The organism is Stenotrophomonas sp. 1L-E-5-B-C3, assembly GCF_057292075.1.
Window position 1 is genome coordinate 1 of the sequence record NZ_JBXAWS010000025.1, and the last position, 46047, is coordinate 46047.

Annotated in this window: 43 protein-coding genes; 31 read left to right on the forward strand and 12 right to left on the reverse strand. The window is 67.0% G+C overall.

Going from position 1 to position 46047, the window contains the following annotated elements:
- Positions 1 to 283 precede the first annotated feature (283 nt).
- Positions 284 to 3040 carry a TonB-dependent receptor gene (locus AC0Z6F_RS20865; RefSeq protein WP_485616886.1) on the forward strand — a complete coding sequence of 919 codons (2757 nt, stop codon included), beginning with the start codon at positions 284 to 286 and terminating at the stop codon, positions 3038 to 3040.
- A gap of 246 nt (positions 3041 to 3286) precedes the next feature.
- Here the strand turns inward: AC0Z6F_RS20865 and AC0Z6F_RS20870 are convergent, their stop codons facing one another.
- Entirely contained in the window at positions 3287 to 4900 is a 1614-nt protein-coding gene (locus AC0Z6F_RS20870) for an alpha-glucosidase family protein (RefSeq protein ID WP_100434186.1), read from the reverse strand.
- Positions 4901 to 5114: 214 nt separating this feature from the next.
- Between AC0Z6F_RS20870 and AC0Z6F_RS20875 the strand changes: the two genes are divergently transcribed.
- The gene (locus tag AC0Z6F_RS20875; protein WP_485616887.1) at positions 5115 to 6113 is read left to right on the forward strand and encodes a polyprenyl synthetase family protein; all 999 of its coding nucleotides are present in this window, start codon (positions 5115 to 5117) and stop codon (positions 6111 to 6113) included.
- A gap of 132 nt (positions 6114 to 6245) precedes the next feature.
- Here AC0Z6F_RS20875 and AC0Z6F_RS20880 read toward each other — a convergent pair whose 3' ends face one another.
- Positions 6246 to 7031, reverse strand: a complete 786-nt coding sequence (locus tag AC0Z6F_RS20880) for a dienelactone hydrolase family protein (protein WP_485616888.1) — start codon at positions 7029 to 7031, stop codon at positions 6246 to 6248.
- A gap of 133 nt (positions 7032 to 7164) precedes the next feature.
- Here AC0Z6F_RS20880 and AC0Z6F_RS20885 point away from each other — a divergent pair, with 133 nt between their 5' ends.
- Positions 7165 to 7761, forward strand: coding sequence for an SMI1/KNR4 family protein (locus AC0Z6F_RS20885; protein WP_485616889.1), 597 nt, complete (start codon positions 7165 to 7167; stop codon positions 7759 to 7761).
- A 121-nt stretch (positions 7762 to 7882) separates the two neighbouring features.
- On the opposite strand, the gene murD is transcribed toward AC0Z6F_RS20885, so the two are convergent.
- The 3 genes from murD to AC0Z6F_RS20900 all read right to left on the reverse strand — a co-directional run bounded on the left by murD (position 7883) and on the right by AC0Z6F_RS20900 (position 13299).
- On the reverse strand, positions 7883 to 9292 hold the full coding sequence (murD, locus tag AC0Z6F_RS20890; RefSeq protein WP_100434182.1) for a UDP-N-acetylmuramoyl-L-alanine--D-glutamate ligase: 1410 nt from the start codon (positions 9290 to 9292) through the stop codon (positions 7883 to 7885).
- On the reverse strand, positions 9273 to 10625 hold the full coding sequence (gene murL, locus AC0Z6F_RS20895) for a UDP-N-acetyl-alpha-D-muramoyl-L-alanyl-L-glutamate epimerase (protein WP_100467946.1): 1353 nt from the start codon (positions 10623 to 10625) through the stop codon (positions 9273 to 9275). Before murL ends, murD begins: the two co-directional genes overlap by 20 nt.
- 79 nt (positions 10626 to 10704) lie before the next feature.
- A complete protein-coding gene (locus AC0Z6F_RS20900) occupies positions 10705 to 13299 on the reverse strand; it encodes a bifunctional aspartate kinase/diaminopimelate decarboxylase (RefSeq protein WP_100434180.1) in 2595 nt (864 codons plus the stop codon).
- A 75-nt stretch (positions 13300 to 13374) separates the two neighbouring features.
- Here AC0Z6F_RS20900 and AC0Z6F_RS20905 point away from each other — a divergent pair, with 75 nt between their 5' ends.
- Both AC0Z6F_RS20905 and AC0Z6F_RS20910 read left to right on the forward strand, forming a co-directional pair.
- Positions 13375 to 14247 carry a PhzF family phenazine biosynthesis protein gene (locus AC0Z6F_RS20905; RefSeq protein WP_012510330.1) on the forward strand — a complete coding sequence of 291 codons (873 nt, stop codon included), beginning with the start codon at positions 13375 to 13377 and terminating at the stop codon, positions 14245 to 14247.
- Positions 14248 to 14342: 95 nt separating this feature from the next.
- Positions 14343 to 15221: a PhzF family phenazine biosynthesis protein gene (locus tag AC0Z6F_RS20910; protein WP_100434179.1), complete on the forward strand. Its 879-nt coding sequence runs from the start codon at positions 14343 to 14345 to the stop codon at positions 15219 to 15221.
- Positions 15222 to 15301: 80 nt separating this feature from the next.
- Here AC0Z6F_RS20910 and AC0Z6F_RS20915 read toward each other — a convergent pair whose 3' ends face one another.
- Positions 15302 to 15733, reverse strand: a complete 432-nt coding sequence (locus AC0Z6F_RS20915; protein ID WP_004147570.1) for an OsmC family protein — start codon at positions 15731 to 15733, stop codon at positions 15302 to 15304.
- A gap of 371 nt (positions 15734 to 16104) precedes the next feature.
- Between AC0Z6F_RS20915 and AC0Z6F_RS20920 the strand changes: the two genes are divergently transcribed.
- From AC0Z6F_RS20920 to AC0Z6F_RS20935, 4 genes are all read left to right on the forward strand, one after another.
- Positions 16105 to 16503, forward strand: coding sequence for an HU family DNA-binding protein (locus AC0Z6F_RS20920; RefSeq protein ID WP_012510328.1), 399 nt, complete (start codon positions 16105 to 16107; stop codon positions 16501 to 16503).
- Positions 16504 to 16756: 253 nt separating this feature from the next.
- Positions 16757 to 17065 carry a DUF3861 family protein gene (locus AC0Z6F_RS20925; protein ID WP_004147559.1) on the forward strand — a complete coding sequence of 103 codons (309 nt, stop codon included), beginning with the start codon at positions 16757 to 16759 and terminating at the stop codon, positions 17063 to 17065.
- 56 nt (positions 17066 to 17121) lie between these two features.
- Complete coding sequence (locus AC0Z6F_RS20930; protein ID WP_004147558.1) at positions 17122 to 17652, forward strand: hypothetical protein; 531 nt, start codon at positions 17122 to 17124, stop codon at positions 17650 to 17652.
- An 82-nt stretch (positions 17653 to 17734) separates the two neighbouring features.
- Positions 17735 to 18331 (forward strand): YceB family lipoprotein, encoded by a 597-nt coding sequence (locus AC0Z6F_RS20935; RefSeq protein WP_005408439.1) that lies wholly within the window; start codon positions 17735 to 17737, stop codon positions 18329 to 18331.
- A 79-nt stretch (positions 18332 to 18410) separates the two neighbouring features.
- Here AC0Z6F_RS20935 and AC0Z6F_RS20940 read toward each other — a convergent pair whose 3' ends face one another.
- Positions 18411 to 18878: an SET domain-containing protein gene (locus tag AC0Z6F_RS20940; RefSeq protein ID WP_012510325.1), complete on the reverse strand. Its 468-nt coding sequence runs from the start codon at positions 18876 to 18878 to the stop codon at positions 18411 to 18413.
- Positions 18879 to 19089: 211 nt separating this feature from the next.
- Here AC0Z6F_RS20940 and AC0Z6F_RS20945 point away from each other — a divergent pair, with 211 nt between their 5' ends.
- The 5 genes from AC0Z6F_RS20945 to AC0Z6F_RS20965 all read left to right on the forward strand — a co-directional run bounded on the left by AC0Z6F_RS20945 (position 19090) and on the right by AC0Z6F_RS20965 (position 24390).
- A complete protein-coding gene (locus tag AC0Z6F_RS20945; protein WP_012510324.1) occupies positions 19090 to 19545 on the forward strand; it encodes an SUF system Fe-S cluster assembly regulator in 456 nt (151 codons plus the stop codon).
- Between the two features lie 17 nt (positions 19546 to 19562).
- Entirely contained in the window at positions 19563 to 21038 is a 1476-nt protein-coding gene (sufB, locus tag AC0Z6F_RS20950; protein ID WP_100434178.1) for a Fe-S cluster assembly protein SufB, read from the forward strand.
- Between the two features lie 72 nt (positions 21039 to 21110).
- Complete coding sequence (gene sufC / locus AC0Z6F_RS20955; RefSeq protein ID WP_004147524.1) at positions 21111 to 21875, forward strand: Fe-S cluster assembly ATPase SufC; 765 nt, start codon at positions 21111 to 21113, stop codon at positions 21873 to 21875.
- A complete protein-coding gene (sufD, locus tag AC0Z6F_RS20960; protein ID WP_485616890.1) occupies positions 21875 to 23137 on the forward strand; it encodes a Fe-S cluster assembly protein SufD in 1263 nt (420 codons plus the stop codon). Before sufC ends, sufD begins: the two co-directional genes overlap by 1 nt.
- Complete coding sequence (locus AC0Z6F_RS20965; RefSeq protein WP_012510319.1) at positions 23134 to 24390, forward strand: cysteine desulfurase; 1257 nt, start codon at positions 23134 to 23136, stop codon at positions 24388 to 24390. Before sufD ends, AC0Z6F_RS20965 begins: the two co-directional genes overlap by 4 nt.
- A 116-nt stretch (positions 24391 to 24506) precedes the next feature.
- Here AC0Z6F_RS20965 and AC0Z6F_RS20970 read toward each other — a convergent pair whose 3' ends face one another.
- Complete coding sequence (locus tag AC0Z6F_RS20970; protein WP_004147515.1) at positions 24507 to 25157, reverse strand: REP-associated tyrosine transposase; 651 nt, start codon at positions 25155 to 25157, stop codon at positions 24507 to 24509.
- Between the two features lie 208 nt (positions 25158 to 25365).
- Here AC0Z6F_RS20970 and AC0Z6F_RS20975 point away from each other — a divergent pair, with 208 nt between their 5' ends.
- The 13 genes from AC0Z6F_RS20975 (at position 25366) to AC0Z6F_RS21035 (ending at position 38820) form a co-directional block, all read left to right on the forward strand.
- Complete coding sequence (locus tag AC0Z6F_RS20975; RefSeq protein ID WP_485616892.1) at positions 25366 to 25905, forward strand: GNAT family N-acetyltransferase; 540 nt, start codon at positions 25366 to 25368, stop codon at positions 25903 to 25905.
- Positions 25902 to 26234, forward strand: coding sequence for a non-heme iron oxygenase ferredoxin subunit (locus AC0Z6F_RS20980; protein ID WP_012510316.1), 333 nt, complete (start codon positions 25902 to 25904; stop codon positions 26232 to 26234). Before AC0Z6F_RS20975 ends, AC0Z6F_RS20980 begins: the two co-directional genes overlap by 4 nt.
- 203 nt (positions 26235 to 26437) lie before the next feature.
- Entirely contained in the window at positions 26438 to 26842 is a 405-nt protein-coding gene (locus tag AC0Z6F_RS20985; protein ID WP_012510315.1) for a hypothetical protein, read from the forward strand.
- Between the two features lie 151 nt (positions 26843 to 26993).
- Positions 26994 to 29282 (forward strand): TonB-dependent receptor, encoded by a 2289-nt coding sequence (locus AC0Z6F_RS20990; RefSeq protein WP_485616894.1) that lies wholly within the window; start codon positions 26994 to 26996, stop codon positions 29280 to 29282.
- A 68-nt stretch (positions 29283 to 29350) separates the two neighbouring features.
- Positions 29351 to 30070, forward strand: coding sequence for a tetratricopeptide repeat protein (locus AC0Z6F_RS20995; RefSeq protein ID WP_485616895.1), 720 nt, complete (start codon positions 29351 to 29353; stop codon positions 30068 to 30070).
- A gap of 10 nt (positions 30071 to 30080) precedes the next feature.
- Positions 30081 to 30758 (forward strand): Fe2+-dependent dioxygenase, encoded by a 678-nt coding sequence (locus AC0Z6F_RS21000; protein WP_100434173.1) that lies wholly within the window; start codon positions 30081 to 30083, stop codon positions 30756 to 30758.
- 164 nt (positions 30759 to 30922) lie between these two features.
- Entirely contained in the window at positions 30923 to 31333 is a 411-nt protein-coding gene (locus AC0Z6F_RS21005) for a hypothetical protein (RefSeq protein ID WP_012510311.1), read from the forward strand.
- Between the two features lie 146 nt (positions 31334 to 31479).
- Positions 31480 to 33900 carry a TonB-dependent receptor domain-containing protein gene (locus AC0Z6F_RS21010; RefSeq protein WP_100467936.1) on the forward strand — a complete coding sequence of 807 codons (2421 nt, stop codon included), beginning with the start codon at positions 31480 to 31482 and terminating at the stop codon, positions 33898 to 33900.
- A gap of 231 nt (positions 33901 to 34131) precedes the next feature.
- Entirely contained in the window at positions 34132 to 34770 is a 639-nt protein-coding gene (locus AC0Z6F_RS21015; RefSeq protein WP_448122660.1) for a PepSY-associated TM helix domain-containing protein, read from the forward strand.
- Positions 34771 to 34796: 26 nt separating this feature from the next.
- Positions 34797 to 35315: a DUF2271 domain-containing protein gene (locus AC0Z6F_RS21020; protein WP_004147429.1), complete on the forward strand. Its 519-nt coding sequence runs from the start codon at positions 34797 to 34799 to the stop codon at positions 35313 to 35315.
- A 76-nt stretch (positions 35316 to 35391) separates the two neighbouring features.
- A complete protein-coding gene (locus AC0Z6F_RS21025) occupies positions 35392 to 36195 on the forward strand; it encodes a DUF4198 domain-containing protein (protein ID WP_012510308.1) in 804 nt (267 codons plus the stop codon).
- Positions 36196 to 36247: 52 nt separating this feature from the next.
- Positions 36248 to 37219, forward strand: coding sequence for an FAD:protein FMN transferase (locus tag AC0Z6F_RS21030; protein WP_012510307.1), 972 nt, complete (start codon positions 36248 to 36250; stop codon positions 37217 to 37219).
- The gene (locus AC0Z6F_RS21035; protein ID WP_012510306.1) at positions 37216 to 38820 is read left to right on the forward strand and encodes a sulfite reductase subunit alpha; all 1605 of its coding nucleotides are present in this window, start codon (positions 37216 to 37218) and stop codon (positions 38818 to 38820) included. The genes AC0Z6F_RS21030 and AC0Z6F_RS21035 overlap by 4 nt, the downstream gene beginning before the upstream one ends.
- 75 nt (positions 38821 to 38895) lie before the next feature.
- On the opposite strand, the gene AC0Z6F_RS21040 is transcribed toward AC0Z6F_RS21035, so the two are convergent.
- The 4 genes from AC0Z6F_RS21040 to AC0Z6F_RS21055 form a co-directional block, all read right to left on the reverse strand.
- Positions 38896 to 39507 carry a HutD/Ves family protein gene (locus AC0Z6F_RS21040; protein WP_012510305.1) on the reverse strand — a complete coding sequence of 204 codons (612 nt, stop codon included), beginning with the start codon at positions 39505 to 39507 and terminating at the stop codon, positions 38896 to 38898.
- Positions 39508 to 39541: 34 nt separating this feature from the next.
- A complete protein-coding gene (locus AC0Z6F_RS21045) occupies positions 39542 to 40267 on the reverse strand; it encodes a murein L,D-transpeptidase catalytic domain family protein (protein WP_012510304.1) in 726 nt (241 codons plus the stop codon).
- A 17-nt stretch (positions 40268 to 40284) separates the two neighbouring features.
- Positions 40285 to 41370 carry a L,D-transpeptidase gene (locus AC0Z6F_RS21050; protein WP_012510303.1) on the reverse strand — a complete coding sequence of 362 codons (1086 nt, stop codon included), beginning with the start codon at positions 41368 to 41370 and terminating at the stop codon, positions 40285 to 40287.
- A 352-nt stretch (positions 41371 to 41722) separates the two neighbouring features.
- The gene (locus AC0Z6F_RS21055; protein ID WP_012510302.1) at positions 41723 to 42049 is read right to left on the reverse strand and encodes a ComEA family DNA-binding protein; all 327 of its coding nucleotides are present in this window, start codon (positions 42047 to 42049) and stop codon (positions 41723 to 41725) included.
- A 199-nt stretch (positions 42050 to 42248) separates the two neighbouring features.
- On the opposite strand from AC0Z6F_RS21055, the gene AC0Z6F_RS21060 reads away from it, so the two are divergent.
- The 4 genes from AC0Z6F_RS21060 to murU all read left to right on the forward strand — a co-directional run bounded on the left by AC0Z6F_RS21060 (position 42249) and on the right by murU (position 45879).
- The gene (locus tag AC0Z6F_RS21060; RefSeq protein WP_012510301.1) at positions 42249 to 43742 is read left to right on the forward strand and encodes a M20 family metallopeptidase; all 1494 of its coding nucleotides are present in this window, start codon (positions 42249 to 42251) and stop codon (positions 43740 to 43742) included.
- Between the two features lie 70 nt (positions 43743 to 43812).
- The gene (locus tag AC0Z6F_RS21065) at positions 43813 to 44082 is read left to right on the forward strand and encodes a GlsB/YeaQ/YmgE family stress response membrane protein (protein WP_004147394.1); all 270 of its coding nucleotides are present in this window, start codon (positions 43813 to 43815) and stop codon (positions 44080 to 44082) included.
- Between the two features lie 64 nt (positions 44083 to 44146).
- The gene (locus AC0Z6F_RS21070) at positions 44147 to 45172 is read left to right on the forward strand and encodes an aminoglycoside phosphotransferase family protein (RefSeq protein ID WP_012510300.1); all 1026 of its coding nucleotides are present in this window, start codon (positions 44147 to 44149) and stop codon (positions 45170 to 45172) included.
- On the forward strand, positions 45169 to 45879 hold the full coding sequence (gene murU / locus AC0Z6F_RS21075) for an N-acetylmuramate alpha-1-phosphate uridylyltransferase MurU (protein ID WP_012510299.1): 711 nt from the start codon (positions 45169 to 45171) through the stop codon (positions 45877 to 45879). Before AC0Z6F_RS21070 ends, murU begins: the two co-directional genes overlap by 4 nt.
- Positions 45880 to 46047: the final 168 nt, after the last annotated feature.

Consider the following 46047-nt stretch of genomic DNA (forward strand, 5'->3'; position numbering starts at 1 on the left):
TTGGAGGGACTTTTTTTCTCGCTCTTTTTGGAGTGTCTGTTGTTTGTTTTTCTTGGGAAGGAAGTGTGGGAACTTTGTTTTCTCCCCCTTTCCCCCCACTACCGCAAACAGAACCTGAAAGCGATTACATCCCTGCAAACGCCATTGAATACGTATGCAGGGTGATTCCCGCGAAGAACGCGCTGCCTACCATAGCGGCGACGACAGCGGCCACCGCGTCGCACGTCCACGGTCACTCCGGGACGTTCACGAATCGATCTGCAACATTGCCTGGGAGGGGAAAATGTTGAACCACAAGCGCAGCGCGCTGAGCATCGCGCTGGCCGTTGTCCTGGCGCCGACGCTGGCGTCGGCACAGTCCACGCAGAGCACCACCACGCCGGCCGGCACCGCCGCCACCAACCTGGATACGGTGCAGGTCACCGGCATCCGCCGCGGCATCGAGAGCGCCATCGCGGTCAAGCAGGACGCCACCTCGGTGGTCGAAGCGATCTCCGCCGAAGACATCGGCAAGCTGCCCGACGTCAGCATCGCCGAATCGATCTCGCGCCTGCCCGGCCTGGCCGCGCAGCGTGTGGCCGGTCGTGCGCAGGTGATCAGCGTGCGCGGCCTGTCGCCCGACTTCGCCACCACGCTGCTCAATGGCCGTGAAGTGGTCAGCACCGGCGACAACCGTGGCGTCGAGTTCGACCAGTATCCGTCCGAACTGGTCAACGGCGTGACCGTGTACAAGACCCCGGATGCCGCACTCGTCGGCCAGGGCCTGTCGGGCACCATCGACATGCAGACCGCACGCCCGCTCAGCTTCGGCGAGCGCGTGATCGCAGTCAGCGGCCGCTACCAGAAGAGCTCCCTGGGCCGCGCCGCCAACATCGACCCGTATGGCAACCGTTTCAGCGCCAGCTACATCGATCAGTTCCTGGACAAGACCCTGGGCATCGCCATCGGCTACGCGCACAGCGACATGCCGATCCAGGAAAACCAGGTTGGCCTGTATGAGCCGTGGACCACCGAGCACACCGACAAGGGCAACCGCCCGGGCGTCGCTGCGGGCACCTACTTCTCCGATGGCATCAAGGCACTGCGCCGCACCGGCAACAACAAGCGCGACGGCGTGATGGCCACCATCCAGTTCCGGCCGAACAACAGCTGGACCAGCACCTTCGATGCGTTCCACACCGAAGCCGAGCAGATCGATACCGCCAACCAGTTCGAGCTGAATCTCAGCAACTACAACGGCAACTACACCCCGGGCCTGCTGGTCAGCAACCCGCAGGTCAATGGCAACGGCTCGTTCACCGGCGGCACCGCCAGCGGCGTGTATCCGCTGGTGCGCGGCATGTACAACAAGCGCAAGGACAAGATCGACGCGTTCGGCTGGAACAATGAGTTCAACTTCAGCGGCGTGAAGCTGGTCGCCGACCTGAACTATTCCAAGGCCACCCGCGACGAGCTGAACCTGGAAAACAACCTGCAGCTGACCCCGATGCCGCAGCTGGATACGGTCGGCGTGCAGTTCCGCCAGAGTGGTTTCTCGCAGATCAGCCCAGGCCTGAACTACTCCAACCCGGATGCGCTGTTCCTGACCAACACCATCTACGGCTCCGGCTACGGCAAGGTACCGAAGGTCGAAGACCGCCTGAAGGGTGGCAAGCTGGCCGCGACCATCGCCCTGCCCGACGCCATCGCCTCGTGGGCACCTGACCTCGACATCGGCGTCAACTACGCCGACCGCCGCAAGGTGAAGACCCAGTCCGAAGGCAACATCCTGCTCGGCGCGCAGGGCGATGCCAACATCGCCTCGGACCTGCAGTACCGTCCGGTGAACCTCGGCTTCGCCGGCATCGGCTACATCCCGGCCTGGAACGTGCCGGCCGCGGTGGGCCGTTACATGACCTTCAACCCGGTCGACAACCTGGACTACCTGATTCCCAAGTCGTGGACGGTGCAGGAGAAGATCACCACCGCCTGGGCGCGCCTGAACATCAACACCGACATCGGCGTGGTCGGCGTGCGCGGCAACATCGGCGTGCAGATGCAGCACACCGACCAGAGCTCGGACTCGCGCTACTGGGACAGCTCGCAGGCGGCTGGCAACAACGTGCAGCCGTATTCGAACGGCCGCACCTACAACGATTGGCTGCCGAGCTTGAACCTGGCCTTCATGTTCCCGCACCAGCAGACGCTGCGCTTCGCTGCCGCCAAGCAGGTCGCACGCCCGCGCGTGGACCAGATGCGCGCCGGCCTCGAATTCGGCGTGGATACCGGCACCGGCCGCCCCGGTGGCAGCGGCGGCAATCCGTTGCTGGATCCGTGGCGTGCCACCGCGCTGGACCTGTCCTACGAGAAGTACTTCGGCGAGAAGGCCTATGTGGCCGCAGCGATCTTCTACAAGGACCTGAAGAGCTACGTCTACACGCAGTCGGTGGACAACTACGACTTCACCGCACTGCTGGGCAGCTATGTACCGCCGCCGGGCATGACCACGCCGGTGCTGACCACCGGCACCTTCTCCGCCCCACAGAACGGCAAGGGTGGCACGCTGAAGGGCCTGGAACTGACCGCATCGTTCCCCCTGGAGATGCTGACCGACAGCCTGCGTGGTTTCGGCGTGCAGGCCAGCGCGACCTTCAACAAGAGCGATATCACCATCCTGGACCCGGAAAGCGCTTCCAGCGTGGGCAACGATCCGATCAGCCTGCCGGGCCTGTCCAAGCGCGTCTACAACTTCACCGCCTACTACGAGCGCAGTGGCTTTGAAGCACGCGTGAGCCAGCGCCGTCGTTCGGACTTCATCGGTGAGATCGGCAACTTCAACGGCAACCGCAGCCTGCGCTACGTGGTCGGCGAGAACGTGACCGATGCACAGCTCAGCTACACCTTCAGCGACAGCAGCACCCTGCGCGGCCTGACCCTGCTGCTGCAGGGAAGCAACCTGACCAACGAGCCGTACCGTACCTACGCCGGCAGCAAGGACCGCCCGCTGGAGTACATCGAGTGGGGTCGCACCTACATGCTGGGCGTGAACTACAAGTTCTGAGGCAGCGCCGGGCCATGCCCGGCAACCCGGCCCGGGTAGCGCCGGCCGCTGGCCGGCAACACAAGGGGAGCAGGACCGGAAACCCGCTACGCAGGCAGCGGGTTTTCTTTTGCGCGCATGCCGCTGTGCGCATGCCGCCAGTAGATCCACGCCATGCGTAGATGCCCTTGACCGGAACCCCACCCACAAAAAAGGGACGGGGCGCTTCGGCCCCGTCCCCGCAAGTACCGCCACCGGAGAAAACGGTCAGCTGCGTCGGGCGCAATACACCGCGCGCGGCGGCAGCTGGAGTTCATTGCCCTGCACCGTGCCCGCATCCGGGCCCGGTACCGCCACCTGCTGCCAGTTGCCCGGCGGCAGCGGATGGCTCACCGCCTCGGCCGACAGGTTGAAGGCCAGCAGGAGGGTTTCATCTGCAAGCATACGCTCGAACAGCAGCACTGGCTCGGCGCTTTCGATGAATCGGATGCTGCCATGCAGTAGCGCAGGCTGGGTATGCCGCCAGCCCAGGAATGCCCGGAACGCGGCCAGCACCGAGTGCGGATCCCGCTCCTGCACGGCCACCGCCGCCGCCCGGTGCTCGGCCGGGATCGGCAGCCAGGGCTGGCCCGAGGTGAATCCGGCCAGCGGCGCGTCGGTCCACGGCAACGGGGTGCGGCAGCCATCCCGCCCCTTGAAGTTGGGCCAAAAGGTGATGCCGTACGGGTCCTGCAGGGCTTCGAACGGCACCTCGGCCTCGGCCAGGCCCAGTTCCTCGCCCTGGTACAGACAGACCGAGCCGCGCAGCGAGCACAGCATCGCCACCAGCATCCGCGCCAGGCGCGGGTCGGCCGGGTGGCCGCCCCAGCGGCTGACCGCCCGCTCCACGTCGTGATTCGAAACCGCCCAGCACGGCCAGCCTTCGGTCATCACCGCTTCCAGGCGCGAGACCGTGTCGCGGATGTAGGCCGCGCTGTAGTCTTCCACCAGCAGCTCGAAGCTGTACCCCATGTGCAGGCGACCGTCACGGGTGTACTCGGCGGTGGTCGCCAGCGAGTCCTCCGAGGAGATCTCGCCGAGGCTGACCGCGCCCGGGTACTCGTCCAGCAGCGCGCGCAGCTTCTCCAGGAACGGCAGGTTCTCCGGCTGGGTGTTGTTGTAGTAGTGGTACTGGTAGGCGTACGGGTTGTCCGCGCTGAAGCCGCGCCCTACCCGCTTGTCGGCCGGCTTGGCCGGGTTGTCGCGCAGCTCCGCGTCGTGGAAGCAGAAGTTGATCGCATCCAGGCGGAAGCCATCCACGCCACGGTCCAGCCAGAAGCGCACGTTGTCCAGGGTCGCCTGCTGCACGTCCGGGTGATGGAAGTTCAGGTCCGGCTGGTCGACCAGGAAGTTGTGCAGGTAGTACTGCTCGCGGCGCGGCTCCCACTGCCAGGCGCCGCCGCCGAACAGCGACAGCCAGTTGTTGGGCGGCGTGCCGTCTTCGCGCGGATCGGCCCAGACGTACCAGTCCGCCTTCGGGTTGCTGCGGTCCTGGCGGCTCTCGCGGAACCAGGCATGCTCGATCGAGGTGTGGCTCAGCACCTGGTCGATCATCACCTTCAGGCCCAGCCCGTGGGCCTTGGCCAGCAGGCGGTCGAAGTCGTCCAGGCTGCCGAACAGCGGGTCGACATCGCGGTAATCGGCGATGTCATAGCCGAAGTCGGCCATCGGCGATTTGAAGAACGGCGATATCCAGATCGCGTCCACGCCCAGCGCGGCGATGTGGTCCAGGCGCTGGATGATGCCGGGCAGGTCGCCTACCCCGTCGCCGTTGGCGTCGAGGAAACTGCGCGGGTAGATCTGGTAGATGACGGCTCCGCGCCACCATGGATAGTGCGACATCGACAGCCCCCCTCCGGGCGTGCGGGACCCGCCGGGAGCGGGCCGAAATCCTGATGCCGCAAGCTTAGCGGTGGGTCCCCGGGCTTGGCGCAACCTGCATACGTATTCACGCGGGCGGCAGCCGTGGCCGGGCCAAGGACGTCGGCCAGCCCGGTTTGCGCCCGAATTCACAGGCAACGCCTATAATCAGCGATGAGCCTGAAAGCCTGATCGCATGACCATCACCGAAGACACCCGTCCCGCCCTGGGCCTGCCCCAGATCCAGTCGCTTGCCGCGGCCGACATGGCCGCCGTCGACGCCCTGATCCGGCGCCGGCTGTCCTCGGACGTCGTGCTGATCAACCAGATCGCCGATCACATCATTTCCGCCGGCGGCAAGCGCCTGCGCCCGATGCTGGTGATGCTGGCCGGCCGCGCGGTCGGCAACGTCGGCCCGGAGCACCACCAGCTGGCAGCGATCATCGAGTTCATCCATACCTCCACCCTGCTGCACGACGATGTGGTGGACGAATCCAGCCTGCGCCGTGGCCGCAGCACCGCCAACGCACTGTGGGGCAACGCACCGAGCGTGCTGGTCGGCGATTTCCTGTACTCGCGCAGCTTCCAGCTGATGGTCGAGCTGGAGCGCATGTCGGTGATGCAGATCCTGGCCGATGCCACCAACCGCATCGCCGAGGGTGAAGTACTGCAGCTGCTGCACGTGCACAACCCGGATACCGACGAAGCCGCCTACCTGCGCGTGATCGAGCGCAAGACCGCGGTGCTGTTCGCCGCCGGCACCCGCCTGGGCGCACTGGCCAGCGGCGTGGATGAAGCCACCCAGCAGGCCCTGTTCGACTACGGCATGCACCTGGGCTACGCGTTCCAGATCGCCGACGACGTGCTGGACTACTCGGCCAATGCCGAAGAGCTGGGCAAGAACCTGGGTGACGACCTCGCCGAGGGCAAGGCCACGCTGCCGCTGATCCACGCGATGGCGCACTCCGACGACGCCACCCGCGAGCGCCTGCGCACCATCGTGCAGGACGGCGACGCCTCGGCGATGCCGGAAGTGCTGGCCGCGATCCGCGCCACCGGCGGCCTGGAGTACAGCCGCGCGCGTGCCGAGGAATATGCCGAAGCCGCCGAGCGCGCGCTGGACGGCCTGGGCGACAATGATGCCGTGGCCGCCCTGCGCGGCCTGGCCCGCTACGCGGTGCAGCGTTCGCATTGACGGGTGAAGGCGTGCCGACCAACGGTCGGCACCCACAATGACCGGTAGGTGCCGACAGTTGGTCGGCACTGAAACATCGGTAGGTGCCGACCGTTGGTCGGCACACCTTTCACAGCCGAGCATGGCTCGGCTCTACATGAAGCGTTCCTCAAAGAACGCATCCAGCGCCTTCCACGCGCGCTTGGCCGCCCGTTCGTTGTATTGGCAGCCCGGCGGACTGTTGGCATCACGCTCGGCGAAGCAGTGCACCGCGCCGCTGTAGTTGGTGAATTCCCAATCGACCTTGGCCGCGTTCATTTCCTTCTGGAAACCGGCGATGTCATCGGCGCTCACGCTCTTGTCATCGGCGCCATTGAGCACCAGCACCGACGGGTGCGTGCCACCGGCCTGCGCCGGCAGCGGCGAACCCAGCCCGCCGTGCAGGCTGACCACGCCCGCCAGCGGCGCACCGGCACGGGCCAGTTCCAGCACCGTGGTGCCGCCGAAGCAGAAGCCCACCGCACCGATCCGGCTCGCATCCAGCGGCACCTTGCCAGCCTGTGCCTTGAGCACGTTCACCGCCTCCAGCGCACGCGCACGCAGCAGCGGCCGGTCGTTGCGCAGCTTCGTCGCCACCGGCCCGGCCTCGGCATCGGTCTTGGGCCGCACGCCCTTGCCGTACACATCGGCCACCAGTACCACATAGTCATCGCCAGCCAGCTGCTTGGCCTTCTCGATGGCCGATTCATTCACGCCCTTCCAGTTCGGCACCATCACCAGACCCGGGCGCTTGTCGTGCTCGCCATCGTCATAGACCAGCACGCCACTGAAGGTCGTGCCCTGGTGCTTCCACTCCACCGGCTGCGTCTTCATCGCCGCCCACGCCGGCATCGCTGCCAGCCCCAGTACCATCGCCACGCCGCATCGCCAACGATTCATGCGCCTGCTCCGAAAGAAAAAGGGGACGGAGGGGATTAAGCCGTATTCGCCCCTCCCGCGTCGCATTCTGCATTGGCGACGTGACGCAGGTGTGGTTGGATACGACTTAATCCCCTCCGTCCCCTTTTTCCGCATGAACCTGGTTGATCGCTTTCTGTCTGGCCTGATTCCACGCCTGCCTGCCGACGATGCCCCGCAGTGGGCCCACGTGCAGGGCGCCAACGCCGAAGACCTGCAGCGTCTGCGTGCGCAGTGGCCGCAGGTGCCGGACAGTCTGGTCGCGTTGCTGTCGCGCGTGGATGGCACGCACTTCCGCGAGTACCCCGGCGGCGAGGTCTGCGTGCTGATGCTCGGCTCGGACGTGGAGGACGGCGGCTATCCGTACTACTTGCGCTCAGTCGCGCAGATCTTCGAGGACCAGCAGCAGTGGGACGACAGCATCCGCTCGATCTACGAGGAGTGGCTGGATGACGAGCCGGAGATCCTGGGTGAAGGCATCGACGCCGATCTTCCGATGAACCGCCGCCTGTGCTTCTCGCACTGCATGAACAACGGCGGCACCTCGATGCTGTACCTGGATTTCGATCCGGCGCCGGGCGGCACAGTCGGCCAGGTGGTGCGCTACCTGCACGATCCGGACAGCTATGCAGTGATCGCGCCCAGCTTCGATGCGTATCTGCAGCAGCTGATCGATCGCGATTACGCGTTCATCGACCAGGACGAGGATTGAAACGCAGCCGAGCGTGGGCTCGGCTCGACAGTAGATCCACGCCATGCGTGGATGGATGCGCAGGATCCGCTGCGGTCAGAGCCCTTTCCTGCGGAAAGGAATCCGACCCCGATCCGGCAGATCAGGCGATGCCCAGACCCGGAATCGCGCTGATGCTGTCCGGATCGAAGCCGGCCAGCTCGGCGAAGTGGCGGCCACGCGCCACGTAGTCACGGTACGCACCGAAACTCGGTGCGCCAGGCGACAGCAATATCACCCCGCCCTCAGAACCCAGCGCCGCACGCGCCAAGGCCATCGCCTCCGGCAGATCGCCCGCAGCGTGCAGGCCGAAGCGACCGGCATCGGCCAGCGGCTGCAGCATCGCGTGGATGCGCGGGCCATTGCTGCCCATGGTCACGATCTCCACCGGCGGCACGTCGTGCGCCATGTGCTGCATGAAATCGGTCCAGTCCAAGCCACGGTCGTGCCCGCCCACCAGCAGCGCGATGCGCTGCCCGGCGAAACACTCCAGCGCGGCCAGGCTGGCATGCGGCGTGGTGCTGATCGAATCGTTGACGTAGGTCAGGCCTTCGGCCGCGCCGATGCGCTGCAGGCGGTTCGGCAGCGGGCGGAAATCCTGCACCGCCGGTGCCAGCGCCACCGCATCCAGGCCCAGTGCTTCCAGCGCGGCCAGTACCGCGCACAGGTTGCCGCGGTTGTGGCGGCCCGGCAGCGGTGTGTTGCGGGTGTCGAACACGGCCTGCTCACCGCGATGCACGATGTCACCGCGCATATGCCAGCCCTGCGGCTGGTTGAACCAGATCACCTTGCTATCAGGTAGCGACAGCGCGGCCAGATGCGGATCGGCGGCGTTGAGCACGGCGATGCGCGGTGCGGCTTCAGTCACCAGCTGCAGCTTGTCCTCGATGTAACGCTGTTCGCTGCCATGCCAGTCCAGGTGTTCCGGGAACAGGTTCAGCACCACCGCCACCTGCGGGCGGGCACCACTGCGCGCCACTTCGCCGGTCTGGTAGCTGGACAGTTCCACCGCCCAGTACTCGGGCGCGGGCTGCGGGTCCAGCACTTCCAGCAGCGGCAGGCCGATGTTGCCGACCAGGCCGGTACGGTGGCCGGCCGCTCGCAGCAGGTGCGCGACCAGCGCGGTGGTGGTGCTCTTGCCCTTGGTGCCGGTCACGCACACGGTGTCGTGCACGATGCCATCAGCACCCGCATGCTCGGCAAACCACAGCGCAGTGCCACCGATGAAAGTGGTGCCCTGCGCGGCGGCGGCCAGCGCGATTGGCTGGTAAGGGCTGATGCCCGGCGACTTGATCACCACATCGAAGGCAGCCAGCGCCTCGGCCGACGGCTCACCACGGACGTCCAGCGCACCATGTGTTTCCGCACGCGCTGCCTCGACTTCGGCAGCTGGACAGAACAGGCTCAGGCCAAGCGTGGGCAGGCGCGAATGCAGCACCGCAAACGCGGCACGGCCCTCACGGCCCCAGCCCCACAGCGCAACGCGCTTTCCTTCAAACTTCGAAATCTTCACGTACCCGTTCCCACAGCGCAGCCGGAATACGGTGCTCGCCCTGCAGCTGCAGCAGCGGTGCCAGTTCCAGTTCGGTGGCATCCAGCTGCGGCTGGATCTCATTGCAGAAGCGCTTCACCAGCACGTCTTCCTTCCACTCGGCGCGCTGTGCCAGGGTTGCCATCGCTGCACGCGATTCGCGGCCTTCGCCCACGCACTCGAACGGCTTGTGGTCCTGGAACTCCAGCAGCGCATCGAAGCCGCCGGCCTGCTCGATGTCATCCAGCAGGTTGCGGCCGAAGATGCGCACCAGGCGCGTCTTGGGCATGAACGGGGCCAGCGCCAGGAACACGAAATGGCACTTCGGGCAGACGCCGCACCAGCGGTTCACCGGGCGCTCGCCGAGGATGTGGAAGTTGCGGTTGCAGCTGGAGAAGTGCGCGTCGTAGAAATCGGTCTTGGCGAACTGGCGCGCAACCGCCAGCTCGGACATCGGCCGCAGCAGCGAGTAGTACTGCAGATCGGCGGCCACCTGCTTCTGCACATGGCTGCCGAACGCCTGCTCGAACGCCCAGCCCTTGGACCACTGGTGGTTCACTTCGCCGGTGCCCGGAATCTGGCTGCCGTAGCTGGCCGAACGCTCATTGGAAAACACCACCTGGTCCACGCCCTGCAGCAGCGCGGCCAGCACCATGATCGCCGAGTTCACCGCAGTGACCGGGATATGGCCGTTCCAGGCGCCCTGGCGGTTGAGTTCGAACAACTCCGGCGCCAGCGCGCGGCCCAGGTTCAGCGTCGGCAGGCCGGTGCGTTCGGCGCAGGCACGGATCAGCTGCGAGCCACCGATCCAGGTCACTGTCTCGTCCACGCCGGCACGGCGCAGGGCCTCGATGCTGACCAGCGAATCCTTGCCGCCGCCGATGGCCACCAGCGCGTGCGGCTGCAGGCCCAGCACCGGCGCCGGCACCGCTTCGCCCTGCACCGGCAGGCGGAAGCGGCCGCGCAGGTTCAGGCCGTTGCGGTAGGCAAATTCGCCCAGGCCATTGAGGTAGACCGTCTCCACCAGGGCAGCGGTATCGGCATCGATGGCGTAGCTGTCGATGCTGACCGTCTCCGGCACGCCCGCCTTGTAGTAGCTGACACCGGCGATCAGGTGCAGCAGCTGCAGCGCGCGCTGCACGGCGGCGGTGCGCGCCTGATCCAGCACGAACGGGGCGCCCGGCACGGTGATGGTTTCCACCATCTCCGGGCCATCATCGAAGGCGTAGACCAGCTTGGCCACACCGGTGTCCGCAGCGAACTCGCAGCGGACGAAGCGGAAGCGGGAAACCTGGTGTTTGTCGAAAGCAGTCATGGTGTATCCGGTCAGGCACCTGCCCGCGCGCAGGCGCGGGAGGTGTCGGTGGGCGGGTGCAGAGCGCGGAAGGCAGCGATCACTCGATCACGTCTTCGCGCGGCATCGCCCGCTGGTTGTAGGTGTTGGACATCACGTAGCCGTAGGCACCGGCATCGGCAATCAGCATCACATCGTCCGGCGCGGTCGACACCGGCAGCTTGCGGCGCTTGCCGAACACATCACTGGATTCGCAGATCGGGCCGACCACATCGAAGGCGGCCTCGGCGTAGCCGCCCTGGCGGCTGAGGTTCTCGATGTCATGCCAGGCGTCGTACAGCGCCGGGCGCATCAGGGTGTTCATGCCCGCATCCAGGCCGACCCGGCGTACGCCATCCTTCTCCACCACCTGGGTGGCATGGGTCAGCAGCACGCCGGATTCCGCCACCAGGAAGCGGCCCGGTTCGATCGCCAGGCGGAACGCCGGATGCAGCGCCTTGACCTCGGCCAGGCCCTCGGCCCAGGCATCCAGGTCGAACGGCTCGTCTTCGTCGCTGTACGGAATTGGAAGGCCACCACCGATGTCGATGGTCTGCACGCTGCCGATGCGGCGGGCGAAACCGGCCAGCTCATCGCACATCAGGCGCCAGTGCTGCGCGGTTTCCACGCCGCTGCCCAGGTGCGCATGCAGGCCGACCACGCGGGTGCCCAGTTCGGTAGCCGCGCGCACGAACTCGTCGACGCGGGCAATCGGCAGGCCGAACTTGGAATCCTTGCCGCCGGTACGCACCTTGGCGTGGTGGCCCTCGCCACGACCCAGATCGACGCGCAGCCACAGTTCACGGTTGCGGAACAGGTCCGGCCAGCGCTGCAGGGCTTCGACATTGTCGACGGTGACGGTCACGCCCAGCGCGAATGCCGCTTCGTATTCCTCGCGCGGGCAGAAGCTGGGGGTGAACAGCACGCGCTTGGGCGACAGTTCCGGCAGATGCTGGAACACGTGCTTCAGTTCGCCATGCGATACGCACTCCAGTCCAAAGCCCTCGGCTTCCAGCAGCTGCAGGATGGCCGGATGGCTGTTGGCCTTGATCGCGTAGTAGCGCTGGTCGATCGGCTTGATTGCCGCCAGCGCACGGGCACGGGCACGTACGGTCGGCAGATGGTAGACGTAGCGCGGCGTACCGGCATCGGCCAGCTGCAGCAGGTGCGCACGCTGGCCACGCCACCACGGCGTACCACGCGGGCGCACTGTACCGGCAATCTCACGCCAGCGCGGGCCGAACACTTCGGTCTCTTCCACCGGCATCGCGCCACTGTCGATCAGCTCGGCGTGCAGGATCGGCAGCAGGCCATCGGCATCGGCTTCGTCGATGACGAAGGTCAGGTTCAGGTCGTTGGACGACTGCGAGATCATGTGCACGCGTTCGCGGCCGAAGGTCGCCCACACGTCCGACAGCTTGTGCAGCAGCGAGCGCATGCCGAGGCCGACCAGGGTGATCGCCGCGCACGGCACGATCACCTTCACCTTGCAGATCTGCGACAGATCGGCCGACAGCGCGGCCAGCACATCGGTGTTGACCAGGTTCTCGGACGGATCCAGCGATACGGTGACGTTGGTCTCGGCCGAACCAATCAGGTCCACCGACAGGCCATGCTTCTTGAACAGATTGAACACGTCGGCCAGGAAGCCGACCTGCTGCCACATGCCGATGCCTTCCATCGACACCAGCACGATGCCGTTGCGGCGGCTGATCGCCTTCACCCCCGGCACTGGTGCGGCATTGCCGTCGATGCTGGTGCCCGGCAGTTCCGGGCGCTCGGTATCGAGAATGGCCATCGGCACGCCGGCATCACGGCACGGCTTGATCGAACGCGGGTGCAGCACCTTGGCACCGGTGGTGGCGATTTCCTGCGCTTCGTAATAGTCCAGCCGGGTCAGCAGCCGCGCGTCCGGAACGTCCTTGGGATTGGCGCTGAACATGCCCGGCACGTCGGTCCAGATCTCCACGCGGCTGGCGCCGAGCAGCGCACCGAAGTACGCCGCCGAGGTATCCGAACCACCACGGCCGAGGATGGCGGTGCCGCCGTCGGCGTGGCGCGAGATGAAGCCCTGGGTGATCAGCAGCCGGGTCGGCTGCGCGCGGAAGCGCTGCGCCCAGGCGGCATCGGCACGCCATTGGCAATTCACCGACAGGCGCTGCGACCAGTCGCTCTGGTTCGGCTGTGGCGGCAGTGCATCCAGCCACTGGCGGGCATCCATCCAGCCGAAATCCAGGCCGCTGGCACGCAGATAGGCCGCACCCAGGCTGGAGGACAGCAGTTCGCCCTGGCCCAGTACTTCAGCCTGCCAGTCCAGCGGACGGGCAACGGCACGCGGGTCATCGAGCAGGCCCTGCAGCACGGCCAGTCGTTCGGCCAGCACCTCGGCGCCCAGCTCCAGTTCCTGCAGGAAGCCCTGGTGGCGCTCGACCAGCGCGGCCACGCGATCACGGCTGTCCGGCGCGCCATCGGCAATCGCGGTCAGTTCGTTGGTGACCCCGGACAGCGCCGAAACCACCACCAGCACGCGCGAGCCGGTCTCTTCCGCGCGTTTTTTCGCCAGCTTCCCGATCGTGTCCCAGCGGTGACGACGCGACACCGAGGTGCCGCCGAACTTCAGTACGATCCAACGATCGACAAGGGGGGAAGCTGACATGGATTGGCTATGTAGAATGTGGGGAAGCCGCCCTTGGGGGCGGAACCTTTGATTCTAAGCGCAATATCCCCGTAGATGGCCGTCCTCCGTTACCTGCAGCTCGATGTCTTCGCCCCCCGCCCCGGTACCGGCAACCCACTGGGTGCCGTGCTGGACGCCGACGATCTCTCCGGCGAGCAGATGCAGGCCCTGGCGGCCTGGCTGAACCTGTCCGAGACGGTGTTCTTCCTGCGCCCCAGCGCGCCCGGTGCCGACTATCACATCCGCATCTTCACCCCGACCCGTGAACTGGCCTTCGCCGGCCACCCCAGTGTTGGCGCGGCCTGGACGGCGGTGACCTGCGGCCTGGCCCAGCCGCGCGAGGGTGCGCTGGTACAGCAGTGCGCCGCAGGGTTGCTGCCGGTACGGGTGAGCGGCCCGGCTGAGGCGCTGCAGGTCCAGCTGGCCAGCCCGCCGGCGCGGCAACGGGCGACGACAGCCAACGGGGTACCCGAAGCGCTGCTGGCCCTCGCCGCCAACGGGCATGCGCCGGAACTTTGGGACAACGGCGCGCGCTGGTGGCTGCTGCCGCTGCGCGATGCCACCACCGTACGCAACCTGGTGCCGGACATGGCCGCCCTGCGTGACTGGAGCCTGGCCACCGACGCAACCGGCGTGGCCGTGTTCGCTGATGAAGCCGGCACCGACCATTCCCGCGTGGTGCGCGCGTTCTGCCCCGCCGATGCGGCCAGCGTGCCGGAGGATCCGGTGACCGGCAGCGCCAACGCCCTGATCGGCGCCTGGCTGCGGCAACGCAGTGCCCTGCCCGGCCGCGTCGGCACTTATGTGGCCAGCCAGGGCCGCGAAGTCGGCCGCGATGGCCGAGTGCAGGTAGAAGTCGATGCAGAGGGCACGGTGTGGATCGGCGGCCAGGTGCAGCCAGTCATCGACGGCAACATCCGCTGGTAGCGCCGGGCCAGGCCAGTCGGCCTTGCCGCGCTGCGCGCTCGCGGGGCATGGCCCCGCGCTACCGTATCCCCCTTCATTCCTGGAGTTTCGCCCCGATGACTAGCCGCCGTTTCCTGCAGCTGGATGTGTTCTCGCCGCGCCCCGGCGCGGGCAATCCGCTGGCCGTGGTACTCGATGCCGAAGGCCTGGACGACGCCAGCATGCAGGCCATCGCGCGCTGGACGCGCCTGCCGGAAACCACCTTCGTGTTCCCGCCGGAGGCGGCCGGCGCCAGCTATCGGCTGCGCATGTTCAGCCCGCAGAAGGAAGTGCCGTTCGCCGGCCACCCCAGCGTCGGCACCGCGCATGCGGTACTGCAGGCCGGACTGGCCGCGCCGGTCGACGGCATGCTGGTGCAGGACGGCATTGCCGGCGTGCTGCCGCTACGCGTCAGTGGCGAGGCTGCGCAGCAGCGCATCGCCATCCGCACCCCGCGCGCGCAGCTGGCCGAGACCGCCGAGGCCACCGATCCACGCCTGCAGCCGGCCCTGAAGGGCTGGCCGCTGGGCACGCTGCCGCCGGCACGCATGCAGGGCGGGCGCAGCTGGTGGGTGGTGCAGGCGGCCGATGAGGCCGCATTGCGTGCCCTCCGTCCGGACTGGGACGCGGTCGCCGAGTTGGCCGAATCCACCGACAGCATGGGCGTGTTTGCCTATGCCTTCAGCGATGGCAGCGAGGGGTTCGACCTCGCGGTGCGCGCCTTCGTCGGCAACGGCCGTCGCTTCGAAGACGCCGCTTCCGGCGCAGCCAACGCCGTGCTCGCCGCATGGCTGGACCTGCGCGACGCCCTGCCCCGTGGCGGCGCACCGTTTGAAGTCAGCCAGGGCCGTGAAGTCGGCCACGATGCGCGCTTGACCCTTTTCGTCGATGAAGACGGTGAAGTCTGGTCCGGTGGCCAGGTGCAGACAGTGATTGCCGGCACCATTGATTGGTGATCCCGTACGGCGTGGTAGCGCCGGGCCATGCCCGGCGTCTTTCCGCTGCGCTCGCCGGGCATGGCCCGGCGCTACCGACCTCAACCCAACTCGGCTTCCAGGCTGATCGGCACCGCGCTCAGCGCCTTGGACACCGGGCAGTTCTGCTTGGCGTCATCGGCAATGGCACGGAACTGCCCCGCATCGATGCCCGGCACCACGGCCTTCACTTTCAGCCGGATCTGCGACAGCTGCGGGCCACCTTCCAGTGACAGATCGACCTTGGCCTCGGTATCCAGCGAGGTCGGGGTGAAGCCGGCTTCGCCGAGCTTGGCCGACAGCGCCATGGTGAAACAGCCGGCGTGCGCGGCAGCGATCAGCTCTTCCGGGTTGGTGCCTTTTTCGTCGCCGAAACGGCTGTTGAAGCCATAGCGGGTCTTGTCCAGCAGGCCACTCTGCGGCGTGCTCAACTGTCCCTTGCCGGACTTCAGATCGCCTTCCCAGTGCGCGGTGGCGTGTCGCGAGATTCCCATGTGCTGCTCCTGCGTGGCGGTGATGAACGTTTACCCTCGCACGCCATGCGTTAGCCCTGCGTCGCTCCGCCGCACGCCAGACGTCACCCTGGCCGCAGGCACGTGGACACTTCCTCGCCAGCAGAACGCGTATTTTTCCCTTGTTTTCAGTGATTTCGCGCATCCCTGTGCTACCGGGACGAGCATTGCCGGCCGCACCGCGGCACCCCCAGCCCCCACCACCGGCCATGTACTGAATCGGCCTGGATATGAAAAAACATGCACTTTCCGCACTCCAGGCTATTGGCGGCGCCCGAGAGTTGCCCTACATTGCGCTTGCCGACGGGGTTCGGCGCCGACCAAACAACCAACCGTTCACGGAACAGGAAACCATGGCAAAGACCGCTAAGAAGGCTGCCCCGAAGAAGGCAGTGAAGAAAGTCGCGACGAAGGCAGCCGCCAAGCCGGCCGCTCCGAAGCCGATCAAGGAAGTGCTGACCAAGTCCGGCCTGGTTGCACACATCGCTGAAGCCTCCGGCGTCATCGCCAAGGACGTCCGCGCTGTGCTGGCCTCGCTGGAAAGCGCTGTCGCCTCCTCGGTGCACAAGAAGGGCGCTGGCTCGTTCACCCTGCCGGGCCTGCTGAAGATCAGCACCGTCAATGTGCCGGCCAAGCCGAAGCGCAAGGGCATCAACCCGTTCACCAAGGAAGAACAGTGGTTCGCCGCCAAGCCGGCCACCACCAAGCTGAAGGTGCGTCCGCTGAAGAAGCTGAAGGACGCTGCGCTGTAAGCGCGCGCCCCGAAGCGGATTCCGACGGGACGGCTCAGGCCGTCCCGTTTTTTTTGTCCGAACCGCAGGCCGCAACACAGCGTTGCCGCAGCCAGCGGATTGCCCGCACAGGCCCGCCGCCGTTGGATGAGCGCGCGATCTGCACGCACGGAACGTACCGGGTGGAACACTGCGTGCAGCGCCGGCCATCGCTGCCGACCGTGGCCTTGCCTATCGTGGGCACATCCTCCACAGCTACGGCGAGCACACCCTCATGGCCAGCCCCTCCACCCGCTACCGGATCTCGGTGACCCCCATCGAAAAGGACGGGGTGCAGTGCACCGGGCGCTGCACCATCGAACTGGAGCATCGCGCCAGCCGCGACCTGATGCGCCTGCTGGAAGCTGCACCGCGCACCGCCGGGCTCAGCGGCGATGAGCGTGCGACAGTCGTGATCGCCACCCAGCTGCTGCGCGATATCGTGCAGCGCCACGCCGAAACCGAAGGCCACGCACTGGCCGCAATCGCCACGCAGGTACTGCCGGCGCTGGATGCGCTGGAACAGCTGCCGTCCTCCCGCTGAGACCGGCGCAGCCGATACACTGCCCTCCTTCACGTCGCCTCGGGGAGGAGGCAGGCATGCGCAGGTTCCTGTTGTTGATCGCGCCGCTGGTGCTGTTCGGCTGTTCGCGGCCGGAGGCGCAACCGGATCCAACCGCTCCCCCTGCGCAGCCGCCGGCTCCGGCCGCTGCCAGTGCAGAGGCCGAAGCGCCCGCACTGCAAGCCACCGCGGTCGACCCGCTGTTTGCCGCCGTCACGGCCGAAGCCGAGCTCCCGGCCGCGATGCTCAATCGCTATGTCATGGCCCTGCTCAACCGTGACCACAAAGGCGCCGATGCCGCCTGGACCTTCCCGCCCAGCGATGCACGACGCGCGGACGACGCCGCGTTGCGCCAGCTGGAGAACGTCCGCAGCCTGCGTTTGACGACCGGGTCGCCGATCGCCCGCGATGGTCACCAGCCACCACAGCTGCTGGAGATCCCGGTACAGGTCCGTGCAGCAACCACCCAGGGCACGTTCCGCTTCGGCGGCTGGTACCGGGTGCAGCCCAGCAGCGATGGCCGCGCCTGGCAGATCCAGTCGGCGCAACTGCGGCCAACGCTGGACTGAACCGTTGCAGCGGCATGCACGCACGATTCAGCCGGCAAGGCTACTCTTTGCTCCATCCATTCCGCATTCACCGGTCACCGCCATGCGCCTGCGTTCCCTGATGACCCGCCTTGCCGCCTCCACCGTACTGATCGCCGCGGCGATCGGTGCGCAGGCCGCCCCTTCCATTTCCGGCCGTGAACTGTCGGTCGGCGCCAGCGATGTGCAGCAGTACCTCGATGGCAGTTTCCCGCGCACCCAGGATGCGCTGGGTGGCCTGATCGCGCTGACCATGAGCCATCCGCAGCTGAGCCTGCCGGCCGGCGAACGACTGAACCTGGGCATGGATGTGGCGCTGGCGACCGCTGGCGGCAACCCGGCCAAGCTCGGTACGGTGAAGCTCAGCAGCGGCCTGCGCTACGACGCACAGACCCAGGGCTTCCACCTGCAGCAGCCCAGCGTCGATGACTTCACTCCGGCCAACCAGGGCGGTCGCCTCGACTCGCGTACCCGCGGCCTGCTCAATGCCTGGCTGAGCGACTACGCCCAGCGCGAGCCGATCTACAAGCTGGACCCGGCCGTGGCCGGCGTGCTCGGTGCGCTGCAGGTGCAGTCGGCACAGGTGAAGAACGGCAAGCTGGTGGTCACCTTCAACCAGAACCTGGGCAACCTGGTGCCGGCAGGCGTGCTCGGAAAATAAGGTAGCGCCGGGCCATGCCCGGCGGCTTCTGATTCTCCCGCGCACCGCGATCGCCGGGCATGGCCCGGCGCTACCGCAATCAGCGCTTGGGCTGCAGCATGGTGCCGGTGCACTTGGGCGAGCCGCAGCGGCACTCCCAGATCTTCTTCAGCTTGGCCGTATGGCGCTCGGCCAGGGTGATGCCGTAGTTGTAGGTCAGCTCTTCGCCGGCCTGGATATCGCGCAGCGCCTCGATGAAGACCTTGTCGCCGCGGCTGTCGCCGTCTTCGTCTTCCTCGATCACCGCCTCGCAGTTCGGGTCGCAGCTGTGGTTGATCCAGCGCGCGTCGTTGCCCTTGTAGTTGGCATCGATCACCCAGTCGTCGTTGAGGGTGAACAGGAAGGTATGGCCACTTTCAACATCGCCGCTGTCATCGGCATCGACGTCGCCGTGGCTGCGCAGCAGGCCCTTGTACTGGATCACGCGCTCGCCCTGCTTGATCGGGGCCACGGAAAACACACCGTTGCCGTGGATGGCGGACTTGCGGGCTTGGATCTTCTTGGGCATCGGCAAGGGAGGTCTGCAACGAAAGGAACGTTGATTCTCGCCCATTCCGGGTGATTGCGAAAATCATCCCGTTGGCTCAGCATTGGCGCCCTGGCATCGGCCCCGGTGAGTGCTCCCGGCCCGGCCCCCAGCGCCGGCTGAATGCCCGGCTTGGATGGCGGCGAATAAAAGCGTACAATTTCAGTCCGCTTTAAGAACCACTCGCATCCCCATGTTGCGCGTCACCAAACTCACCGATTACGCCACCGTGGTACTGACCGTACTCGCCGCCCGCCCGGGCGAGGTGCTCAGTGCCACCGAACTGGCCGAATTCACTGGTCTGGAACCGCCGACCGTCAGCAAGGTGCTCAAGCCGCTGGCCCAGGCCGGCCTGGTCGAGGGCCTGCGTGGCGTCCGTGGCGGCTACCGCCTGACCCGCGCGGCCATCGAGATCTCGCTGTTCGAAGTGGTCGAAGCGATGGAAGGGCCGCTGGCCCTGACCGAATGCAGCCACGACCACCACCAGTGCGGCATGGCGCCCAAGTGCGGTGCGCGCAGCAGCTGGCGGCTGATCAACGACGTGGTCTCCGAGGCCCTGCGCGACGTCACCCTCGCCCAGATCCTACCCCCTCTCCCCCTTGCCGATGACGAACAGCGCCGCACCATCGCTGTCGACGTCGTCTCCTGATCCGTAGGCAGCCCCCCATGGCCACCGAAACCATCGAAAACGTCGCCAGCGACGACACCCCCAACCGCGAGATCCACGAGCAGCTCGGCCGCAAGTATTCGGCCGGCTTCATCACGGACATCGAATCGGATTCCCTTCCCGCAGGCCTCGACGAGGACACCATCCGTGCCCTGTCGGCCAAGAAGGAAGAGCCGGAATGGATGACGCAGTGGCGCCTGGACGCCTACCGCCACTTCCTGACCATGCCGATGCCGAACTGGGCCAAGCTGCAGATCGCGCCGATCGATCTGCAGGCGCTCAGCTACTACTCCGCGCCGAAGGGCCCGAAGTACGCCTCGCTGGACGACGTGCCGAAGGAACTGCTGGATACCTACGACAAGCTGGGCGTGCCGCTGCACGAGCGCGCCAAGCTGGCCGGCGTGGCGGTCGACGCGGTGTTCGACTCGGTGTCCGTCGGTACCACCTTCCGCAAGGAACTGGCCGAGAAGGGCATCGTGTTCTGCTCGATGTCCGAGGCGATCAAGGAGCATCCGGAGCTGGTCAAGCAGTACCTCGGCACCGTGGTGCCGGTCGGCGACAACTATTTCGCCGCGCTCAATTCGGCGGTGTTCTCCGATGGCAGCTTCGTGTTCATCCCCAAGGGCGTGCGTTGCCCGATGGAGCTGAGCACCTATTTCCGCATCAACGCCGGCCACACCGGCCAGTTCGAGCGCACGCTGATCATCTGCGAGGACAAGGCCTACGTGTCCTACCTGGAAGGCTGCACCGCGCCGATGCGCGATGAGAACCAGCTGCACGCCGCCGTGGTCGAGCTGGTCGCGCTGGAAGATGCGGAAATCAAGTACTCCACGGTGCAGAACTGGTACCCGGGCGACGAGAACGGCGTCGGCGGCATCTACAACTTCGTCACCAAGCGTGCCGAATGCCGTGGCGCGCGCAGCAAGGTCACCTGGACCCAGGTCGAGACCGGTTCGGCGATCACCTGGAAGTACCCGTCCTGCGTGCTGCTGGGCGATGACTCGGTCGGTGAGTTCCACTCGGTGGCACTGACCCATCACCGCCAGCAGGCCGACACCGGCACCAAGATGATCCACGTCGGCAAGCGCACCAAGAGCAAGATCATCAGCAAGGGCATCAGCGCTGGCCGTGGCCAGAACACCTACCGCGGCCTGGTCCGGGTCGACCGCAACGCCGATGGCGCGCGCAACTACACCCAGTGTGATTCGCTGCTGATCGGCAAGCAGTGCGGTGCGCACACCTTCCCCTACATCGAGGTGAAGAACCCGGGCGCCACGGTCGAGCACGAGGCCACCACCTCCAAGATCTCCGACGACCAGCTGTTCTACTGCCGCGCTCGTGGCATCAGCCAGGAAGACGCGGTGTCGATGATCGTCGACGGCTTCTGCAAGCAGGTGTTCCGCGAACTGCCGATGGAGTTCGCGGTGGAAGCCAAGAAGCTGCTGGAAGTCTCGCTGGAAGGCTCGGTGGGCTGACCGCCCGCCGCCCCTCGCACAACGCATTCTCTTTACCGGCGGGCCACGGCCCGCACCACGGAAATCCCCATCATGCTGAAGATCGAAAACCTCCACGCCCGCATCGGCGACAAGGAAATCCTCAAGGGCCTGTCGCTGGAAGTGAAGCCCGGCCAGGTGCACGCCATCATGGGCCCCAACGGCGCCGGCAAGTCCACCCTGGGCAATGTCCTGGCAGGCCGCGACGGCTATGACGTGACCGAAGGCAGCGTGCAGTTCGAAGGCACCGACCTGCTGGACCAGGACCCGGAAGCGCGCGCCGCCGCCGGCCTGTTCCTGGCGTTCCAGTACCCGGTGGAAATCCCCGGCGTGAACAACACCTACTTCCTGCGCGCCGCGCTCAATGCCCAGCGCAAGGCACGCGGCGAGGAAGAGCTCGATTCCATGCAGTTCCTCAAGCTGGTGCGGCAGAAGCTGGCCGTGCTGCACCTGAAGGACGAACTGCTGCACCGTGGCGTCAACGAAGGCTTCTCCGGTGGCGAAAAGAAGCGCAACGAGATCTTCCAGCTGGCCGTGCTGGAGCCGAAGCTGGCCATCCTGGACGAGACCGATTCGGGCCTGGACATCGACGCACTGAAGAGCGTGGCCGACGGCGTCAACGCACTGCGCAGCGCCGACCGCTCGTTCCTGGTCATCACCCACTACCAGCGCCTGCTGGACTACATCAAGCCGGACGTGGTGCACGTGCTGGCCGACGGCCGCATCGTCAAGAGCGGTGGCCCGGAACTGGCGCTGGAGCTGGAAGCGCACGGCTATGACTTCCTGAAGGATCGCGTGGTGCGCGAGGCGGCGGTCTGATGAGCGCCCTGCTCGACTCGATGGCCCAGGCCTTCTGCGGCAGCGATGCGCGCCGCGAAGTGCTGGATGCGGCCCTGCGCGATGGCCTGCCGGCCGCCCGCAACGAAGCCTGGAAGTACACCTCGCTGCGCCAGCTGGAGCGCCGTACGTTCGCCGCGGCACCGCTGCAGGGCCCGGCCCTGGACATCGCGCTGCTGGAAGACATTCCGGCGCCGCGCCTGGTGTTCGTCAACGGTCGCCTGGATGCCGCGCTGAGCGACGTGCAGGCGTTGCCGGCCGGCGTGCAGCTGCAGCCGCTGTCGGCCGCGCTGGCGGACGGTGAGGATGCCGTGCGTTTCCTTGGCCGCCGTTACGAGCGCAGCGAAGAAATCTTCGCCCGACTCAACGCCGCCCTGGCCGATGAAGGCGTGGTCCTGCGCGTGGACGAAGGCGTACAGGTCGAAGCCCCCCTGCAGCTGGTGTTCGCCAGCGTGGCCGGCGACACCGACCTGGCCTGGCATCACCGCCACCTGATCGAACTGCGTGCCGGCGCACAGCTGGGCGTGGTCGAGCACCGCTTCAGCGTCGGCGATGCCGCCCATCTGGACAACACCGTGCTGCATGCCCACGTCGCCCGTGACGCGGTGCTCCAGCATGCCCGCATCCAGGCCGGCAGCGCGCGCCAGACCAGCTTCCTGCGCACCGATGCGGTGCTGGCCCGCGACGCGCAGTACCACCGCGTCGACCTGGAGCTGGGTGCCGCGCTCAGCCGCCATGAACTGAACGTGCGTCTGGAAGGCGACAACGCCCACCTGACCGCCAATGGCGTGCTGCTCGGCAATGGCCGCCGCCACGTCGAGACCCGCCTGGGCATCGACCACATCGCGCGCGATACCAACTGCGAGCTGCTGTGGCGCGGCGTTGCGGCCAACCGCAGCCGCGTGGTGTTCCATGGCGGCATCCAGATCCGCGAAGGCGCCGACGGCACCGATGCCAACCTGTCCAACAAGAACCTGCTGCTGTCGCCCGACGCCGAGATCGACACCCAGCCGACGCTGGTGATCGACGCCGATGAGGTGAAGGCCGCGCACGGCGCGACCGTCGGCCAGCTCGATGCCAATGCGCTGTTCTACCTGCGCACGCGCGGCCTGCCGCAGGCGCAGGCGCAGGCACTACTGAGTGCCGCGTTCTGCCACGAGCCGCTGAAGGTGCTGCCCGACGCGCTGCGCTCGCAGCTGGCGCGTCGCCTGGACAAGGCCCTGGCCGAGGCAGGTGTGGCATGAACCTGTCCTCGCCGCGACCGATCGAAGAACGCACCGGCAGCCCCGACTGGGACCGCGTCCGCCTCGACTTCCCGCTGCTGATGCGCGAAGTGCACGGCAAGCCGCTGGTCTATTTCGACAATGCCAACACCGGCCAGAAGCCGGTGCAGGTGATCGGCGCGGTGGACGAGTTCTACCGCCGCTACAACGCCAACGTCAGCCGTGCCGTACATGCGCTGGGCAGCGAAGCCACCGACGCCTATGAAGGCGCGCGAAACAAACTGGCGCGCTTCCTCAACGTGCGCCCCAGCGACCTGGTGCTGTGCAGCGGCACCACCTTCGCCATCAACCTGGTGGCGTACTCGTGGGCCCTGCCACGGCTGAAGGCCGGCGACGTGATCCTGATCACGCGCATGGAGCACCACGCCAACATCGTGCCGTGGCAGCTGGTCGCGCAGCGTACCGGCGCCACCATCCGCGTGGCCGAGATCACCCCCGATGGTGCGCTGGACCTGGACGCGTTGCGCGCGGCGATGACCCCCGAGGTCAAGCTGCTCGCCGTCACCCACGTGTCCAACGTGCTGGGCACGGTCAATCCGGTGCGCGAGATCTGCCGTGAAGCGCGCAAGCGCGGCATCATCACCGTGGTCGACGGCTCGCAGGCGGTGCCGCACCGCAAGGTCGACGTCGCTGCGATCGGCTGCGACTTCTACGCCATCACCGGCCACAAGATGTGCGGGCCGACCGGTACCGGCGCACTGTGGGCCCGTCGCGAGCACCTGGACGCGATGCCGCCGTTCCTCGGCGGCGGTGAGATGATCAAGGAAGTCAGCTTCGACGGCACCGTGTTCAACGATGCCCCGCACAAGTTCGAAGCCGGCACCCCGAACATCGCCGGATTCATCGGCCTGGGCGTAGCCGCCGACTACCTGCAGCAGCTCGGCCAGGAGAACGTGGAAGCACGCGAAGCCGAACTGCTGGCGCATTTCACCGAAGAGCTGCGCCGTGTCGACGGCCTGCGCATCATCGGCGAAGCGCCGGAAAAAGCCGCCGTGGTCTCGTTCCTGATCGACGGCGCGCATGCGCACGACCTTGCGACCCTGCTCGACCTGGAAGGCGTGGCCGTGCGCTCGGGCCAGCACTGCGCACACCCGCTGCTGCAGTACTTCGGCGTCGCCGCCACCTGCCGTGCCTCGTTGGCGTTCTACAACACGCACGCCGAGATCGAGCGCTTCATGACCGCGTTGACCAAGGTGCGCAAGCTGCTGGGGTGAGATTCCCTGGCCAGCCGGAAGCCGAGAACGCCGCGGGAAACCGCGGCGTTTTTCATGGCGGCGCCAATGGCAGGATCGAAGACACGCAGAGCTCCGCAGGCCATGGCACACCGGGGTCAGATCCCTTTCGCATCGCGAAAGGGCTCTGACCCCATCAACGGCCCCGACAGCCGCCGCTGCGACTGCAGCGCGCCACGTATCGCCACCAGATCCCCAGCAGGAATACCTTGCGCGATGAACTCCGCATAGCGTCTGCGCCGCTCATCCACATCAGCAGCAATGAGCTCGAATGCCGAATGCGGTACGAGCAGTGCATTTGCCCGTCCCTGTGCGTTGGCGCGATAGCTTGACCAGCGATAGTCCCCAGGACGCACCACCATCCCCGCCCGCACCGGGTTGAGTTCGACGTAGCGCTGGCAGGCAAGCAGGTAGCGTTCGGTATCAACCAGCGTGGAATGGAAGCGGCCCTCCCACAGGGTTCCCGTGCGCTGCTGCCGTTCGTTCACACGGCGAACGTAGGCGCGGTTCACCGCCTGCATCATCCGCGACATCCCGCCCGGTGCATCAGGGGTCACCAGCAGGTGCACGTGGTTGCCCATCAGCACATAGGCGTGAATCCGGCAGTGCTGCTGGTCCGCGTGATGACACAGCAGCCGCAGGTAGGCGACGCGGTCGCCATCCGAGAAGAACACAGGCTGGCGATTGTTGCCGCGCTGGACGACATGTTGCGGGTATCCGGGCGCATCGACCCGTCGTGGCCTCGGCATGGGTTCCTCCTGGAAACAGGGGGTCAGAGCCCTTCGCTGCGCAAAGGGATCTGACCCCGAGCATCTGCCGATTCCGCGCCCGTGCCAGTCGGTCCATGGCCTGCCGTTGGGTCAGTAGACGCCGGGGCCAGATCCCTATCACGCTGCGAAAGGGATCTGACCCCACCTTCCCATTTGCGCACGCCCCCACCCCACATAGAATGTGTCCATGAGCACCCTGACCTACCGGGCCGCCACGTCGGCCGACATCCCCGCCCTGATCACCCTGGTCACCTCGGCCTACCGTGGTGACGCCAGCCGCGTCGGCTGGACCACCGAAGCCGACCTGCTGGATGGCGCCCGCATCGACGCCGACGGCATCCAGGCCGACCTCGACCGCCCGCGCTCCACCATCCTGCTGGCCGAGCGCGAGGGCCAACTGGTGGCCTGCGCCCACGTTGCCGATGTTGAGGGCAAGGGCTACTTCGGCATGTTCTCGGTCGACCCGGCCCAGCAGGGCGGCGGTGTCGGCAAGCAGATGATGGAGGCTGCCGAAGCGCATGCCGCGCGCGAATGGGGCGTGCCGGTGATGCAGATGACGGTGATCGATGTGCGCGACGAGCTGATCGCCTTCTATGAACGCCGCGGTTACCAGCGCACCGGCATCAAGAAGCCGTTTCCGTATGGCGACGAACGCTTCGGCATCCCCAAGCGCGACGACCTGCGCTTCGAGATCCTGGAAAAGCCGCTGGCCGGAGCCTCTGCGTGAGCGAGGCCTGGACCTTCGTCTGTGCCGGTGCCGAACTGCTGCCGGGTGAAATGAAGAGTGTGTTCGACGAGGTGACCGGCACGCCGATCGTGGTGTTCAACCTCGACGGCGAGCTGTACGCGCTGGAAGACCAGTGCACGCATGAGGAGTTCGAGCTGTCCTCTGGCGAATTCAACACCGCCGAAGGCAGCGTGGAGTGCGTACTGCACGGCGCGCGCTTCGACGTGCGCGATGGCCGTGCCCTGTGTGCCCCGGCCTACAGCCCGGTGCCGAAGTTCCCGGTAAAGCGCGAGCACGACGCGATCTGGACCCGCGACGACCGCGATTGAGGCGCCGCCGCCCGGCAAGGACCCGCGCATGCACGCGCCTGCCGGAGAGCATCCACCCATGAGGTGGATCTACTGGAACGCCCTGAGCGACCTTCCAGGGCCTTTCGGGGGCATCCCGATCGCCCGTCCGAGCGCGCATATGCGAATCATTATCGTTGATGTTATTCTACGTAACATCTTCGTAACGACTCCGCCCTCGCGCCATGGCTTCGCCCGCGCCCACCGCCACGCTGCGCCAGCTCGCCCGTCAAGGGTGGCCGCTGCTCGTGGCCGCGCTGCTGACGCTGCTGCTGGGGTGGTCGGCATTGCACGAAGGGCGCGGCAACGAACCTGCCGCCCACGGCTGGCAGGCACACGCGGACAACCTGCTGCAGGCCATGCCGCTGCCGGCCCCGCCGGCGGACGAATGTCCTCAACATGCGGCGCCTGCACCCGAACCCCCGCTTGATGGCGAGGGCGGCGCGCCCTGCACCGGCCTGGCCCCGCCCCGTGCGGCTCTGGTCGCCCATATCCCGTTGTGGCGCTCCGACGCCTTGCGCTGGCAGTTGCACGACCCTTCGCTGCGCCTGAATCCCGGCCACGCACCTCCCGCACCGCACGCCAGCTGAGGCGCCTTGCGGCCGTTGCCGTGCGCCTGAAGCCGTTCACCGCGCAGCCAAGCGTCGGCTCGGCTCTACAGAAACCGCCTTCTACGTGTCGTCGCGCTGTCTGCGCTTCGGCCCTCGCCCTTTCCTGATCCAAGCCACCGCCATCCAGACCATGACCCATATCAAGACCCGCAAGTACGCCCCGCGCGTTTCCCTGCTCGCCTCCGCCACCCTCGCCGCCGGCTTCGCACCGCTGGCCGCACAGGCTGCCGACAGCGCTGACGCTGCATCCCGCAAGGCCACCGACCTGGACAAGGTGCAGGTGCGCGGCAGCTGGTTCAATCCGTCCTCGCCGAAGTTCACCGCGGAACTGCTGAACACTCCGAAGTCGGTGTCGATCGTGTCGGAGAAGCTGATTGCCGAAACCGGTGCGACCAACCTGCAGGATGCACTGCGCATGGTGCCGGGCATCACCTTCGGTGCCGGCGAAGGCGGCAACCCGACCGGCGACCGTCCCTTCATCCGCGGCTTCGATTCGCAGAGCAACATGTTTGTCGATGGCCTGCGCGACGTCGGTTCGCAGACCCGCGAAATCTTCGACCTGGAGCAGGTGGAAGTGGTCAAGGGCCCGAGCTCGGCCTACGGCGGCCGTGACTCCGGTGGTGGCAGCCTGAACCTGGTGAGCAAGACGCCGAAGCTGAAGAACGAAACCAGCGCCAGCATGGGCATCGGTACCGACAGCTACGCACGCGGCACCGTGGACGCCAACTACGTGCTGGGCGATGGCATCGCCGCCCGCCTGAACCTGATGAAGCACGAGTCGGACATCGCCGGCCGTGACGCCGCCAATGTCAGCCGCTGGGGCATCGCACCGTCGATCGCGTTCGGCCTGAACGGCCCGGCGCAGCTGATTGCCAGCCACTACCACATGCAGAGCGACGACCTGCCGGATGCAGGTGGTTTCCCGTACGGTAATCCGAACGGTGCGCCGGCCTCGAAGTGGGTCGATGGCCGCCCGATGGTGCCGGACCGCAACAACTACTACGGCCTGGTCGACCGTGACTTCCAGCGCACCCGCGCCGACATCAGCACCCTGGACGCCAGCTACGACTTCGGTGGCCACAAGCTGCGCAACATTGCGCGCCTGGGCAACACCAGCAACGACTACCTGTGGACCCAGCCGGACGACAGCCAGGGCAACCCGAACAACTACGGCACCTTGTGGCGCCGTACCAACAGCCGCGCCGTCGACGTCAAGAGCTTCGCCGACCAGCTGGGCCTGACCGGCGCGTTCCAGACCGGCGCGCTCAAGCACAGCTACAGCGCCGGTGTGGAGTACAGCGACGAGAAGATGACCCGCGGCAGCTACCTGATGACCCCGGGCACCAGTAACCCGCTGACCGGCAACAGCAAGTGCCCGACCACCGGCGCGGCCACCGGCTACAACTGCACCAGCTTCGCCAATCCGAACCCGAACGATCCGTGGGCGGCGACCCACGCGGTGTATCGCAGCGACAAGGCGCTGGACGTCGAACAGCGCACCAAGACCACCTCGGCGTACCTGTTCGACACCATCGAACTCAACGCACAGTGGAGCTTCAATCTCGGCCTGCGCTACGACGACTTCCGCACCACCCTGACCACGCCGGTGGCCGGTGCGGCGCCGACCCGCGTGCGCAATGACAACGACTTCCTGAACTACCAGGCTGGCGTGGTGTTCAAGCCGGCGGCCAACGGCAGCATCTACCTGTCCTGGGGCACCTCTTCGACCCCGCCGGGCATGGACGGAGGTGACGGCTCCGACGGTCTGAGCGCGGCTGTGGCCGACCTCAAGCCGCAGGACACCAAGAACCTCGAACTGGGCACCAAGTGGGACCTGCTCGACAACCGCCTGAACCTGACCGCGGCGATCTTCCATACCGTGATGAACAACGCACGTGTGACGATCGACAACGGCACCAGCCAGAACGCAGGCAAGAAGGAAATCAACGGCTTCGAACTGGGCTTCACCGGGCAGCTGACCGACGCCTGGAGCCTGTACGGCGGCTACACCTACCTGGACTCGGAACTGAAGGACAACGGCTTCGTCTGCGCCGTGTCGGGCCGGACCTGCCCGTCCAACGTCTACGTGCCGTCGCCGAACAACGGCAACGAGTTCCCGAATACCGCCAAGCACAGCGCCAACCTGTGGACCACCTACCGCTTCCCGATCGGCCTGACCATCGGCGCCGGCGCGTTCTACTCGGACAAGCAGTACGGTGACGTCGCCAACACCAAGTGGATCGCCAGCTACACCCGCTTCGACGCGATGGCCAGCTACGCGATCCAGGACAACATCAGCCTGCAGCTCAACGTGCAGAACCTGACCGACAAGACCTACTTCACCAAGGCCTATGCCTCGCACTACGCGAGCATCGCCCCGGGTCGCTCGGCCACCCTGGCGCTGAACGTGAAGTTCTGATGTAACTCCGCTCCACCACGGCGGCAGGCTCTCCTGCCGCCGTTTTTGTTTCCGGCGATACTCACCCCATGGCTTCCAGCACCCCATTTGATTCCGACGCACTGGCAGACCTGCTGCAGCACGATCCGCAGGCGGCGTTCATGCGCGTACGCGATGCCGCGCAGGCCGGCCAGATCGATGCTCAGCTGCTGCTCGCGCAGATGCACATGGAAGGCAAAGGCACCGCACAGGACGCCTCTGCGGCACTGCTCTGGTACGAAACGGCCGCCAACAACGGCGTGCCGATGGCGATGAACATGCTTGGCCGCTGCCACGAACTGGGCCAGGGCACCACGCCCGATTCCACGCTGGCCGCGGTGTGGTACCGGCGCGCGGCCGACACCGGCCTGGACTGGGGCCTGTACAACCTGGCCAACCTGCTGGCCACCGGCCGCGGCGTGACGCAGGACCGCGCGCAGGCACTGGCCCTGTACACCCGCGCCGCACACCTGGGTCATGCCAAATCGATGAACCTGCTGGCCCGTCACCTCGAAGACGGGCTGGATACCGCGCCCGATCCACAGGCAGCGCTGGCCTGGTACGAGCGCGCGGCCGAGGCCGGTGATTTCCGCGGCCAGGCCAACTACGCCTCGATCCTGCTGCAGGCCGGCCAGGTCGAACAGGCCGTGCACTGGCTGCGACGGGCGCTGGCCCACGGCAGCCCGGCCTTCATGGCGCATATCGTGCCGGAGCTGGCCGCTTCCCCGCACCCCCAGGTGCGCGCCCTGGTCGCACCGACGTCCTCCTGAGGAGTTCCGCATGCTGCTGCACATCCCCGATATCCTCAGCGCCGAGCAGGTAGCCGAATTCCGCCGCCGCCTCGATGCCGCCGACTGGACGGATGGCCGCGAGACCGTCGGCCACCTCGGCGCGCAGGCCAAGCACAACCAGCAGCTGCCCGAGGCCTCGCCGCTGCGCCGCGAACTGGGCGAGATCATCCTCGTCGCTCTGGCCCGGCACCCGCTGTTCTTCAGCGCCGCGCTGCCACTGAAGTACCTGCCGCCGCGCTTCAACCGCTACAGCGGTGGCGGCACCTATGGCTTCCACGTCGATGGCGCGGTGATGAACCTGGCCAACGGCGAACAGCTGCGCTCGGACATCTCCTGCACGCTGTTCCTGTCCGCGCCGGACGAGTACGAAGGCGGCGAGCTGATCATCAGCGATACCTACGGCGAGCACGAAGTGAAGCTGCCGGCCGGCGACCTGATCGTGTATCCGTCCAGCAGCCTGCATCAGGTGCGCCCGGTCACGGCCGGCGCGCGCGTGGCCTCGTTCTTCTGGGTGCAGAGCATGGTCCGCGACGATGTGCAGCGCCGCCTGCTGTGGGAAATGGACGGCTCGATCGAGCGCCTGCGGCAGACCGGCGGCGATGCCGAGGCGGTGCTGCAGCTGACCGGCGTGTACCACAACCTGCTGCGACGCTGGAGCGAGGTCTGAGCCGGATCCGGCCGGCCTGCGACATTTTGGCAATCATTCTCATTTGCAACAGCTAACAGCTCTCATTACAATCACGCCCCGTTGATGCCGGCCGCTGCCGGCAGACCCTTGGGGACCCCTGCTTGCTGCGCCCGCTTCGCCCTCGCCCACTCATCCATCGCAAGATGGGCACCGCCATGCGCGGCCAGCGTCCTGCGCTGGCCAGCCTGTTGGCGTGGGTGGCGATGCTGGTGTTGCTGCTCGGCACCCTGCCGCTGTTGCCGCAGGCCCACGCCAGCGCTCCGGTGCAGGCCCTGCAGGTGCCGCTGGAAGAACGCGGCGGTGAAGCCCCGCTGCAGGAAGAAGCACCGGCCAAGCTGCGCCGCGCCACCTCGGCCCCGGTGAAATCGGCTGACAAGGCACGCCCTCCGATGCTGCTGGCCAGCCAATGGCTGCGCACTGAACTCGAACTGGTACCCGCCACGCCGGCCACGCCCGGCGTGCGCCTGGACTGGCCACTGGCCACTCCGGACACGCCCTGGGCCGATGCGCCCGGGCGCCGCCAGCAACGCGGCCAGGCGCCGCCGCTCGCCTGATTCACGGCCCCGCGTGACCGCCTTCGCGGTCGCACCGGCACGCCGCTGCCTGCTTCATCCCTGCCGCCCCTGACCGGGCCTCCCCGTGCATGCCGCGCCGTTTGCGCCTGGCATCGCACCACCCTGCATCCCTCGAGGTAACTGCCATGGCCAAGCGCCATCGTGTCCGTTCGTCCCTGTCCCGTACCCTGCTGACCAGCGCCGTGCTGGCGGCCATGACCGCCCCTGCCTTCGCCTACGGTGACGCTTCCGGCGCGCCACAGACGCTGGACAAGGTGGTGGTCACCGCCTCCGGCTTCGAGCAGAAGGTGGTCGATGCCCCGGCCAGCATCAGCGTGGTCAGCCGCGAGGAGCTGAGCAAGCGCCCGTACACCAACCTTGTCGATGCGCTGCGCGACGTCGAAGGCATCGACGTCGGCCTGGAAGCCAGCGACAAGAACGGCCGTGCCACCATCTCGATGCGCGGCCTGCCCTCCGAGTACACCCTGGTGCTGATCGACGGCCGCCGCCAGAGCAATGTCGGCCAGCTGTATCCGAACAACTTCGGCGGTGGCCAGTTCGCCTACCTGCCGCCGCTGGATGCCATCGAGCGCATTGAAGTGGTGCGCGGCCCGATGTCCACGCTGTACGGCTCGGATGCAATGGGCGGCGTGATCAACATCATCACCCGTCGCAACCAGGACAGCTGGCACGGCGCGCTCACCCAGGGCTTCACCGTGCAGCAGGACGATCAGTTCGGCGATGCACGCACCACCGACGTCTACCTCAGCGGCCCGCTGGTCAAGGACCGTATCGGCCTGGCAGTACGCGGCAGCTACTACGACGCCAAGGCCTCCAATCCGGAGTGGGATGCACTGACCCTGCCCGACGGCAGCCTGTGGGAACGCAGCATCGGCTTCGGTGGCGGCGGCAAGTCGGTGGCCAACACCAACTGGAACACCGGTGTGCGGCTGAACTTCCACGTCAACGATGACCACGAACTGTGGCTGGACTACGACGTGTCGCGGCAGAAGTACGACAACAGCGAGGGCCAGACCGGCACCCTCGACAGCCTGGCCAGCCTGTGGCGCGTCGGCAACGCAGTGATTCCAAACCCGAACGGCAGCGGCACGGTCACCCGCCGCGTGGTGCAGCCGCGCGTGGGTTACACCGCCTACCAGCGCTACGAGCGCGACCAGTTGTCGCTGACCCATCAGGGCCGCTACAGCTTCGGCACCTGGCAGACCTCGCTGACCCACAGCAAGAGCAGCAATCTCGGCCGCTCGCTGCCGCTGACGCTGGACGAACGCGCCAACCTGCAGACGCTGTGGAATGACGTCTGCCGCCGCACCGGTGCGGCCAACAACTGTGCCGCTGGCCGCAACAACGCACTGGGTGCACTCAATGCCAGCGAACAGGCACGCCTGCAGGCGTTCCTGCCGCGTCCGCTGCGCACCATGGAGCTGGAAGGCTACGTGCTGGACACGATGCTCGACCTCGACTTCGGCGCGCACAAGCTGACCGTCGGCGGCCAATACAACAACACCGACATGATCGACGGTGTATTCGGCATGGATGGCGCCGGCTACCGCAGCAACACCAAGCAGAAGCACCGCATGTGGGCGCTGTTCGCCGAGGACAACTGGTCGCTGACCGATACCCTCACCGCCACCTTCGGCCTGCGCTACGACGACCACAACGTGTTCGGCAGCCACCTCAGCCCGCGCGGCTACCTGGTATGGAATGCCAGCGACGCCTGGACCTTCAAGGGTGGCATCAGCACCGGCTACAAGACGCCGCGTCCGGACCAGCTGTTCCCGGGCATCACCGGTTTCGGTGGCCAGGGCGTGCTGCCGCTGGTGGGTTCGCCGAACCTGAAGCCTGAAACCAGCACCAACTACGAGCTGGCGGCGTACTACGAAGGCCAGCGCTGGGGCTTCAATGTCACCGGCTTCTTCAACAAGTTCGAAGACAAGATCGCCAGCGGCGGCACCTTCCCGAACTGCGAAGTGGCTCCGGCCGGCAGCGGTTACTGCGTGGACATCGGTCCGGGCTGGGCAACGCTGGGCTACAGCACGTTCACCCAGAGCGTGAACATCGACAAGGCCGAAACCCGTGGTGCCGAGCTGGCCGGCCACGTCGACCTGCTCGACAACCTGCAGCTGCGCGGCAACTACACCTGGACCAAGAGCGAACAGACCAGTGGTCCCGACAAGGGCCGCCCGATCGCAGGCACCACGCCGGCAAAGCACATGGCCAACGCCAGCCTCAACTGGCAGATCAACGAAGCGGTCAGCCTGTCGCTGATCGGCGAGGGCCGCTACGACCGCTATCGCGACACCCTGATCGACAGTGCCGGCACCCGCCACGTGCGCTATTACGAGGACTACACGATCTTCCACCTGGGCGGCAGCTGGAAGGCCACGCCGTGGCTGACGGTCAACGCACGGGTCAACAACCTGTTCGACAAGGACTTCGTCTCGCAGTCGTGCCTGCTGCTCAATCCCAGCGAGTTCAGCTGCGTGGACGACTACGCGACCAAGGACCAGCGCCGCAGCTACTGGATTTCGCTGAACGCGAAGTTCTGATCTCTGCGCCCTGCCCTGGTGGGTGCCGACCTTGGTCGGCACCGCTCCATCCACGCATGGCGTGGATCTACTGATCCGCAGAATTGCCGGCCAACCGCCGGCAATTCCAGCCAGTCGGTAGTGCCGGCCGCTGGCCGGCAATTCCCCCCCAGGGATACAGAACGACACGCAATTGCGAGCTATTCTCATCAATGATGTAATGGGCAGTCCCCGTCAGCCCCGAACCGTGCCGTGAGCCGTCCTGCCCCTTCCACCGTGCAGCAGCAACAGAGCCGTGGCTTCTGGCTGCGTACGCTGCACCAGTGGCACTGGATCAGCTCGGCGGTCTGCCTGATCGGCATGCTGCTGTTCGCGGTGACCGGCTTGACCCTCAACCATGCCGCGAAGATCGAGGCCAAGCCCGAGGTGCAGAACCAGCATCTGGAACTGCCGGCCGCGCTGCTGGGCCAGCTCGGCGCGCGCGCGGACGGCAACGCACCGATTCCGCGCCCGGCCCGGCAATGGCTGGATGAACACCTGGGCATCGCCATCGGCGGCCGCGCGGCCGAATGGTCGGCCGAAGAAATCTATCTGTCGCTGCCGCGCCCCGGCGGCGATGCCTGGCTGAGCATCGACCGCGAAACCGGCGCAGTGGAGTACGAATCAACCTCGCGCGGCGCTGTGTCCTACCTCAACGACCTGCACAAGGGCCGCAATGCCGGCCCGGCATGGGGTTGGTTCCTGGACCTGTTCGCCGTGGCCTGCCTGGTGTTCTGCATCACCGGCCTGTTCCTGCTGCACCTGCATGCGCGGCAGCGGCGCATGACCTGGCCGCTGGTCGGCCTCGGCCTGATGATCCCGCTGCTGATCGCCCTGCTGCTGATCCACTGACTTTCCTTCGTTTCCGGAGCCGCCCCATGCGCGTCACCCTGACCATCGCCCTCAGCGGCCTGCTGGCCACCTCGCCGGCCTATGCCACCACCCTCGACATCAACGTCGAAGTGCCCAAGCTCAACGTGGCCGAGTACCACCGCCCGTATGTGGCGGTGTGGCTGGAAGGCGCCGACCAGAAGGTCGCCGCCAACCTGTCGGTCTGGTACCAGCAGACCAGCAACAGCGAAGGCCATGGCACCAAGTGGCTGCCCGACCTGCGCCAGTGGTGGCGCAAGAGCGGCCGCACCCTGCAGGTGCCGGTGGACGGCGTGACCGGCCCGACCCGCCCGGCCGGCAAGCACGCGCTGTCGTTCAACGACAAGCAGCCGGCGCTGAAGCAGCTGGCCCCGGGCAACTACACCCTGGTGGTGGAAGCGGTGCGCGAAGTCGGCGGCCGCGAGCTGCTGAAGATCCCCTTCACCTGGCCGGCCACCGCCGCACAGAACGGCAAGGCGCAGGGCGCCACCGAACTGGGCCAGGTCACCCTCGCCGTCAAACCCTGAAAAGGGGACGGAGGGGATTAAGTCGTAATTCCCCTCCCCTCGCCGCACCACCCTGCATCCACCTGGAGTCTTCCGCATGAAGCGCACGCTCGTCCTCGCCGCCGCTCTGGCCGCTGCCCTTCCCTTCTCCGCCCTGGCCCACAAGGCCTGGCTGCTGCCCTCGCAGACCGTGATCGCCGGCAACGCGCCGTGGATCACCGTCGACGGTGCGGTCTCCAATGACCTGTTCTATTTCAACCACGTGCCGCTGCGCCTGGAGTCGCTGGTGATCACCGCGCCGGACGGCAGCACCGTGCAGCCGCAGAACGCGTCCACCGGCAAGTACCGCAGCGTGTTCGATGTCGAGCTGAAACAGCCGGGCACCTACCGCATCGCGTCGGTCAATGACGGCCTGTTCGCCACCTACGAGCAGAACGGCGAGCGCAAGCGCTGGCGTGGTACCGCCGCCACCTTCGGTGAACTGCCGAAGGACGCGAAGAAGCTGGAAGTGAGCCAGTCGGTCGGCCGCGTGGAAACCTTCGTCACCAACGGCGCACCGAACGACACTGCGCTGAAGCCGACCAACCGCGGCATCGAACTGGTGGCCGTGGGCCATCCGAACGATCTGTTCGCCGGCGAGGAAGCGACCTTCCGCGTGCTGGTCGATGGCAAGCCGGCCGCCGGCCTGGAGTTCGAGATCGTGCGTGGTGGCACCCGCTACCGCAACGCGCAGGACGAGCAGAAGCTGACCAGCGACGCCAAGGGCGAGATCAAGGTGACCTGGCCGGAAGCTGGCATGTACTGGCTGGAAACCGGCACCGAGGACAACAAGACCTCGGTGAAGCAGGCCGCCAAGCGCCGCCTCAGCTACGTCGCGACGCTGGAAGTGCTGCCGCAGTAATGTGGACTGCGATGCCGGGCAGCCCCCGGCATCGCCGCCGCTACGCATCACCATGACCGATTCCCTGCTCGACATCGCCCGCCTCGGCGGCACCACCATGGGCACCACGTGGAGCGTGTCGCTGGTCGCATCGCACCAGCGCGACCTGCACCCGCTGCACGCTGGCATCCAGGCGCGGCTGGATGAAGTGGTCGCACAGATGAGCACCTGGGAACCCGGCTCGGATCTAAGCCGCTACAACCGCGCCGACGCCGGCCAATGGTGCGCGTTGCCGGCCGAGACCCGCCACGTTCTGGCCTGCGCACTGGCCATCGCCGCCGCCAGTGACGGCGCCTTCGATCCCAGCATCGGCCCGCTGGTAGCGTTGTGGGGTTTCGGCGCACACGCCGGTGAACGCACTCAGCCCGATCCCGCACGCCTGCAGGCCACGCGTGATCGCTGCGATTGGCAGCGCCTGCAGTGGCAGGACGATGCGCTGCTGCAACCGGGTGGACTGGAACTAGATCTCTCTGCGATCGCCAAGGGCTTCGGCGTCGATCACGTGGCCGCCTGGTTGCGTGGACAAGGCATCACTGCAGCGCTGATCGAAGTCGGCGGCGAACTGGCCGGCTACGGCCGCAAGCCGGACGGCCAGCCGTGGCGGGTGCTGGTGGAATCCGCACCCGAAGAAGACGCGCACACCGATACCCCGCCACGCGTGCTCACACTGGACGGCAGGGCGGTGGCCACCTCCGGTGATCGCTGGCACCAATACCAGGCCGATGGCGAGGCCTACAGCCACAGTCTCGACCCGCGTACCGGCATGCCGGTGCGTCAGGTTGCGGCTGCGGTAACCGTGGTGGCCGACGATGCGATGCACGCCGATGCCTGGGCCACGGCATTGACCGTGCTCGGACGTGAGGCAGGCATGGCACTGGCCGAGCGCGAAGGATTGGCCGCGCGCTACCTGCAACGCGTAGCGGAGGGTCCACGCGAATTCCTCAGCAGCGCCTTCCAGCGCCTGCTCGACGAGCAGGTCGCATGAGCACCCGTCCGTCGCGCGCGTGGCTCGGCAACGCGCTGGTGCTGTTCCTGCTGGCAGTGATCGGCTGGGCGCTGTTGCGCCTGCACCTGGGCGAGGCCTGGTGGCAGGGCGCTCCGCCGGCGCGGCAATCACAGATCGCAGTGCTCGCCACGGCGCTGTATGCGCTGGCCTGCGCGGCCCTGTGGTGGCGCGGGCGCCCGCGCGACGATGCCGCAACCGGAGACACCCCACCGATCCTGCTGGTCTGGTCCAGCCAGACCGGCTTCGCGCGTGAGCTGGCCGAGCGCAGCGCCGAGGCCCTGCGCGGTGCCAGCCTGCCGGTACGCGTACGCGGCCTGCACGAAGTGGACGCGGCGTTGCTGGCCGATAGCCAGCGCGCGCTGTTCATCGCGAGCACCACCGGTGAGGGCGACCCACCCGACCACGCCCTGCCGTTCCTGCGCGGGGTGATGGCCACGCCGCCCCCACTGCAGCATCTGCAGTACGGCGTGCTCGCGCTGGGCGACCGCAGCTATGGCCACTTCTGCGGATTCGGCCACCAGCTGGACCAGTGGTTGCGCCAGCACGGTGCGCATCCGCTGTTCGATGCGATCGAGGTCGACAACGCCGATCCTGCAGCGCTGCGTCATTGGCAGCAACTGCTGGGTCAACTCGGCGGTGGCGCCAGCGAACTACCCGACTGGAGCCCGGCCGAGTATCAACCGTGGACGCTGCTGCAACGCGAGCACCTGAACCCGGGCAGCCCCGGCGGCCCGGTGTACTGGCTGCGCCTGCAGCCCCCCGTTGGCGTTGATGTGCAATGGCAGGCCGGCGACATCGCCGAAATTGGTCCGCAGCATGCGCGGGACAGCGCGCGCGCGTGGCTGGACGCGCAGGGCTTTGATGCTGACGCGGTACTCGACGATGGACAGACGTTGCTGGCCCGTGTCGCACGCTCGCACCTGCCTTCACTGGTTCCACCGGGGGACCTGCCTGCGTTGCTGGCGACCCTGCAGCCATTGCCGCATCGCGAGTACTCGATCGCCTCGGTGATGGCCGACGGTGCGCTGGACATCCTGCTGCGCCGCCAGTTGCGTGCCGATGGCACGCCGGGCATCGGCAGCGGCTGGCTGTGCGACCACGCGGTGGTCGGCGAACCGGTGCAGCTGCGCCTGCGACGCAACGACAACTTCCACGGCGTGGCCGCCGACGTGCCGCTGCTGCTGATCGGCAACGGCACTGGCATTGCCGGCCTGCGCGCGCACCTGCATGAACGTGCTCGCGATGGCGCGCGCCGCACCTGGCTGCTGTTCGGTGAACGCACCGCTGAGCACGACTTCCACTTCGGTGAGGAACTGCAGGCAATGCTGGCCGACGGCACGCTGGCGCGGTTGGATGCAGTGTTCAGCCGCAGCGGCGGCGCGCATCGCTATGTGCAGGACCGGCTGCTGGCCGAAGCGGCAACGCTGCGGCAGTGGGTCGATGAAGGTACGACGATCCTGGTCTGCGGCAGCCTGCAGGGCATGGCCCCGGCGGTGGATGCGGTGATCGAGCAGGTGCTGGGGGCCGAGGGCAAGGAAGCGTTGCAGCTGGCCGGTCGCTACCGGCGCGATGTGTATTAGCCACTGTAGAGCCGAGCCCATGCTCGGCTGGGTGGAACGCGAAAAGCAGCCGAGCATGGGCTCGGCTCTACAGGGTCATGCCATCGTCGCCGCACTCACCCGGATCGCCAACAACTCGCCACCGCCCTGCAACGCGTGCCGCTGACGCTCGCCGGCCGACAGCCACGCGGTATCGCCCGCCTGCAGCGCCGGCAAGCCGCTATCTGCACCGAACTCCGCCTGACCGGCCAGCAGATGCAGCGCCCAGGCCACACCCGGTTCGCAGAAGAAGAACATGGCGCCCACCAGCGGCCGGTGCAGCAGCTCGGCCTGCAGCAGCTCGCGCTTCCACATCAGGTTGAAGTCGTGGGTGGTGCCATCGACCAGTTCGCCGTGCAGCGCTTCCTCACCAGCAAAACGCACGCGCCCGTGCGGTGGCAGCACCTCGGCCACACGGCCATCGTCGAAGCGCAGGCGCACGCCATTGCCCTGCAGCAGCACCAGTTCGCGCTCCACCCCGGGGAAGGCAGAGAACGCGGCATCCTGCTCGATCTCGGCCACCGACAGGCGCAGCGCCCAGTCATCGCCCTGCGCAGGCAGGCGCAGGATCTCGCGGGTCCAGCCAAGTCCATTCCGCCAACGTTCGCGGCGGTAGTCCAGGCGGGAGATCACCTGGCTCGGAGTGTGCAGCAGGGAGTCGATGTTCATCCGCGCATTGCATCATGCCGCGCGCCGTCGTGCATCACCGCGTGGCGAGCGTGCCCTGGCCACCGCACTCGCCGGCCAGCAGCTGCGAGTGCTTCAGCCAATCCTGGTCGGGGTAGTAAGCAAACACCATCGTGCCGCCACGCAACGCATCGATCAGCGGCTTGGCCACCGACAGCCGCACCGCAGGGCAACCCAGGCTGCGGCCCAGCCGCCCCTGCAGCTGCGCGGTAGCCGGGTTCACGTACGGCGCACCATGGATGACGATGGCTCGGTCACGCGCGCGGTCGTTGAAGCCCGGTTCCAGCCCGGCCAGGCGCAGCGAATAGCCGTTGCCGCCCATGTAGGTCTCCTGCGCGGTGAACGCGCCGAGGCTGGACATGAAACTGCCATCGCGGTTGGAGAAGTGTTCGGTGCGGTTCTCACCGCTGTTGCGGCCATGCGCCACCCATTCCTCGAACAGCAGGCGCTGGTGGGCCAGGTCGAACACCCACAGGCGCGGCTCGGTGGACGGGCGCGAATAGTCGATCACGCTGAGCCGATCACCATTGATGCCCAGCTCCGGCCGCTGCAACGCACAGCGCATGGCGTGCGCCGCCAGCTGCAACACGTGGCGGTCGGCCTTGGGCGCGCTGCGCGACAGCAGGGCAGCCAGATCATCGGCGCTGGTGGCAAGGGCGGGCGTCTGTGCCAGCGCCGGGGCGCTGGCCGAGGTCGCCAGCAGGCCGAACGCGGCCAGCCGGCACAGGCGGGATGCAGTCATGGGCACAACAGGGGGACTCAGTTGCCCTTGAGGGTGGACCCTGGCGGCTCGGATTCCAAGACCGGCTGCATTCCGGATTCAGCCGGGCTTGGGCGGACCGCCGGCAGCGAGGTCACCAGCAGGGTCGTGCCCGGCACCAGCACCTGGTACAGCTGGCGGGCGAAATCGGCCGGCAGCGCCATCGGCAGCGAGGGCGTGGCCAGCAGGTCCGGGGTGGCCTGGGCACGGTCCTGGCCCAGCAGCGGATAGGCCGTCCACTGGTGCAGGCGCTGGTTCACGTCCAGCGGGCTGGGGGTGTCGCTGTAACCCTGCCCCATCACAAACAAGGTGGTGCCCTGGAACGCTGGCAGCGCGTCGGCCTTCAACGGCGACTCGCCGATCATCACACCATCGCGCAGCACGTACAGGCGCTGGTCGTGCAGGCTGACCAGGATGCCGACCTGCCCCGCCGGCGCCGCGCTGTCGTTCCACCAGGCCTGCGCCGGCGCCCCGCCCTCGGTCTCCGGCAGGGCCTGGCCACGCGCGTTGACCGGCGCCAGCACCGACGGATAGGCCAGCGTCATCGGCGAGCTCTTGGCATCGGCCACGACCACGGTGTCGCCGCGCTGGGTTTCACTGAACAGCTTCTGCGCGAAAGCCTGCGGCAGCCGCACGCAGCCGTGCGAGGCCGGGTGCCCGGGCAGGCTGCCGCCATGCAGGGCGATGCCGTCCCAGGTCAGCCGCTGCATGTACGGCATCGGCGCGCTGTTGTAGAGGTTGGACTTGTGGTCCTTGTCCTTCTGCAGGATGGTGAACACACCCGTTGGCGTCTCGTGCCCGGCCTTGCCCGAGCTGATCGTGGTCAGGCCGATCGCGATGCCGTTGCGGTACACGTAGGCGCGCTGTTCATCGAGGCTGACCACCAGCACGATCGGGCCGGTCGGCGAGATTTCCGGATGCCACAGGTACTCGCCCGGCTTCAGGTCGGTCGGTCCGCGCACTTCGGCGCTGCTGGCTGCGGCAGCTGCTGGTTTGGCAGCCGACGTCGGCGCAGCGGCATGGGCCAGCGGCGGCAGCGCCAGTGCAAGGGCGAGCATCAGGGTCGTGGGGCGGTGCGGAAGCATCCAGCGGGGGTCCTTTCCATGCGGAGCGGCCACCGTACACCATCGGCCCGTGGTGGCCGCGGCAAAACCAGGCGCCGGAAATGAAACTGCCCGGCGACACAGCCATGTGTCGTACCGGGCAATCGTTACGTCCTTGTCGGCCTGCTGCCGCCCCCTCGCATCCTGCGCTGTGGGGGTAGCGTTGCATCCTGCACGCGGCCGCGTCTGTCCTGTTTGTATCTCAGCCCCTTCCACAGGTCTGTGATGCCACCATCCTGGTGATTGGTGCCGCGTCCTGCGGCGGTCGGTGGTCAAGGCCTTCCTGTCCGTGACCGGTGAACCAGCCTCCTGCCGGTTCCGACGATTCCTGCTGTCAGCGCCTCGGTACGGTTCGCACCGGTACCGATCCAGGTACCGGATCCGCCGGCAACAACCTGTTGCCTACGGTGATCCGCTGTCGATTCCGTTCGACGATTGCTTTCCCTATCCCCTTCACCTGCGTCAGGTCCTCGACGCGATGAAACGGGCCGTGTCTGCGCCGGTGCTCGACGATCGCCTCGGCCTTGGCGGCTCCGACCATCGTCAATCCCTGCTGCAGCGCTTGGGCATCGGCGCGGTTGATGTCGATCGGTTCGGCGGCATGCGCCCCAGCGATCCACACGACCAGCACCAGTGCCCTCAACACGACACTCCAAGGCACGACGTGTATCTCCTTGTGATTCTGGCCGTCCCGACCGGCAATCCCGTCGGTAGGAACAGTGTCCGTCACCACATGCACACAGCCTATCGGTTTCCTGGATTTCTAAAAGCCAGCCAAATACCCGACGTGATGTAGGAAAAACCCTACCCGTGGCACAGGCGTAGAATGGCCGGATCAGCCCATGCAACCGGAGTTTCAGATGGACAGCGCCAAGCTCGGCCAATTCGTCAATGACAAGTGGGACAGCGAAATCGTCCCGCAGTTGGTCGACTACATCCGCATTCCCAACAAGTCGCCGATGTTCGACGCCAATTGGGTGCAGAACGGCTACATGGAACAGGCGGTCACGCTGATGGAGAACTGGGCCAAGGCCCAGCAGCTGCCCGGCCTGAAGGTTGAAGTGGTGCGCCTGGAAGGCCGTACCCCGCTGATCTTCCTGGAAATTCCGGCTACCGGCGCCGAAACCGGCGACGACACCATCCTGCTCTACGGCCACCTGGACAAGCAGCCGGAAATGACCGGCTGGGACGACGACCTCGGCCCGTGGACCCCGGTCCTGCGCGGCGACAAGCTGTATGGCCGCGGCGGTGCGGACGATGGCTACGCCATCTTCGGCTCGCTGGCCGCGGTGCTGGCACTGCAGGCCCAGGGCCTGCCGCATGCCCGCTGCGTGGTGCTGATCGAGGCCTGTGAAGAATCGGGCAGCTACGACCTGCCGGCCTACGTCGACCACCTGGCCGACCGCATCGGCAAGCCGTCGCTGGTAGTCTGCCTGGATTCGGGCTGCGCCAACTACGACCAGCTGTGGTGCACCACCTCGCTGCGCGGCCTGACCGGCGGCAACTTCACCGTGAAGGTGCTCAACGAAGGCGTGCATTCCGGCGATGCCTCCGGCGTTGTGCCGTCCAGCTTCCGCCTGCTGCGCCAGCTGCTGTCGCGCATCGAGGACCAGGACACCGGCCGCATCCTGATCGATGGCATGAACGTTGAAATTCCGGCCGAGCGCCAGGCGCAGGCCAAGCGCGCCGCCGAAGTGGTCGATACCGAGATCTTCGAGAAGTTCCCGATGGTCGACGGCCTGCGCCCGATGAACGAGGACCTGACCGAGCTGGTGCTCAACCGCACCTGGCGCCCGGCGCTGTCGGTCACCGGCGTGGGTGGCATGCCGGCGCTGGAATCGGCCGGCAACGTGCTGCGCCCGCAGACGTCGGTGAAGCTGTCGCTTCGCCTGCCGCCGACTGCCGATGGCAAGACCTGCGGCGAACTGCTGAAGGAAGCGCTGCTACGCGATCCGCCGAACGGCGCACAGGTCACCCTGGACCTGGAAAAGGCCTCCACCGGCTGGAATGCTCCGGCGATGGCGCCGTGGCTGACCAAGGCGATCGACGACGCCAGCCAGGCCTTCTTCGGCAAGCCGGCGATGTACATGGGCGAAGGCGGCTCGATCCCGTTCATGGGCATGCTCGGCGAGAAATTCCCGGGCGCACAGTTCATGATCACCGGCGTGCTCGGCCCGCACTCCAACGCGCACGGCCCGAACGAGTTCCTGCACATCCCGATGGGCAAGAAGGTCACGTCCTGCGTGTCCAAGGTGATCAGCGAGCACTACGCCGCCAGCCTGCGTGGCGAGACCAGCGGTTCGCCGGTGGCTGCCGACAGCGGCACCCGCCACGGCGACCACGGCTGCTGCTGACAGCGGCACACCGTGACGGACGCAGCCTGGCCTTGCTAGGCTGCGTCCACTCTTGGTGGGAATCACACGCATGAATGGTCTGTTCGGCAGCAGCAGCTGGCTGTACATCATCCTGGTCGGCTTCTTCGTCGGCCTGCTCGGGCGATTCTTCATGCCCGGCAACAACCGCATGGGCTGCCTCCTGACCATCGTGCTGGGCATCATCGGCGCGCTGCTGGCCGGGTGGTTCGGCCAGTACATGGGCTGGTACGCCGCCGGCGAACCGGCCGGTTTCTTCGGTGCGGTCGTGGGCGCGGTCGTCGTGCTGGCGATCCTGCGCCTGTTCAGCGGTCGCCGCTGAGCCTGACCGCCCTTCCCTTCCTGTTCCCGACGTTGGCGCGCCCGGCGCGCCCGGATATGCCTGCATGACCGAACCCGCCTCCGATCCCCAGCGCAGCGCGCAGCGCCTGCGGTGGGCCCGTACCCAGCTTGACGACGGCAACGCCGTGGTCGAGCGCGCTTCGGTAGATGCCGGCATGCGCAGCTACTGGCGCACCACCAGCACGCGCGGCAGCCACATCGTGATGGACGCCCCCCCGGGGCTGGAAGATCCGCGGCCGTGGCTGCACATGCACGGCCTGCTGCACGACAACGGCCTGCGCGTGCCCGCGCTGCTGGCGCAGGACCTCGATGTTGGCTTCCTGCTGCTGGAAGATCTCGGCGGCCCGACCCTGGCGAAGATCCTCGACGAGCGCAACGCCGATGAATGGTTCGGTCGCTCGATCGAACAGTTGCTGCGCCTGCAGGCGATTCCGGTACCCGCCGGCTTCGGCCAGTTCGGCGAGGCGCTGCTGCAGCGTGATGCCGGCCTGTTCGACGAATGGTTCCTGCAGCGCCACCTCCACCTGGAGCTGGACTGCGGCGAGCTCGAAGGCCTGCAGCTGGTACACCGCCGGTTGATGGACAACGCCCTGGGCCAGGCGCAGCTGCTGACCCATCGCGATTACATGCCGCGCAACCTGATGCCGGTCGACGACGGTCCGGCGGTGCTGGATTTCCAGGACCTGGTGCGTGGCCCGATCGCCTACGACGCGGTGAGCCTGTTCAAGGACGCGTTCCTGAGCTGGCCGCTGCAGCGCGTGGACGAGTGGCTGGCGCAGTACCACGAGCGCGCCCGCGCCGCCGGCCTGCCGGTACCCGAACGCGCCATCTTCCTGCGCGATGCCGACTGGATGGGCATCCAGCGCCACGTGAAGATCCTCGGTCTGTTCTGTCGCCTGCGCTACCGCGACAACAAGGGCCATTACCTGGACGACGCGCCGCGCTTCATCAACTATCTGGACGAAGTGCTGCCGCGCTACCGCGAGCTGGCACCGCTGCAGCAACTGCTGGAACACCGCATCAAGCCGGCGCTGGCCGAGCTGGCCGCACCGATGCGCGTGGCCCGATGAAAGCACTGGTCTTTGCCGCAGGCCTGGGCGAGCGCATGCGCCCGCTGACGCTGCACACGCCCAAGCCGCTGCTGGAAGTGGCCGGCAAACCGCTGATCGTCTGGCACCTGGAGCGCCTCGTCGCGTTGGGCGTGCGCGAGGTGGTCGTCAACACCGCGTGGTTGGCCGAGCAGTTCCCGGCGACGCTGGGCGACGGTAGCCAATGGGGCCTGCAACTGCATTTCCTGTACGAAGGGCCGACCCCGCTGGAAACCGGCGGCGGCATCCTCAACGCACTGCCGGTGCTGGGCGACGCCCCGTTCCTGGTGGTGAACGGCGACATCTGGACCGATTTCGATTTCGCCACGCTGCCCCGTGAGCCACAAGGCCAGGCACACCTGGTGCTGGTCGACAATCCGGCTCAGCACCCCGAAGGTGACTACCGTCTCGATGCGCAGGGTGTGCTGTACCACGACCGGGCAGGACCCTGCCTGACCTATGCGGGCATCGGCGTGTATCGCCCTTCCATCGTGGCCGACTGGCGCGCGGTGATCGGTGATGCGCCGGGCAGCGAGCGGCTGCCGCCGAAGTTCTCGGTGGTGCCGTTGCAGAAGCACTTCATGGCGCAGGGGTTGATGACCGGACAGCACCATCGCGGGCGCTGGACCGATGTCGGGACCGTGGATCGCCTGCGCGCGCTGGATGTGGAGTTGGCAGCGAACGGCTGAGCCCCTCGTGGTTGGTCGCTCAGATCAAAAGCCGTGCTTGGCCGGGCGGGGTGGGTTCGCGGGGGACGCCGTGAACCCGTCCCTGAAGTGACCCCCGAGACTTGGACGGGGTCAGGCGGCCGATTGGGCCTGCTCCCGGTACTTTATCGGGCTGAGACCTTTCAGTTT

Coding starts and splice junctions, on each gene's coding strand:
- AC0Z6F_RS20970 (WP_004147515.1), bottom strand. CDS start 25,157: ATGCCGAGGCCACGACGGGTCGATGCGCCCGGATACCCGCAACATGTC.
- AC0Z6F_RS21050 (WP_012510303.1), bottom strand. CDS start 41,370: ATGCTTCCGCACCGCCCCACGACCCTGATGCTCGCCCTTGCACTGGCG.
- AC0Z6F_RS21045 (WP_012510304.1), bottom strand. CDS start 40,267: ATGACTGCATCCCGCCTGTGCCGGCTGGCCGCGTTCGGCCTGCTGGCG.
- AC0Z6F_RS20995 (WP_485616895.1), top strand. CDS start 29,351: ATGGCTTCCAGCACCCCATTTGATTCCGACGCACTGGCAGACCTGCTG.
- AC0Z6F_RS20940 (WP_012510325.1), bottom strand. CDS start 18,878: ATGCCCAAGAAGATCCAAGCCCGCAAGTCCGCCATCCACGGCAACGGT.
- AC0Z6F_RS20865 (WP_485616886.1), top strand. CDS start 284: ATGTTGAACCACAAGCGCAGCGCGCTGAGCATCGCGCTGGCCGTTGTC.
- AC0Z6F_RS20875 (WP_485616887.1), top strand. CDS start 5,115: ATGACCATCACCGAAGACACCCGTCCCGCCCTGGGCCTGCCCCAGATC.
- AC0Z6F_RS21035 (WP_012510306.1), top strand. CDS start 37,216: ATGAGCACCCGTCCGTCGCGCGCGTGGCTCGGCAACGCGCTGGTGCTG.
- AC0Z6F_RS21070 (WP_012510300.1), top strand. CDS start 44,147: ATGACCGAACCCGCCTCCGATCCCCAGCGCAGCGCGCAGCGCCTGCGG.
- AC0Z6F_RS21065 (WP_004147394.1), top strand. CDS start 43,813: ATGAATGGTCTGTTCGGCAGCAGCAGCTGGCTGTACATCATCCTGGTC.
- AC0Z6F_RS21020 (WP_004147429.1), top strand. CDS start 34,797: ATGCGCGTCACCCTGACCATCGCCCTCAGCGGCCTGCTGGCCACCTCG.
- AC0Z6F_RS20965 (WP_012510319.1), top strand. CDS start 23,134: ATGAACCTGTCCTCGCCGCGACCGATCGAAGAACGCACCGGCAGCCCC.
- murU (WP_012510299.1), top strand. CDS start 45,169: ATGAAAGCACTGGTCTTTGCCGCAGGCCTGGGCGAGCGCATGCGCCCG.
- AC0Z6F_RS20925 (WP_004147559.1), top strand. CDS start 16,757: ATGGCCAGCCCCTCCACCCGCTACCGGATCTCGGTGACCCCCATCGAA.
- AC0Z6F_RS20870 (WP_100434186.1), bottom strand. CDS start 4,900: ATGTCGCACTATCCATGGTGGCGCGGAGCCGTCATCTACCAGATCTAC.
- sufD (WP_485616890.1), top strand. CDS start 21,875: ATGAGCGCCCTGCTCGACTCGATGGCCCAGGCCTTCTGCGGCAGCGAT.
- AC0Z6F_RS20880 (WP_485616888.1), bottom strand. CDS start 7,031: ATGAATCGTTGGCGATGCGGCGTGGCGATGGTACTGGGGCTGGCAGCG.
- AC0Z6F_RS20990 (WP_485616894.1), top strand. CDS start 26,994: ATGACCCATATCAAGACCCGCAAGTACGCCCCGCGCGTTTCCCTGCTC.
- murL (WP_100467946.1), bottom strand. CDS start 10,625: ATGACTGCTTTCGACAAACACCAGGTTTCCCGCTTCCGCTTCGTCCGC.
- AC0Z6F_RS20910 (WP_100434179.1), top strand. CDS start 14,343: ATGACTAGCCGCCGTTTCCTGCAGCTGGATGTGTTCTCGCCGCGCCCC.
- AC0Z6F_RS21030 (WP_012510307.1), top strand. CDS start 36,248: ATGACCGATTCCCTGCTCGACATCGCCCGCCTCGGCGGCACCACCATG.
- AC0Z6F_RS21025 (WP_012510308.1), top strand. CDS start 35,392: ATGAAGCGCACGCTCGTCCTCGCCGCCGCTCTGGCCGCTGCCCTTCCC.
- AC0Z6F_RS20905 (WP_012510330.1), top strand. CDS start 13,375: ATGGCCGTCCTCCGTTACCTGCAGCTCGATGTCTTCGCCCCCCGCCCC.
- AC0Z6F_RS21040 (WP_012510305.1), bottom strand. CDS start 39,507: ATGAACATCGACTCCCTGCTGCACACTCCGAGCCAGGTGATCTCCCGC.
- AC0Z6F_RS20930 (WP_004147558.1), top strand. CDS start 17,122: ATGCGCAGGTTCCTGTTGTTGATCGCGCCGCTGGTGCTGTTCGGCTGT.
- AC0Z6F_RS20920 (WP_012510328.1), top strand. CDS start 16,105: ATGGCAAAGACCGCTAAGAAGGCTGCCCCGAAGAAGGCAGTGAAGAAA.
- AC0Z6F_RS20985 (WP_012510315.1), top strand. CDS start 26,438: ATGGCTTCGCCCGCGCCCACCGCCACGCTGCGCCAGCTCGCCCGTCAA.
- sufC (WP_004147524.1), top strand. CDS start 21,111: ATGCTGAAGATCGAAAACCTCCACGCCCGCATCGGCGACAAGGAAATC.
- AC0Z6F_RS21060 (WP_012510301.1), top strand. CDS start 42,249: ATGGACAGCGCCAAGCTCGGCCAATTCGTCAATGACAAGTGGGACAGC.
- AC0Z6F_RS20935 (WP_005408439.1), top strand. CDS start 17,735: ATGCGCCTGCGTTCCCTGATGACCCGCCTTGCCGCCTCCACCGTACTG.
- AC0Z6F_RS21010 (WP_100467936.1), top strand. CDS start 31,480: ATGGCCAAGCGCCATCGTGTCCGTTCGTCCCTGTCCCGTACCCTGCTG.
- AC0Z6F_RS21000 (WP_100434173.1), top strand. CDS start 30,081: ATGCTGCTGCACATCCCCGATATCCTCAGCGCCGAGCAGGTAGCCGAA.
- AC0Z6F_RS20975 (WP_485616892.1), top strand. CDS start 25,366: ATGAGCACCCTGACCTACCGGGCCGCCACGTCGGCCGACATCCCCGCC.
- AC0Z6F_RS20885 (WP_485616889.1), top strand. CDS start 7,165: ATGAACCTGGTTGATCGCTTTCTGTCTGGCCTGATTCCACGCCTGCCT.
- AC0Z6F_RS20945 (WP_012510324.1), top strand. CDS start 19,090: ATGTTGCGCGTCACCAAACTCACCGATTACGCCACCGTGGTACTGACC.
- AC0Z6F_RS21005 (WP_012510311.1), top strand. CDS start 30,923: ATGGGCACCGCCATGCGCGGCCAGCGTCCTGCGCTGGCCAGCCTGTTG.
- AC0Z6F_RS20915 (WP_004147570.1), bottom strand. CDS start 15,733: ATGGGAATCTCGCGACACGCCACCGCGCACTGGGAAGGCGATCTGAAG.
- AC0Z6F_RS20900 (WP_100434180.1), bottom strand. CDS start 13,299: ATGTCAGCTTCCCCCCTTGTCGATCGTTGGATCGTACTGAAGTTCGGC.
- sufB (WP_100434178.1), top strand. CDS start 19,563: ATGGCCACCGAAACCATCGAAAACGTCGCCAGCGACGACACCCCCAAC.